The following is a 55,796-nucleotide window of genomic DNA, read 5'->3' as shown; positions in this document are numbered from 1 at the left end:
CGCTACTACGGGCTGGATCTGCCGGCGCGCAAGGTCCAGCCGCTGCGTTGGCTGGGCCGCTTCGAGGTGGCGGGCTTCGAACTGGTCGGGCAGGTCTGGCTGCCGCCCAAGCCGGTCGCGACCCTGGTGCTGGTGCATGGTTTCTACGATCACATGGGCCTCTACCGGCATGTCATCGACTGGGCGCTGGACCAGCACTATGCGGTCATCGCCTGCGACTTGCCCGGGCACGGCCTGTCCAGTGGCGAGCGGGCTAGCATCGATGACTTCGCTACTTACCAGCAAGTGCTGCAGGCCCTGTTCGAACAGGCGCGCACGCTGGAGCTGCCGCAGCCCTGGCACCTGTGCGGGCAGAGCACGGGCGGGGCGATTGTCATTGACCATTTGCTCAATGCCGGCCTGCACAGTCCGGCCCAGGGGCACGTGATCCTGCTGGCGCCGCTGGTGCGGCCGCGCTCCTGGCGCTGGTCGAAATTCAGCTATCGCCTGCTGCGGCCATTCGTCAAAGGGATAGAGCGGCGCTTCAGCGAGAACACCAACGACCCGACCTTCCTGCCGTTCCTGCAGGCCGACCCGCTGCAACCCCGGCGCTTGCCGACCGCCTGGGTCGGGGCGCTGGTGGCCTGGGTCAAGCGCATCGAGGCGGCGCCGGCCAGTGGGCGGCGGCCGCTGATCATCCAGGGACAGTCCGACATGACCGTGGACTGGACGCACAACTTGCAGGTGCTGCAAGAGAAGTTCGCCGACCCCGAGATCCTGCTGATTCCCGAGGCCCGCCATCACCTGGCCAATGAGTTGCCGGCCATCCGCCAGCGCTTTTTCGATTTCATCGACCAGCGCCTGGACTGATCACTTCAGGTCCGACGTGTTCTGGCCGACGGCCAGGCCCGCGCGAATGGCGGCCAGTGCCGCCTTGTAGTAGGCCTGGCCCTCGGCGGACTCGGCAAAGCTGGCGAACTCTTCCAGCTCGGCATCGGACAGGTCGCGATAGACGTACAGCAAGGTGTTGTTCAGCTCGCTGCCGATCTGCTCCATCAAGCGCTGGCGCTGCCCGTCCAGCAGGCTCTGGGCCTGGGCGCCACCGAGCAGGCCGGGAATCATCTGGCTGAGGCTGTCGGCGGCAACGCCGGCAATCGCCAGGCTGACTTCGGCGCCAGCTTCGCGGGCAGGCAGGGCCTGGGCCAGGTGGCCGATGATCAACTGGCGGGTGTCGCTGGCCTCGACCTTGGGCAGGCCCTTGGCATTCTTGGCCAACTGGTCGCGGCGGGTGGCCAGCAACTCGGCGGCGACGACCTTGCGTCCCAGCGGCGACTGGAAGAACGCCAGGGCGGGCTGGGGGTTGCTCAGGTTGGCGCGCAGCTGTGCCTGCGCACGCTTGTCCACGGCCTGGGCCTGGAAACGCTGGTTGCTGTTATTGACCAGTGCCTGGAAAACCGCGGGCGGCAAGCTATTGCGATAGCGCTGCTGGGCGGCATCGAGGGCATCGGAAAAGTGGGCGCGCTGTTCGGGCCAGCCGGCGACCTTGTAGAGTTGGTCGAGACTGTCTGCCCAGACAGGCGAGGTGCAGAACATCATCAACAGTAAAAACAAACGACGCATTCAGGACTCCTGTCGGCAGGGCGCTATTGTCTTGGCCTGGCCGGGCTTTGTCGAGACGCCAATGCACACTCTCGGCCAAGTGGCGCTGTCGAATTTCGTGGCAGATGGATACTATGCGCGGCATGCACCTATCTCCTGATGACCCGTTGCTGTTACGCATTGTCGACGACCTGGCCAGCCATGGCTGGTCGCAGCAAACCCTGTTCCTCCCGGAGCCTCTGACCCTGGCGCTGGCGGCCGAGTGCCGCAAGCGTGCCGCCGAAGGCGAGCTGGCGCCGGCTGCTGTGGGGCGGGGGGCATCCCAGGAAGTGCGCGAAGGGATTCGCGGCGATCATATCCAGTGGCTCGAACCCGGGCAGGCCGAGAGCTGCGACCAGTACCTGGAGCTGATGGACAGCCTGCGCATCGCGCTCAACCGCGGCTTGTACCTGGGCCTTGAAGACTTCGAGTGCCACTTCGCCCTGTATCCGGCGGGGGCGTTCTATCGCAGGCACCTCGACCGTTTTCGCGACGATGACCGGCGCACGGTCTCGGCGGTGCTCTACCTCAACCAGGACTGGCAGGCCGGCGACGGCGGGCAACTGCGCATGAGCCTGAAGGGCGACTTCGAGCATGACGTCGAGCCTGCCGGCGGTTGCCTGGTGGTGTTCCTGTCCGGCGACATTCCCCACGAAGTACTGCCGGCCCGGCGTGAGCGTCTGTCCCTCACCGGTTGGTTCCGCCGTCGTGGCAACGACCCGTTCTAAGCCGCACAAGGTGCTGGTCAGCGCTTGCCTGCTGGGTCAGCCGGTGCGCTATGACGGACGCGCCAGCGGTCATCCCGATCTTCTGCAGCAGTGGCAGGCCGAAGGTCGGATCGTGCCCCTGTGTCCGGAAGTGGCAGGCGGGCTGCCGACGCCACGGCCACCGGCGGAGATTCCCGGCGGCCAGGGTGGCGCCGTGCTCGATGGCGATGCGCAGGTGGTGACGGTCGGTGGCGAGGATGTCAGTGCGCAGTTCCTGGCCGGTGCGCGGCGGGCGCTGGCGCTGGTCCGTGCCCATGGCATCCGCATCGCCGTGCTCAAGTCCGGCAGCCCTTCATGCGGCAACCGCTTGACCTATGACGGCACGTTCAGCGGCACCAAGGTGCAGGGCGAGGGTGTGACCACGGCCTTGCTGCGCCGCGAAGGCGTGCAGGTGTTCAGTGAGCTGGAGCTTGAGGCGGCTGAGCGGGCGTTGAAGCAGCTTTGACTTGCTGGGACTGTTCTGGCCCTGTCGCAGGCTTCGCCAGCTCCCACAGGTTTGGCGTGCACCGGTGTTTGTGGGAGCCTGCGATGAGGACAAATACTTTCGTTATTGCTTCGGCGGCTTGCTGGCATCCATTCCGAACCACTTCTGCGACAGCGCGCTCAGCCGGCCATCGGCCTTGATCCGTTGCAGGGCCTTGTCCACGGCGCTCTGGAACGCCGGGTTACCTTTCTGGAAGGGAATCGCCAGGCTCAGGACCGGGCCGACGGTGGCGCCCTTGGTCACTGCTTGCTGGCTGTCACGAATGGCATAGGGCACCAGCAGGCGGTCGCTGATGGCGGCATCGATCTGGTCGTTGGCCACATCCTTGATCGGCTGTGTGGCATCCGGGTAGCTGCGCAGGTCCACCCCTTCGACCACACGCGCCTGTTCGGCGAACTGGCTGCCCTGGGCCACGCCCAGGCTGTGGCCCTTGAGTGCATCGAGGGTGCTCAGGGGGCGCTTTTCTTCCTTGCGCACGATCAGCTGGGCACTGGAATAGCCGTAGGGTTCGCTGAAATCCAGGCGTTCCTTGAGCTGCGGCGTCACCGCGACGTGGTTCAGGGCAATGTCGTACTTGCCGCTTTCGACACCCGTCAGCAGATCGCCGTCCTGTACGACGACGAAGTCGGCACGCACATCCAGCTCATTGGCCAGCATGTGGCCCAGCTCGATTTCGAAACCGGCCAGCTTGTCATTTTCCTTGAAGTTGAACGGCGCCATGTTGGCTTCGACGGCAATGCGCAGTTCACCACGGTCGTTCATGTCATCGATCAGTTCGGCCTGTGCCCATGGGCTGAGCAGGGCGGCTAGCAGTACCCCAATGGTGAAACGCATCTACGCCCCTTGAATGTATTGGCAGTGAAGAAGATCGCCGTGGCTTTTTGATGATGCCACGGTCGAGCGCAACTTAGGACCGCAACGGGCCCAGGAGGTTTGCTGCATGGAGAAATTATTTCCGTTGGCAATCCTGAACACGTTTTGACTCAATTGTTCTATGGTTACAAACCATTGCCTTTCGTTTCAATGGCAAGGTTATTGAAGTTTTGAAGAAGTAAATCACAGGAGAAGTGAATGAGAAGCCTAGTTTCGCGTGCTGCCGTTGCCGGCCTGCTGATGGGAGTTTCGGTATTTGCCGTCGCCGCAGAAGGCATCAAGAGCCAGGAGCCGCCGAAAGACGCCAAGGTCTTCATCGTTTCCCCGGCCGATGGCGCGACGGTCGACAAGACCTTCACCGTCAAGTTCGGCATCGAGGGCATGGAGCTCAAGCCAGCGGGTGACCTGACCCCGCACACCGGTCACCACCACTTGCTGGTGGATGTCGACGAGGAACCGGCTGCCGACCAGGCGTTGTCGACCAGCGCACTGCCGGCAGACAAGGCGCCGCTGCCGGCCGGTCCGCAAATCCTGCACTTCGGCAAGGCCCAGACCGAAGTCGAACTGACCCTGACCCCGGGCAAGCACACCCTGCAACTGCTGCTGGGTGACAAGTCCCACGTGCCGTTCAAGCCGAGCGTTGAATCGCAGAAGATCACCGTTACCGTCAAGTAACGGCTGAAAGCATCGCGGGGCAAGTCCGCTCCTACAGGAGCGGGCTTGCCCCGCGATTATTTGTCGCCTGGAAAACTTAGAACAGGACGCGGGAGCGAATGGTGCCCTTGACCTGTTGCAGTTTTTCTTGCGCCAGATCCGAGTACTCGGCGTCAACGTCGATGACTACGTAACCGACTTTCTCGTTGGTCTGCAGGAACTGACCGGAGATGTTGATCGCGTTTTCGGCGAAGACTTTGTTGATCTCGCTGAGTACGCCCGGAATGTTTTCGTGGATGTGCAGCAGACGGTGCTTGCCCGGGTGCGCCGGCAGGGCCACTTCAGGGAAGTTGACCGAAGACACCGAAGTACCGTTGTCGCTGTACTTGACCAGCTTCTCGGCCACTTCCAGACCGATGTTGGCCTGGGCTTCGGCGGTAGAGCCGCCGATGTGCGGGGTCAGGATCACGTTGTCCAGGCCACGCAGCGGGCTTTCGAACTGCTCGTCGTTGGAGCGCGGCTCGACCGGGAACACGTCGATGGCGGCGCCGATCAGGTGCTTGTCCTTGATCGCAGCAGCCAGGTGATCCAGCTCGACCACAGTGCCACGGGCGGCGTTGATCAGGATCGAGCCCTTCTTCATCGCGCGGATTTCCTTCTCGCCGATCATCCACTGGGTGGACGGCAGCTCAGGCACATGCAGCGAGACGATGTCGGCCAGGCCCAGCAGTTCGTGCAGGCTGGTGACCTGGGTGGCGTTGCCCAGCGGCAGCTTGGTCAGCGGGTCGAAGAAGAACACCTGCATGCCCAGGCTTTCGGCCAGGACCGACAGTTGGGTACCGATCGAGCCGTAGCCGACGATGCCCAGCTTCTTGCCGCGGATTTCGAAGGAGTTGGCCGCGCTCTTGATCCAGCCACCACGGTGGCAGGAGGCGTTTTTCTCTGGGATGCCACGCAGCAGCAGGATGGCTTCGGCCAGCACCAGCTCGGCGACGGAGCGGGTGTTGGAGTAAGGCGCATTGAACACGGCGATGCCGCGTTCGCGGGCAGCGTCCAGATCGACCTGGTTGGTACCGATGCAGAAACAGCCGACAGCGACCAGTTTCTTGGCGCAGTCGAAAACCTCTTCGGTCAGTTGGGTGCGCGAGCGGATGCCGATGAAGTGGGCATCAGCGATCTTTTCCTTCAGCTCGGCGTCCGGCAGGGAACCGGTGAGGTACTCGATGTTGGTGTACCCGGCGGCCTTGAGGACGTCCACGGCGGATTGGTGGACGCCTTCGAGAAGAAGGAACTTGATCTTGCTCTTATCGAGAGAAGTCTTGCTCATCTGCGTAAACCTGTGTCCCGGAGAAAAATGGCAGGGAAGTGAAGCTCTCGCAGCATCGGCCTTAAGCACGATCAGCGGGGGGCGTATGCTAGCATAGGCGCCCTCGGAAACGCCCGTCCCTGGCACGTGAAGAGTGCTCAGGGTGACTATGAATAGTTCGAGAGTTCTGTCGATGACCAATTCTGCGTTGCTTGATGAGCTGATGACCCTGGTTGAGCCCGGCAAGATGCTGACCGACGCAGCGTCCCTTGAGGCATACGGCAAGGACTGGACCAAGCATTTCGCCCCGGCGCCGCAGGCCATTGTGTTTCCCAAGAGCATCGAACAGGTCCAGGCCATCGTGCGCTGGGCCAACCGGCACAAGGTCGCCCTGGTGCCATCGGGCGGACGAACGGGGCTCTCGGCGGCCGCCGTGGCGGCCAACGGCGAAGTGGTCGTGGCCTTCGACTACATGAACCAGATCCTGGCGTTCAATGAATTCGACCGCAGCGTGGTGTGCCAGCCAGGTGTGGTGACCGAGCAACTGCAGAACTTTGCCGCCGACAAGGGCCTGTACTACCCGGTGGATTTCGCCTCCGCGGGTTCCAGCCAGATTGGCGGCAATATCGGCACCAATGCCGGCGGTATCAAGGTCATTCGCTACGGCATGACCCGCAATTGGGTGGCTGGCCTGAAGGTCGTCACCGGCAAGGGCGACCTGCTGGAGCTGAACAAGGACCTGATCAAGAACGCCACCGGTTACGACCTGCGCCAGCTGTTCATCGGTGCCGAGGGCACCTTGGGCTTCGTGGTCGAGGCGACCATGCGCCTGGACCGGGCGCCGAACAACCTGACCGCGATGGTGCTGGGCACGCCGGATTTCGACTCGATCATGCCGGTGTTGCACGCTTTTCGCGACAAACTCGACCTGACTGCCTTCGAATTCCTGTCCGACAAGGCCCTGGCCAAGGTGCTGGGCCGTGGCGATGTGCCCGCGCCGTTCGCAACCGACTGCCCGTTCTATGCCTTGCTGGAGTTCGAAGCCAGCAGCGAAGAGGTCAGCAACGAAGCGCTGGCCACCTTCGAGCACTGCGTGGAGCAGGGTTGGGTGCTGGACGGGGTGATGAGCCAGAGCGAACAGCAACTGCAGAACCTGTGGAAGCTGCGCGAGTACATCTCCGAGACCATCTCGCACTGGACACCGTATAAAAACGATATCTCGGTGACTGTGTCGAAAGTTCCGGATTTCTTGCGGGATATCGATGCGATCGTCGAAGAAAACTACCCGGATTTCGAAGTGGTCTGGTATGGCCACATCGGCGATGGCAACCTGCACCTGAACATTCTCAAGCCCGATGCCTTGAGCAAGGACGAGTTCTTCGCCAAGTGCGCTACGGTGAACAAATGGGTGTTCGAGACGGTGCAGAAGTACAACGGCTCGATTTCCGCCGAGCATGGCGTGGGCATGACCAAGCGTGACTACCTCACCTACAGCCGGTCGCCTGCGGAAATCGAGTACATGAAAGCGGTGAAGGCGGTGTTCGATCCGAACGGGATCATGAACCCGGGCAAGATCTTCGCCGTCGACTGAGTTTTGAGCACAAGAGCTTCCAATAGCGCCAGGAGTCGGTAATGAGCTATCAGCACCAGTATGTAGACGGCACGCGTATTCACTTTCCCCTGGGCAAGGTGGTGTGCATCGGGCGCAACTATGCCGAACACGCCAAGGAACTGGACAACCCGATCCCGACCGAGCCGCTGCTGTTCATCAAGCCGGGCAGCTGCGTGGTGCCGTTGGACGGCGGCTTCAAGATCCCGACCGAGCGTGGCGCTGTGCACTACGAGGCGGAAATCGCCGTGTTGCTGGGCAAGTCGCTGTCTCCGGCGCCGAGCGAGGAAGAGGTGCTCGATGCCATTTCCGGCTTCGCCCCGGCCCTGGACCTGACCCTGCGTGACCTGCAGGCCCAGCTCAAGGACAAGGGTCTGCCCTGGGAGCGCGCCAAGTGCTTCGATGGCGCTTGCGTGCTGGCGCCGTTCGTCGCCGGCAGCACCTATGAAGACCTGACCGATATCGGCATTCGCCTGACCATCAACGGCGAGGTGCGCCAGGACGGCAACAGTGCCCTGATGCTCAACCCGATCGTGCCGATGATCCAGCACATGGCTTCGCAGTTCACCCTGCAGGCGGGCGATGTGATCCTGACCGGCACGCCGGTCGGCGTCGGCCCGCTCAATCCGGGCGATGAGCTGGTACTGGAGCTGCCGGGTGTCAGCCGTTTCGAGAGCACAGTCTTGTAGCGCTCTACTGGCAGCCAGCGCTGCTGGCTGCCATTTCCCGGGTGGCTTTTGTCATTTTTTTCACAAACAATCTGGATAATGCCCGCGGACCTGGCTCTGCGAACGCGCCGGTAATGTGTTATTAACTGGCAAAAAAAGAGCATAAATCCATGGCCACTCCCGTTCCGTCCAACTCTTCCGTGCCGCCTGTGCGCAAGCGTGGTCTCGCCTTGCGCTGGTCCACCTGGCTCGCGACTGCGGCCGTCATCGGCTACGGCGTAGCGGTTGCGATGCACTGGGACGACCGCGGTGTGCTGTGGGTGAAGGAGCGTTTCGAGAGCAAGATCGAGCAGCAGGCCAGCATCTGGCTGCCCGACTACCAGGTCGATATCGATGCCAAGGTGCTGCCTGGAATGGAAGACGATGAAGCTTCCGATCTGTCCTACAACCCCGTGAGCAAGACCCTGTTCGCGGTCATGGGCAAGAATCCTTTCCTGGTCGAGCTCAACCTCGACGGCGATGTGCTGCGCAAGCTGCCGCTGGTCGGCTGGAGCAACCCTGAGGGCGTGGCCGTGCTGGAAGGCGGGCGCCTGGCGATCGTCGACGAGCGTGATCACACGCTGACCATCGTGACCCTCACTGCTGATACCCAGTCGCTGAACATCACCGACTTCCCCCGGTACGACCTGGGCCCGTCGGAGAACCAGAACAAGGCGTTCGAAGCCGTGGCCTGGGATCCGAAGCAAAAGCGCATCCTGGTTGGCGAAGAGCGTCCACCGGCCTTGTTCAGCCTGAGCAGCGATGGCCAGAGCCCGTTGACCGGCGACAAGCAGCGGCTGCCCAATGACGAACTGGACCTGCGCAACCTGTCGGCCCTGGGGGTAGACCCGCGTACCGGGCACCTGCTGGTGCTGTCGGCCGACTCCAACCTGCTGCTGGAGCTGGACGAGAATGGCGAGCAGGTCAGCTTCATGACCTTGCTGGGCAGCTTCAACGGCCTGAACAAGCGCATCCCGCGTGCCGAGGGTGTGGCCATGGACGAGCAGGGCACCCTGTACATCGTCAGTGAGCCGAACCTGTTCTATCGTTTCAAGAAACCCTGATCAAGAATTCAGAGTGTTCCCACGTCAGGATTAAGCTTGGCTTCAGTTGAATGTGGTTTGATTCAGGCCGTCATCTACCGAGTCCCTCCTGAATGCGCCGCTATGTTCGCCTGCCCCTGATTGCCCTGGCTGTCAGCCTGATTGCCCTGCTCGTGCTTGCCGTGGCCGGGCAACACTACCGCTTGTACGAGCGCGGCTGGTTCAACCTCAAGACCTGGTGGCAGCCATCCGAACAGAGCATGGGCCTTGACCAGTACCGTGTGGTGCTGGAGGCAAAGCCTATCGAAGGCCTTGATGACGACCTTTCCGCGCTGACCTTCGATCCCGACCGCAACAGTCTGTTTACCGTGACCAACGCGCGCTCGGAGCTGATCGAGCTGTCCCTGGACGGTCGTATCCTGCGGCGGGTGCCCCTTACCGGCTTCGGCGATCCCGAGGCGATGGAGTACGTCAGCCCTGGCAGCTATGTGATCACCGACGAGCGCGAGCAGCGGTTGATTCGTGTGCGCCTCACCGACAACACACGCTTTCTCGACGCCAAGGACGCCGAGCAGCTGACCCTGGGCATCGGCCTGAACGGCAACAAGGGTTTCGAAGGGCTGGCCTTCGACTCGGCGGGCAAGCGCCTGTTCGTCGCCAAGGAGCGCGACCCGATGTTGATCTACGAGGTGCATGGCTTTCCCCATGACAACCCGGAGCAACCTTACGCGGTGCATGTAGTGCAGGACCGCAAGCGCGATTCACGCTTGTTCGTGCGTGACCTGTCGAGTTTGCAGTTCGATGAGCGCAGCGGCCATTTGCTGGCGCTGTCGGATGAGTCGAAGCTGGTGGTGGAGCTCGACACCAAGGGCAGGCCCTTGAGCACGCTGTCGCTGCGCAAGGGCTTCCAGGGGCTGGAGAAGAGCGTGCCCCAGGCCGAGGGCATCGCCATGGACGATGCCGGGACCATCTACCTGGTCAGCGAGCCGAACCTGTTCTACGTGTTCAGGAAGCCGACCGAATAGGTCCCTTATCGCCGGCTACGCCAGCTCCCACAAGGTTGCCGTTGTGGGAGCCGGCATAGCCGGCGATAGGGCAAGCATCATGCCTTGAGGGTTTTCACGCCTTCCGCGGTGCCCAGCAGCAGCAAGTCGGCCGGACGCGCCGCGAACAGGCCGTTGGTGACCACGCCGACGATGGCATTGATCTGGCTTTCCAGTTCCACCGGGTTGGTGATCTGCAGGTTGTGCACGTCGAGGATGATGTTGCCGTTGTCGGTAATCACGCCCTCGCGATAGACCGGGTCGCCGCCCAGCTTGACCAGCTGGCGCGCCACATGGCTGCGGGCCATGGGGATCACTTCGACTGGCAGCGGGAAGGCGCCCAGCACCGGCACCAGCTTGCTGGCATCGGCGATGCAGATGAAGGTCTTGGCCACGGCGGCGACGATCTTCTCGCGGGTCAGGGCGGCGCCACCGCCCTTGATCAGGTTCAGGTGCGCGTCGCTTTCGTCGGCACCGTCGACATAGAACTCCAGCTCGCTGACGGTGTTCAGCTCATAGACCGGAATGCCGTGGCCCTTCAGGCGTGCAGCGGTGGCTTCGGAGCTGGCGACCGCGCCGTCGAAGGCGGTCTTGTGCTTGGCCAGGGCGTCGATGAAGCAGTTGGCGGTCGAACCGGTGCCGACGCCGACGATGCTCTTGTCGTCGAGCTTGGGCAGAATGAAATCGACAGCGGCCTGGGCGACAGCCTGTTTGAGTTGGTCCTGGGTCATGCGGGCTCCGAAGCGGGAGGAGTATCGTGAAGGCGCGTAGTATAGCGGCTAAAAGCCGGGTCTTGCTGTGGTCGCCCGACAGGGCGCTGGGGTAGACTGCCAGGCCCGCCCAACCGCCCAGTGATGCTTTCCCGATGCTCGAACAGTACGTCAAGAAGATCCTCACCTCGCGCGTTTACGACGTTGCGGTCGAAACCCCGCTGCAGACCGCCGGCCAGTTGAGCAAGCGCCTGGGCAACAACATCCTGCTCAAGCGCGAGGACCTGCAGCCGGTCTTCTCGTTCAAGATCCGTGGCGCCTACAACAAGCTGGCGCAGCTGACGGCCGAAGAGCTGGCCCGTGGCGTGGTCACCGCCTCGGCCGGCAACCATGCCCAGGGCGTGGCCCTGGCGGCACGGGAACTGGGGATCAAGGCGACCATCGTGATGCCCAAGACCACCCCGGAGATCAAGGTCGAAGGTGTGCGTTCGCGCGGCGGCAAGGTGGTGCTGCACGGCGACTCCTTCCCCGAGGCGCTGGCCTATTCGCTGAAACTGGTCGAGGAAAAGGGCTTCGTCTATATCCATCCCTACGACGATCCGCACACCATTGCCGGGCAGGGCACCGTGGCCATGGAGATCCTGCGCCAGCACCCGGGCCAGCTGGATGCGATCTTCGTTCCGGTCGGTGGCGGCGGGCTGATCGCCGGGATTGCCGCCTACGTCAAATACCTGCGCCCGGAAATCAAGGTAATTGGCGTCGAGCCGGATGACTCCAATTGTCTGCAGGCGGCCATGGCCGCGGGCGAACGGGTGGTGCTGCCGCAGGTCGGGCTGTTTGCCGACGGCGTGGCGGTGGCGCAGATCGGCCAGCATACCTTCGACATCTGCAAGACCTATGTCGATGAGGTGGTGACCGTCAGTACCGATGAAATCTGTGCCGCCATCAAGGATATCTACGACGATACCCGCTCGATCACCGAACCTGCCGGCGCCCTGGGCGTGGCGGGCATCAAGAAGTACGTCGAGCTCAGGGGTGTCGGCGGCCAGACCCTGGTGGCCATCGACTCCGGCGCCAACGTCAACTTCGACCGCCTGCGCCATGTCGCCGAGCGGGCCGAACTGGGCGAAGGTCGCGAAGCGATCATTGCCGTGACCATTCCCGAGCAGCCGGGCAGCTTCAAGGCGTTCTGCGAAGCCATCGGCAAGCGTCAGATCACCGAGTTCAACTATCGCTACCACGCTGACGGCGAGGCACACATCTTCGTCGGCGTGCAGACCCACCCGGACACCGACCCGCGCAGCGCCCTGGTGCAGGGCCTGACCGAGAAGGGCTTCCCGGTGCTGGACCTGACCGACAACGAACTGGCCAAGCTGCACATCCGCCACATGGTCGGCGGCCACGCGGCGCGGGTCAGCGACGAGCTGGTGCTGCGCTTCGAGTTTCCCGAGCGTCCGGGCGCGCTGTTCAACTTCCTCAACAAGCTGGGCGGGCGCTGGAACATCTCGATGTTCCATTACCGCAACCACGGTGCGGCCGATGGTCGCGTGGTCGCCGGCCTGCAGGTTCCGGATGATGAGCGCCACCTGGTGCCGGCGGCCCTGGCCAAGATCGGCTATCCCTACTGGGACGAAACCGACAACCCGGCGTACCGCTTGTTCCTGGGCTGAGCGGCTAAGCTCAGTCCAGTCCCCAAGGAAGCAATGACATGGAATACCTGACCACGCTCAAAACCCTGCACATCCTGGCTACCGTGCTGTTGCTCGGCAGTGCCCTGGGCCTTGCAGTCTGGACCTGGCTGGCGCGGCGCAAGGGCGATGCCAGCGCGCACACCCGACTGATGAAGCGGCCGCTGGTGTTCGTCTGGTTGTTGATGGGGGTGAGCCTGGTGAGCATGCCGTTCACCGGCTGGTGGCTGGTGCACCTGATCGGCTGGCCGCTGGGCCAGACCTGGGTGCTGGCCTCCAGCGTGATCTACACCTTCGGCGCGTTCAGCTGGTTCTGGCTGGCGGCGCGGGTCAATCGCCTGCGCACGGCGCCGACGCAGGGTAACCCGAAGTTCACCCTGGCCCTGGCGGTGTTCAGCGGTGTGTGCTTTATCGCCATTGCCGGGCTGATGGGCGCCAAGCCGGTCTGACGGGCATCATTGAACTGCTCTTGTAGGAGCGGGCTTGCCCCGCGATAGCGGTCTGTCTGACACGCCGCGATCGCGGGGCAAGCCCGCTCCCACAGGGGCAATCAATCGCGCAGGCTGATCACCGGCCAGCCACGCTTCTCGGCTTCGGCACGCAGGTTCGGGTCCGGATCGACGGCGACAGGATTGGCCACCTGCTCCAGCAGCGGCAGGTCATTCATCGAATCGCTATAGAAGTAGCTGTCTTCCAGGTTGAAGTGGTTTTCTTCCAGCCAGTTGTTCAGGCGCGTCACCTTGCCTTCACGGAAGCAATGTATACCGGTACTGCGACCGGTATAGCGGCCGTCGACCATTTCGCATTCGGTGGCCAGGAGGGTTTCGACCCCCAGGCGCTTGGCGATGGGGCCGGTAATGAAACGGTTGGTCGCGGTGATGATCACCAGCTTGTCGCCGGCATCGCGGTGCTTTTGCAGCAGGGCCAGGGCCTTGGGCTGGACAATCGGCTCGACGCAGTCGCGCATGAAGTCGCGATGCCATTCGTCGAGCTGGGCCATTTCGGTGTTGGCCAGGATTTCCAGGGTGAATTCCAGGTAGGCGTTCAGGTCCAGCTTGCCGGCCAGGTAGTCCTGGTAGAACTCGTCGTTGCGGTTCTTGTAGGCCACCGGGTCGAGAATGCCGCGTTCGCACAGGTAGTCACCCCAGGCGTGGTCGCTGTCGCCGCCAAGGAGGGTATTGTCCAGATCGAATAAAGCCAGGCGCATTGCAGTCACTCGCATAACATCTGAAAAGTCCCACAGAATACGGACTTTTCACATCGGTGCACATAAGGTAAACAGGCGCGTTGCTGGCCTTGTGACCTTTATGGAACAATGCCGTGACATGCGTTTGCGAGGTTGCTGCCGTGATCGACCCCGATGGTTTTCGCCCCAATGTCGGGATCATTCTGACGAATGATCTTGGGCAGGTGCTATGGGCTCGACGGATCAACCAGGATGCCTGGCAGTTTCCACAAGGGGGTATCAACCCCGAAGAGACGCCGGAAGATGCCCTGTACCGCGAGCTGAACGAAGAAGTGGGGCTGGAGCGCGATGATGTTGAAATTCTTGCCTGCACCCGCGGCTGGTTGCGTTATCGTTTACCCCAACGCCTGGTCCGTACCCACAGCCAACCGCTGTGCATCGGCCAGAAGCAGAAATGGTTTCTCCTGCGCCTGGTCTCCAACGAGCAGCGGGTGCGGATGGACCTGACCGGCAAGCCGGAGTTCGATGGCTGGCGCTGGGTCAGTTATTGGTACCCGCTGGGCCAGGTGGTGACATTCAAGCGCGAGGTTTACCGCCGCGCTCTCAAAGAGCTTGCCCCGCGCCTGCTGGCGCGCGACTGACGACGGAGTTCGACCCCGAGCCATGCTCAATACGCTGCGCAAGATCGTCCAGGAAGTTAACTCCGCCAAGGATCTCAAGACGGCGTTGGGGATCATTGTGTTGCGCGTCAAAGAGGCCATGGGCAGCCAGGTCTGCTCGGTGTACCTGCTCGACCCCGAGACCAACCGTTTCGTCCTGATGGCCACCGAGGGCCTGAACAAACGCTCGATCGGCAAGGTCAGCATGGCCCCCAACGAGGGTCTGGTCGGCCTGGTCGGTACCCGCGAAGAACCGCTGAACCTGGAAAACGCCGCCGACCACCCGCGCTATCGCTACTTCGCCGAAACCGGTGAAGAGCGTTTCGCCTCGTTCCTCGGCGCGCCGATCATCCACCACCGGCGTGTGGTCGGGGTACTGGTCATCCAGCAGAAGGAGCGGCGCCAGTTCGACGAAGGCGAGGAAGCCTTCCTGGTGACCATGAGCGCCCAGCTGGCCGGCGTTATCGCCCATGCCGAGGCCACAGGTTCGATTCGTGGCCTGGGCCGTCAGGGCAAGGGTATCCAGGAGGCCAAGTTCGTCGGCGTACCCGGTTCGCCCGGCGCAGCGGTAGGCAAGGCGGTGGTCATGCTGCCACCGGCCGACCTCGACGTGGTGCCGGACAAGAGCGTCGATGACATCGACGCCGAGCTCAAACTGTTCAACACCGCCCTGGAAGGGGTGCGCGACGACATGCGCAACCTCTCCGCCAAGCTCGCCACCCAGTTGCGCCCGGAAGAGCGCGCGCTGTTCGACGTCTACCTGATGATGCTCGACGACGCCGCCCTGGGCGGTGAAGTGGTGCAGGTGATCAAGACTGGCCAGTGGGCCCAGGGCGCCTTGCGCCAGGTGGTGGGCGAGCACGTCAACCGCTTCGAGCTGATGGACGACGCCTACCTGCGCGAGCGGGCCTCGGATGTGAAGGACCTGGGCCGGCGCCTGCTGGCCTATCTGCAGGAGGCCCGGCAGCAGACCCTGGTGTATCCGGACAACACCATCCTGGTCAGCGAGGAGCTGACCCCGGCCATGCTCGGCGAAGTGCCGGAAGGCAAGCTGGCGGGCCTGGTGTCGGTACTCGGCTCAGGCAACTCCCACGTAGCGATCCTGGCCCGGGCCATGGGCATCCCCACGGTGATGGGCCTGGTCGACCTGCCGTACTCGAAGGTCGACGGCATCGAAATGATCGTCGATGGCTACAAGGGCGACGTCTACACCAACCCCAGCGATGTAATGCGCAAGCAGTACGCCGAGGTGGTCGAGGAGGAGCGCCAGCTGGCCCAGGGCCTGGATGCGCTGCGCGAACTGCCGTGCATCACCCTCGATGGCCACCGCATGCCGCTGTGGGTCAACACCGGCCTGCTGGCCGATGTCGCCCGCGCCCAGCAGCGTGGCGCCGAAGGTGTGGGGCTGTACCGCACCGAAGTACCGTTCATGATCAACCAGCGCTTCCCCAGCGAGAAGGAACAGCTGGCGATCTACCGCGAGCAGCTGGCGGCCTTCCACCCCCTGCCGGTGACCATGCGCAGCCTGGACATCGGCGGCGACAAGGCGCTGTCGTATTTCCCGATCAAGGAAGACAACCCCTTCCTTGGCTGGCGCGGTATCCGCGTGACCCTCGACCACCCGGAAATCTTCCTGGTGCAGACCCGTGCCATGCTCAAGGCCAGCGAAGGCCTGAACAACCTGCGCATCCTGCTGCCGATGATTTCCGGTATCCACGAGCTGGAAGAAGCCCTGCACCTGATCCACCGGGCCTGGGGCGAAGTGCGCGACGAAGGCACCGACGTGCCGATGCCGCCGGTAGGGGTGATGATCGAAATCCCGGCCGCGGTGTACCAGACCCGCGAGCTGGCCCGCCAGGTGGACTTCCTCTCGGTCGGCTCCAACGACCTGACCCAGTACCTGCTGGCGGTGGACCGCAACAACCCGCGGGTCGCCGACCTCTACGACTACCTGCACCCGGCGGTGCTGCAAGCCTTGCAGACCGTGGTGCGCGACGCCCATGCCGAAGGCAAGCCGGTGAGTATCTGCGGCGAGATGGCCGGTGACCCGGCGGCGGCGGTGCTGCTCATGGCCATGGGCTTCGACAGCTTGTCGATGAACGCCACCAACCTGCCGAAGGTGAAATGGATGCTGCGCCAGGTGAGCCTGGGCAAATCCAAGGAACTGCTGGACCAGGCCATGGGCATCGACAACCCGCAAGTTATCCACAGTTCGCTGCAACTGGCCCTGAAGAACCTGGGGCTGGCACGGATGATCAACCCGGGGTCCAAGAACCTGTAGGAGCGGGCTTGCCCCGCGATGACGTCAAACCTGCAGGTCCACTTCCCCCAGATGCCCCCCGAACGGCCCGAAACTGCGCTCGACCAGCCGCCGCCGACCGTCGGCCTCGACGATCAGCACCGTGCTGGCCCGCGTCCCGTAGTTCTGGCTGGCGATGAACACGCTCGACAGCAACCGCTCGGTACTCAGCCCCACGCCGGTTTCCGGCAGCTCGCCATCCGCCGCTTGCAGGTTATCGCCCAGTAGCGCCAGCAATCTGTCCGGTTGCGGATCGGCCAGGTGCTGCTTGAGCCCGGCACGGGCCTTCACCAGCTTTGGCCAGGGCGTATCCAGCCCGGCATTGGACAGCCCGTAGACACCTTCGCCCAGCAGCTGCGCACCCGCATTGCGGGCGTTCAGGTAGCCCAGCTGGCGGCTGTCGCCCACCAGCAGGTTGAACCCCGAATACTGCTGGCTGCGACTGGCCACCTGGTCGAGATAGGCCTCCACGCCCAGTTCACCGCGCAGGAACGCCGCCACCAGCTCGCCGCGCGAACGCGCGCCCACCGGCTGCTGCGGGTCGCGGATATTGGTCAGTGCGGCAAAGCGGCCTTGCGGGCCGACGCCCAGCCAGGTGCCGCCGGCTTCCAGGTCGCGCCCGGCGTAGACGCCCGGGGCATCGTCCCAGGCCGCGAGCATACGGCTGGGGCGGGCATAGAACTCATCGCGGTTGGCCGCGACGATCAGCGGCTGGGCATGCCCGGGCCGCCAGGCAAAGACGATCAGGCACATAGGTGGGCCTCTGTGTTTTCGCCCACTCTACCAAAGCGTGCCGGCCGATCCATCGACTTAATGTGTCTTCACTAGAGCCGCAGGCCTACCTTCCGTTACCATGCCGGACTGAATTTACGGGGGCGACAATGGAATTCGTGCTCTATCTGCTGCTGGGCGCCTGTGCAGGCGTGCTGGCCGGGCTGTTCGGGGTTGGCGGTGGCATCATCATCGTGCCGGTGCTGGTGTTCAGTTTCACCGTGCAGGGCTTCGATGCCTCGGTATTGACCCACCTGGCGGTGGGAACGTCCCTGGCGACCATTGTCTTCACCTCGGTCAATGCCATCCGCGAGCACCACCGCAAGGGTGCGGTGCAGTGGCCGATCTTCGTCTGGATGACGCTGGGCATCCTGGTCGGTGCCGGCATCGGCGCCAAGACCGCCTCGGCGATCCAGGGGCCGATGCTGCAGAAGATCATCGGCGTGTTCGCCCTGATCATCGCCGTGCAGATGGCCCTGGACCTCAAGCCCAAGGCCAGCCGCAGCATACCCGGCAAAACCGGGCTGACCGCTGCCGGTAGCGTGATCGGCTGGGCGTCGGCGATCTTCGGCATCGGTGGTGGTTCGCTGACCGTGCCGTTCCTGACCTGGCGCAGCCTGCCGATGCAGCAGGCGGTGGCCACGTCCTCGGCCTGCGGCTTCCCGATTGCGGTGGCCAGCGCCCTGAGTTTCATCTGGCTGGGCTGGCACGACCCGCACCTGCCGGCGCATAGCCTGGGCTTCGTGTACCTGCCCGCGCTGCTGGGGATTGCCCTGACCAGCATGTTTTTTGCCCGCTTCGGCGCGCGCCTGGCGCACACCTTGTCGCCACGCCTGCTCAAGCGCCTGTTCGCCGCGCTGTTGTTCTGCGTCGGCCTAAGCTTTCTGCTTTAACGAGAGGAGTCACCATGCTGCCTTACCCGCAGATCGATCCCGTGGCCATTGCCCTGGGACCGTTGAAAATCCATTGGTATGGCCTGATGTACCTGGTCGGTATCGGCGGTGCCTGGCTGCTGGCCTCGCGGCGCCTGGAGCGCTTCGATCCGACCTGGACCCGGGAGAAGCTGTCCGACCTGGTGTTCTGGTTGTCGATGGGGGTGATCGTCGGCGGACGCCTGGGTTATGTACTGTTCTATGACCTGCACGCCTACCTGGCCAACCCGGCGCTGATCTTCGAAGTGTGGAAGGGCGGCATGTCGTTCCACGGCGGCTTCATCGGCGTGATGCTGGCAGCGCTGTGGTTCGGCAAGCGCAACAACAAGTCGTTCTTCGAGCTGATGGACTTCGTCGCGCCGCTGGTGCCGATCGGCCTGGGCGCCGGGCGCATCGGCAACTTCATCAACGCCGAACTGTGGGGCAAGGCCACCGACGTGCCCTGGGCCATGGTCTTTCCGCCGTTCAGCGATCCGGCCCAGTTGCCGCGTCATCCGTCGCAGCTGTACCAGTTCGCCCTGGAAGGTGTGGCATTATTCCTGATTCTCTGGCTGTACTCGCGCAAGCCCCGTCCGACCATGGCCATCTCCGGGATGTTCGCCCTGTTCTACGGTATCTTCCGCTTCATCGTCGAATTCGTACGGGTGCCGGACGCCCAGCTGGGTTACATCGCCTTCGGCTGGCTGACCATGGGCCAGCTGCTGTGCGTGCCGATGATCCTCGGCGGCATCGGCCTGATCTGGTGGGCCTACCACCGCACACCGACGGCCAAGGCCGCCGCTTGATTTCCACGGCAGGGGCGATCCCCCTGCCGTCTTTGTTACAGGTAAGCCATGAAACAGTATCTCGATCTGGTCCGCGACGTTATCGAAAACGGCACCCTGCAGGGCAACCGTACCGGTATCCGCACCATCAGCCTGCCCGGCGCCATGCTGCGCTTCGACCTGCAGAAAGGCTTTCCGGCCATCACCACGCGCAAGCTGGCGTTCAAGTCGGCGATCGGCGAGATGGTCGGCTTTTTGCGCGGGGTGAAGAACGCCGGTGAATTCCGCGAGCTGGGCTGCAAGGTCTGGGACCAGAACGCCAACGAAAACGCCCAGTGGCTGGCCAACCCGTTCCGCCAGGGGCATGACGACCTCGGCGAGATCTACGGCGTGCAGTGGCGCCAGTGGCCGGGTTACAAGCGCATCCCGCTGAGCAACCCGGCGGCCATCGAAATGGCCGAAAAACAAGGCTTTCGCAAGATCGCCCAGGACGAGGAAGACGGCCAGGCCTTCGTCATCCTGTACAAGGCCATCGACCAGGTGCGCCAGTGCCTGGACACCATCGCCAACGACCCGGGCAGCCGGCGCATCCTGTTCCACGGCTGGAACTGCGCCCAGCTCGACGAAATGGCCCTACCGCCGTGCCACCTGCTGTACCAGTTCCACCCGAATGTCGAGACCAGGGAAATCTCCCTGACCCTCTACATCCGCTCCAACGATCTGGGCCTGGGCACACCGTTCAACCTCACCGAAGGCGCGGCGCTGCTGTCGCTGTTCGGCCGCCTGACCGGCTACACGCCGCGCTGGTTCACCTATTTCATCGGTGACGCGCATGTCTACGAGAACCACCTGGACATGCTTAACGAGCAGCTCAAGCGTGAGCCGCTGGAAGCGCCGAAGCTGGTGATCAGTGACCGGGTGCCGGACTTCGCCAAGACCGGCAAGTACGAGCCGGAGTGGCTGGAGAAGATCGAGCCGAGCGACTTCAGCCTCGAAGGCTACGAGCACCACGCGCCGATGACCGCGCCCATGGCGGTCTGAATTACGCGGTGGGAGCGGGCTTGCCCCGCGATAGCGGTTAGCCGGTCACACCGCATCGCGGGGCAAGCCCGCTCCTACAGCTCAGTGCCCGTGGCTCCTGCCCACATGCGAAGGCTCCGCCTCCGGCGCCGTCACCGCACCGTTCACTTCCAGATGCTGCAGGATCGAGCACTGCACCTCCTTGAGGTGGCAGTGCTGGCGCAGTTCCAGCAGTTGCGCCTGCAAGGCCTGTAAACCATCGATTCGCGCCTGTACGTGCTCGATATGCTCGTCGATCAGGGCGTTGACACTCTCGCACTGGTCCTCCGGGCTGTCGCGCAGGCGCAGCAGGCTGCGGATTTCATCCAGGGTCATGTCCAGGGTGCGGCAGTTGCGGATGAAGGTCAGGCGCTCGACGTGGGCCTGGGTGTACAGCCGGTAGTTGCCCTCGCTGCGCGCAGGTTCCGGCAGCAGGCCTTCGCGCTCGTAGTAGCGGATGGTTTCCACGGCGCAGTCGGTGGCCTTGGCCAGTTCTCCGATCTTCATCTGCAAATACCTCGACAGGTGGCTTGACCCTATAGTGGCTACAGGGTGTTCACTTGGCAACAGGACATTTAGGGATGAACCCATGAACCAGCCTGTCAGCCATACCCCGGGTAACGAACCCCACGATCATGACCACGGCCATGCCCACGCCCACAGTTGCTGCGCCCACGACACAGCACCGGCCCTGGTGCAGTTGACTGAAGCGCGCAGCGGCAATGCGCGCCTGAGCCGTTTTCGCATCGAGGCCATGGACTGCCCGACCGAGCAGACCCTGATCCAGAACAAGCTGGGCAAACTGGCGGGCGTCGAGCAGCTGGAATTCAACCTGATCAACCGCATCCTCGGCGTGCACCATACCCACGCCGACACCCGGGTCATCGAGCAGGCCGTGGCCTCGCTGGGCATGCAGGCCGAGCCCTTGAGCGAGGCCAGCGAAGAATCCCTCCCAACGCCCACTCCTGCGAAAAAACACTGGTGGCCGCTGGCCCTGGCGGGCGTTGCCGCCGTGGCTGCCGAGGTCATTCACTTCGCCGCGCTGGCGCCGGAGTGGGTGGTGGCGATGGTAGCCCTGGTGTCGATCCTCGGGTGCGGGCTGGGTACCTACAAGAAGGGCTGGATCGCCCTGAAGAACCGCAACCTCAATATCAATGCGCTGATGAGCATCGCCGTGACCGGTGCGGTGCTGATCGGCCAGTGGCCGGAAGCGGCCATGGTCATGTTCCTCTTCACCGTGGCTGAGCTGATCGAGGCGCGTTCGCTGGACCGTGCGCGCAACGCCATCGGTGGCCTGATGCAGTTGAGCCCGGACCTGGCCACGGTGCAGCAGGCCGACGGCCAGTGGCGCGAGATCGACGTCAGGCAGGTCGCCCTCGGCGCCCTGGTGCGGGTACGCCCGGGCGAACGTATCGGCCTGGACGGCGAGGTGGTCAGTGGCCAGTCGAGCATCGACCAGGCGCCGATCACCGGCGAGAGCCTGCCGGTGGAGAAGGGCCCGGGCGACAAGGTATTCGCCGGCACCATCAACCAGGCCGGCGCCCTGGAATACCGGGTGACGGCCGCGGCCGGGCAGTCGACCCTGGCGCGGATCATCAAGGCGGTGGAAGAGGCCCAGGGCGCGCGGGCGCCGACCCAGCGCTTCGTCGATCAGTTCTCGCGCATCTACACCCCGGCGGTGTTCGCCTTTGCCCTGGCGGTGGCAGTGATTCCACCGCTGTTCATGGGCGGTGCCTGGTTCGACTGGATCTATCGCGCCCTGGTGTTGCTGGTGGTGGCCTGCCCGTGCGCCCTGGTGATTTCCACCCCGGTGACCATTGTCAGCGGCCTGGCCGCGGCGGCGCGCAAAGGCATCCTGGTCAAGGGCGGGGTGTACCTCGAAGGCGGGCGCAAACTCGACTTCCTGGCCCTGGACAAGACCGGTACCCTCACCCACGGCAAGCCGGTGCAGACCGACCATGTGGTCCTCGAACCGCTGTTCGAAGGCCGCGCCCAGGCCCTGGCCGCGAGCCTGGCCGAGCGCTCCGATCACCCGGTGTCGCGCGCCATTGCCGTGTTCGCCGGTGAGCAGCAACTGGCCCTGAGCGAAGTCACGGCGTTCGAAGCCCTGGCCGGTCGCGGCGTACGCGGTGAAATCGACGGTCAGCTGTACCACCTGGGCAACCATCGCCTGGTCGAAGAACTGGGCCTGTGCTCGCCCGAGCTTGAGGCCCGGCTCGATGAACTGGAGCGTCAGGGCAAGACCGTGGTGCTGCTGCTCGACAGTTCCGGCCCGCTGGCGCTGTTCGCCGTGGCCGACACGGTCAAGGACAGCAGCCGCGAGGCGATTGCCGAGCTGCATGCGCTGGGTATCAAGACTGTCATGCTCACCGGCGACAATCCGCACACGGCCCAGGCCATCGCCGCCCAGGTGGGTATCGACCAGGCCCGGGGCAACCTGCTGCCGGCCGACAAACTCAACACCATCGAAGACCTGTACGCCCAGGGTCACCGGGTCGGCATGGTGGGCGACGGCATCAACGACGCGCCGGCATTGGCCCGTGCCGAGATCGGTTTCGCCATGGCCGCCGCCGGTACCGACACCGCCATCGAGACGGCCGACGTGGCGCTGATGGATGATGACTTGCGCAAAATCCCGGCCTTCGTCAGGCTCTCGCGCCAGAGTGCGGCGATCCTGACCCAGAACATCGTGCTGGCGCTGGGGATCAAGGCGATCTTCCTGGCGATCACCTTCGCCGGGATGGCAACCATGTGGATGGCGGTGTTCGCCGACATGGGCGTGAGCTTGCTGGTGGTCTTCAACGGCCTGCGCCTGCTGCGAAAATAGAGGATGTATGTTGAGTTCCGAGTTGAAAGCCTTCTACATGGTTGCCCGCCTGGGCAGCATCACCCTGGCGGCGAAGAAACTCGGGCTCAGCCAGCCGACGGTCACCACCCAGATCCGCAACCTGGAAAGCCAGTACGCGGTGGAGCTGTTCTACCGGGGTGGCCGGCGCCTGACCTTGAGCGACGACGGCGCGCGGCTGCTGCCGATGGTCAAGACCCTGCTGCAGCAGGAAGCCGACATCGAGTTCTTCCTGCGCAACAGCGGCCAGGCCCAGGGCAGTTTGCGCATCGCCGCCACGGCGCCGTATTACATCCTCGACCTGGTGAAGATCTTTCGCGAGCGCCTGCCGCAGGTGGAGGTGTCGGTGGAGATCGGCAACTCCCAGCAGGTGCTGGAGTTGCTGGAGGACTACCGGGTGGACCTGGCCGCGTCCTCGCAGCTGCTTGAAGACGCCCGCCTGGTGCGCCGGGTGCTGGGTACCGATCCGCTGGTGGTGGCAGTGCATCGCAATCATCCGTTGGCCAATCGTGAGTGCTTGCCGCTGTCGGCACTGGCCGGGCATTGCCTGCTCGTGCGCGAGCAGGGTTCGACCACACGCAAGCTGACCGAGCAGATGCTCGAGCAGGCCGGGGTCAAGGTCGGCTCTATCCTGGAGATCGGCAGCCGCGAGTCGATTCGCGAAGCGGTGTTGCGCAACATCGGCATCAGCATCATTGCCCGCCATGAAGTGCCGCATAACCCTGAGCTGCGGGTATTGAGCCTGGAGAATGCGCCGCTGATGCATGAGTACCTGTATTGCCTGAAGGAGCGGCGCCAGGCGCGCTTGCCAGCAGCCTTCCTGGGCCTGGCGCAGGAAGTGGCGGCGGTCGAAATCTAACCAGCCGTACCGCAGGCTTCGCCAGCTCCCACAAGGGTTCCACCTGCACCGTCCCCTGTGGGAGCAGGCGAAGCCTGCGATGCAAGGCGCAGCCTTGCCAACCCCGACCACACCCAAATCTGCCTATACCACTATCGGCAGCTTTTGCTTTCCAGCCACAGAACCTTCGCAATGCCTCCCTAGCATGACCTGCATCCGCTCGATGAGGTCTTGCCATGAACACTCCGGTCGCAAACCCAGGCGCACAGATGAAGGTGCGCGGTATCCACAAGCGTTTCGGCGCCTTCACCGCCCTGCAGGATGTCTCCCTCGACATCGCCGCCGGTGAACTGGTGTGCCTGCTCGGCCCGTCCGGTTGCGGCAAGACCACGCTGCTGCGCTGCATCGCCGGCCTCGAGCGCCAGGACCGTGGCACCCTCTACATTGGCGAGCGCGACATTTCCGAACTGCCGCCCCAGGCCCGCGACTACGGCATCCTGTTCCAGTCCTATGCGCTGTTTCCCAACCTGACCGTGGAGGCCAACATCGCCTACGGCCTGGCAGGCAGCGGTCGCGACGAAGTGCGCCAGCGCGTGGCGCAGATGCTCGAACTGGTTGGCCTCTCCGGCAGCGAGAAGAAATACCCCGGCCAGCTCTCCGGTGGTCAACAGCAGCGCGTGGCCCTGGCCCGCGCCCTGGCACCGGCACCCTCGCTGCTGCTGCTCGACGAGCCGATGTCGGCCCTCGATGCCCGGGTTCGCGAGCACCTGTGCACCGAGTTGCGCCAGTTGCAGCGCCAGCTGGGCATCACCACCCTGATGGTGACCCACAACCAGGACGAAGCCATGCTCATGGCCGACCGCATCGCGGTGATGAACAATGGCCAGGTTGAGCAGTACGCCACGCCCCAGGAGATCTACGACAAGCCGGCCACGCCCTTCGTCGCCGAGTTCGTCGGCCAGGGCAACTGGCTGCCATTCCAGCGTCACAGCGACAGCCATGCCCAGGTCGGAGCCTTGAACATGCGCCTGGCCGAAGGTGCCGGCGGGGCCCGCAGCGGTCGTCTGTTCTGCCGTCCCGAGTCAATCAGCGTCAACCCGCCGGTACATGAGGAGAACCTGTTCCCGGCACGGGTGCGGGAGATCACCTTCCTGGGCAACCGCTGCCGGATGAGCTTCGAGTTCAACGAACTGCCGGGCCATGCCCTGCTCGCCGAAGTGGCCCCCGAATCCATGCCGCGCCTGGGCTCCCAGGACATCTGGGTGGCCCTGCCGCCGCGCAGCCTGCAGGTGTTTGCCTGAGATGGCCGCGCCAATCGCCATGCCGATCGCGCACGCGAAGGCAGCACCTCGCGCCGGTGTGTCCCTGGGAGATCGACTGTTCGTGGTCGGCGGCAAGTGGCTGTTGCTGCTTCTGCTCACCGTCGCTGTGCTGATGCCGCTGCTGGCGATCTTCTGGCGCGGCTTCAGCAGTGACGCCGGGCAGGGCGGTGGCCTGGTCGCCGCCCGTGAGTTGTTCGCCAGCGCCAACTTCCACTGGCTGCTGGGCAACAGCCTCAAGGTGTCGCTCAGTGTCGCGGCCATTGTCGTGCCGCTGGCCTACCTGTTCGCCTACGCCCTGCAGCGTACGCTGATCCCGGCCAAGGGCCTGTGGCGGGGCATCTCGCTGCTGCCGTTGCTGGCGCCGTCGATGCTGCCGGCCATTGCCCTGGTGTACCTGTTCGGCAACCAGGGGCTGCTGCGCGGGCTGCTCAGCGACAATATCTATGGCTTCTGGGGCATCGTCCTCGGCGAGGCCATCTACACCTTTCCCCATGCCCTGATGATCCTGCTCTCGGCCCTGTCGCTGGCCGATGCACGCCTGTTCGATGCTGCCTCGAGCATGGGCGCCGGCCCCTGGCGCGCCTTCCACAGCATTACCTGGCCGGCCACCCGCCAAGCCGTGTTCGCGGCCTTCTGCCTGGTGTTCACCCTGACCATCACCGACTTCGGTGTGCCGGTGGTGGTCGGTGGCGACTATCAGGTGCTGGCGCTGGAAGCCTACAAGGCCGTGGTCGGCCAGCAGCAGTTCGGTCGTGGTGCGTTGATCGGCATGGTGCTGCTGGTGCCGGCGCTGCTCAGCTTTGCCGTCGATGCCTGGCTGCGTCGCCGCCAGGGCGACGCCATGAGCGGCCGCGCCCAGGTGTTCCAGCCGCAGCCTTCGCGCCGTCGCGATGCCTGCTTCATGGCCCTGGTGTTGCTGGTGTGCGCGGTGTTGCTGCTGGTGGTGGGCATGGCGGTGTACTCGTCGCTGGTCACGTTCTGGCCCTACAACCTGTCGCTGTCGCTCAAGCACTATCAGTTCGACGAAACCGCAGGAGGCGGCTGGCTGGCCTATCGCAACAGCCTGACCATGGCCCTGGGCACCGCCCTGATCGGCAGTGCGGTGATCTTCACCGGCGCCTACCTGATGGAGAAGACCAAGGGCCAGCGTGCGCTCAACCTGCTGCTGCGCCTGCTCAGCTTCGTGCCGATGGCGGTGCCGGGCCTGGTCCTGGGCCTGGGCTACGTGTTCTTCTTCAACCTGACCAGCAACCCCCTGCATGTGTTCTACGGCAGCATGGCGCTGCTGGTGGTGTGCACCATCGCCCACTACCTGACCACCGCGCAGATGACCGCGACCACCGCCCTGCGCCAGCTCGATGGCGAGTTCGAGGCCGCCGCGCTGTCGCTCAAGGCGCCGCTGTACCGGCACTTTCTGCGGGTCACCGTACCGATCTGCCTGCCGGCGCTGCTGGACATCATCCGCTACCTGTTCGTCTCGGCGATGACCACGGTGTCGGCGGCGATCTTCCTCTACAGCCCCGACACCATCCTCGCCGCCGTCGCCGTGTTGAACATGGACGACGCCGGCAACGTCGGTGGCGCCGCGGCGATGTCGACCCTGATCCTTTTGACCAGCGCGAGTGTCTCGCTGCTCCTGGCCTGGGCCTCGCGCGGCCTGCTGCAACGTTCCCAGGCCTGGCGCCAGCGCGCGCCGGGTCACTGATTGCCCTACCCACCCCCTGTACCGTTCAAAGGAGCCGCATCATGTTCAAGCCACTTGCTCTTGCCGCTGCCGTCCTCACTGCGTTCAGCCTGCAGGCCACTGCCGCCGACACCCAGCTGACGGTCTACACCGCACTTGAAGCCGAACAGCTCAAGAGCTACAAGCAGGCCTTCGAAAAAGCCAACCCGGATATCGAGATCAAATGGGTGCGCGACTCCACCGGCATCATCACCGCCAAGCTGCTGGCCGAGAAAGACCGCCCGCAGGCCGATGCGGTGTGGGGCCTGGCCGCCTCCAGCCTGGCGATCCTCGACCAGCAGGGCATGCTGCAACGCTATGCGCCCAAGGATCTGGACAAGATCGGCAACAACTACCGCGATGCCGCCAACCCACCGGCCTGGGTCGGCATGGACGTGTGGGCCGCGACCATCTGCTTCAACACCATCGAAGCCGAGAAGCAGGGCCTGACCAAGCCAGTGAGCTGGCAGGACCTGACCAAGCCTGAGTACAAGGGCAAGATCGTCATGCCCAACCCGGCGTCCTCCGGCACCGGCTTCCTGGATGTCAGCGCCTGGCTGCAGACCTTCGGCGACAAGCAGGGCTGGCAATACATGGACGACCTGCACCAGAACATCGGCCAGTACGTTCACTCCGGTTCCAAGCCGTGCAAGCTGGCGGCCGCGGGCGAGTTCCCGATCGGTATTTCCTTCGAATACCCGGCGGTGCAGCTCAAGCGCCAGGGTGCGCCGCTGGATATCGTCCTGCCCAAGGAAGGCCTGGGCTGGGAGATCGAAGCCACCGCCGTGCTCAAGGGCAGCAAGCATGAAGACGCCGCCAAGCGCCTGGCCGACTTCTCGGCAAGCCCGGCGGCCATGGAGCTGTACAAGGAAAACTTCGCCGTGCTGGCCCAGCCGGGCATCGCCAAGCCGCAGACCGAACTGCCGGCCGACTACGAACAGCGCCTGATCAAGAACGACTTCGCCTGGGCCTCGCAGAACCGCGACAAGATCCTGGCCGAATGGCGCCAGCGCTATGACGGCAAGTCGGAGAAGGTGGCGCAGCAGTAAGACCGCGCTGCATTCATCGCGGGGCAAGCCCGCGCCTACACCCGGGTGGAGCGGGCGTGCCCCGCGATAAAGGCACCCCCCAAACGGAAGGGAGCCACATGAACGATTTAATGATGGTCGGCGCCGGCATCCTCGGCCTCTCCCATGCCTATGCCGCCGCCCGGCGCGGGCTCAAGGTGCGTGTCATCGAGCGCAGCGCCACACCTTTGGGCGCCTCGGTGCGCAACTTCGGCCAGGCCCTGGTCACCGGCCAGCCGCCGGGCGAGATGCTCGACCTGGCCCGGGCCAGCCGCGGCATCTGGGCGCACTGGTCGCGCCAGGCCGGCTTCGAGCTCAAGAGCAACGGTTCGCTGCTGTTCGCCCGTACGGCCCTTGAGCAGGACCTGCTCGAAACCTTCTGCGCCGAACGCGCCGTGACCCATGGCTACAAGGTCGAGCTGCTGTCCGGCGCCGCACTCAATGACCTGTACGGCGGCCAGTTCCGCCATCACCGCGCCGCCTTGCGCGGGCTGGAAGACCAGCAACTGTATTCCCGCGAGGCCATCCCGACCCTGATCCGCTTCCTGCAACAGGAACTGGAGGTCGAGTTCCATTTTTCCACCCTGGCGCGAGGCATCGAGCCGGGCCGGTTGTCGACCACTGCCGGCGACTTCAGCGCAGGAGAAATCGTGGTCTGCTCCGGGCACGACTACCAGACCCTGCTCGCCGAACCCATCGCCGAGCTGCGACCCCGGGTCTGCCGTTTGCAGATGCTGCGAGCCCGACCACGCTTCGCCCTGAACTTGCAGCATGCCCTGCTCACGGGCCTGAGCTGCGTGCACTACGGCGCCTTCGCCGACCTGCCCCAGGCCCAGGCCCTCAAGGCGCAGTTGCAGGCCGACAGTCCACACTTGCTTGCGCACGGCATCCACCTGCTGATCAGCCCGACGCCCCATGGCGAACTGATCATCGGCGACTCCCATGCCTATGGCAGCAATGCCTCACCCTTCAATGCCGAGCAGGTCGACAACTGGATGATCGAACTGGCCGAGCACACCCTCGGCGGTCGGATCGAGGTGGTCGAGCGCTGGCAAGGCGTCTATGGTTCTGGCGGGCCTGCGCCGTTTTCGCTGCTGCAGGTAGCGCCGGGCATCAGTGCGGCACTGATGCACAGCGGCGTCGGCATGAGCGTCGGCCCGGCCCTGGCCGAGCGGCATATCGCCCGGCTGTTCAACGAACACACCTGAGGGGATAACAATGAGAACGGCCGAACAGGTTGTCAGCGAGATCTTTGCCCTGTACCAGCGCCATGGTGATGAAGACTACATCGGCGAGCCGGTGTCGCAACTGGAGCACATGTCCCAGGCGGCGCAACTGGCGCTGGACGAAGGCTACGACGATGAAGTGGTGCTGGCGGCGTTTTTCCATGACATCGGCCATATCTGCGGCGGCGCCGAAGGTGACATGGGCGGCTACGGCGTGGTCAGTCACGAACAGGTTGGCGCCAACTACCTGCGTCGTTGCGGGTTCAGCGAGCGCCTGGCGACCTTGGTGCAGTACCACGTCGAGGCCAAGCGCTACCTGACGTTGCGCAAGCCCGGCTACTACCAGCGCCTGAGCGAAGCCAGCCGTCGCACCCTGGAATACCAGGGCGGGGTGATGAGCGAGGCCGAGGCCGATGCCTTCGAGCGCGACCCGCTGTGCAGTGTGAGCCTGCGCATGCGTGAGTGGGATGAGCTGGCCAAGGAGATGAATGTGCCGGTGATCGACCTTGAGCTGCTCAAGGGTAAGGCGCTGGCGTTGTTGCATTGAGTGTGGCGGCCTTATCGCGGGGCAAGCCCGCTCCCACCTTGCCCCGCGATAAGGCCCTAAAGCTCCAGCACCAGACTATCGATCTGCTCCTGGCGCTCTACCTGGTTGACCTTCGCCCCGGGATTGAGCGACGACCACTGCGGATGCGCCCGTGCCTTGTTCAAGGCCTCCGGTAATTTGCCTTCCCGCCAGCTCTGCTCCTGCGGCGCACTCAACTTGATCCGCTCCATCGCCGCATGCCCGCGGCTGTCCAGCGCCTGGATCAACTGATGCTGACGCAGCGCCAGCAGGCGCAGCACACTGTCGTCCACCGTCAACTCGCGCTGCCCCTTGAGCTTGCCGAGCAGGCGCGAGCCGTAACTGCGCGCGGTCTGCAGCGCCCCACCGGCAATCGCGCCGGCCAGGGCCGCGGCCCCGAGGGTCAGGCCGCCGACCAGCAGGTCGACACCGGCACCCGCCGCCGCTCCGGCCGCAACGCCACTGCCCAGGCGCACACCCAGCTGCTTGAGGGTCTCCGGGTTGAACAGGTCATCGCCCCAGCGCCCGTCGAGCAGCGGCAATTCACTGGCGCTGGCGTCGTCCTTGCGAAAGGCATACAGCTTGAGCAGAGCCTCGACACAGCGTTGTTCACGCTGGCGAATGTCCCGGCGCAAGGCGTCGATGGCGGCGGCTTCGGCGGCAGGCTCGGCGACCACGCTGCGCCGGCAGGCCGCGCAGTCGAGCAGCAGTTCGGCGATCAGGCGCTTGCCGCTGAGCTGGCGGGCCAGGCGTTGGGCCTGCTGATCGTCGATAAGGCGCTGCAGCGCCGGGCGGGATTTTTCCAGCATCAGCGCCAGGCTTTCATACAGGCGGCGTTCGCCATCCTCCGGCGGCGCGACGCTGTCGAAGCGCACCAGCGCATGCAGGCCCAGCCGGGCCAGGGCCTCGCGCCAGGCGGGCTCGCGATGGTCGCTGCTGGCAACGAAGTTGAGTACCGGCAACAGCGGCTTGCCGCAGCCGGCGAGCACTTCCAGCTCATCCCGGTATTTGGCCAGCACCGGCTCGCGGGCGTCGATCACATACAGGCCGGCATCGCTGGCCAGCAGCTGGCGCAGCACCTTGGCTTCCTGTTCGAAACGCTGGCGGGCTTCGCTGCCCTGGAGAAAACGCTCCAGCCGGGCCGGGCCGTCGAGGCGTTCGCCCGGTCGCTCCAGGCGTTCGAGGTAGTCGAGCAGGGCGATGGCATCTTCCAGGCCGGGGGTGTCATACAGCTCCAGCAAGGGTTCGCCGTCCACCGACAGGCGCGCACCTTCCACGTGCCGGGTGGTGCTGGGCCGGTGGGAGACTTCGCCAAAGCCGACATCGCGGGTCAGGGTGCGCAGCAGCGAGGTCTTGCCGACATTGGTGTGGCCGACCACGGCCAGTTTCAGCGGCTTAGTCATGGCCATGCTCCAGCCAGTTCAGCGGGGCGCTGTCGGCGTACTCCAGGCCCAGTTGCTCCAGGGCCTGGTGCCAGTCGCCCAGGCGATCGGCATCCAGCGCCTGGCCAGGCAGTGCCTGCAGCAACCAGATGCGGGTGGCAGCGGCATTGCGCGCAAGCTCGGCGAGCAACGCCAGGCTGCCGCGATCTGGCGAGCGGCGTGGGTCGCAGGCGATGGCCAGGCGCGCCGGTGGAAAGCGGCTGAGCTGTTCCAGCAACTTGTTGCGTGATTCGCGGCTGTCGAGGACGCCGGCGTTGCCGACACTGTGGGGTAACGCAGGCGGCCAGGGACGCTCATCGTCCAGTTCCAGGCCCACCAGCAAGGCGCCTTCGCTGCTGGCTTCGCCTGCGCCACGAACAATCTGCGGCAAGGCTTCGGGCGCGGCATCGTTGACGCCCAGGCGCTCGCTGCTGGGCATCAAGGCTTCGCGCAGTTGGCTGTAGCCGGGCAGGTTGAGGTCCAGGCGAAGCTGGTTGCGGCCGCGGCGCCAGCGCCACAGGCACAAGGCGGCCAGCACCAGGCGCGGGAGGATGCCGAACACCAGCAGCACCCCGAGGAGCCAGCCGGCCCAGGCCTGGCGGGCCAGCTCCAGGGCCGGTTGGCTGTCGCCGCTGGCGCGGATCATGTCGATATCCGGCACGCTGAAACCGAGCAGGGCGGGCAGGGCGCCCAAGGCCTGGGTCAGGGCGATGAAGGTGTCGGCGCCGAGAATGGTGGTTTCCCAGACGAAGCCGTAGCGGCGGGTGGCGAGCAGGACCAGCAGCATCACCAGGGCCGTGCCCAGGGCGACCAGCCACAGGCCGTGGACCAGCAGCCCGAGCAGCCAGCGGCTGAGCTTCTGGCGTTGCAGCAACACCAGCAGGGCGGGTGCGAGGTGCGCGGCCTGGGCATCGCGGGCGAACTTTTCACTGAGCCACAGCCACAGCCGACCGAGGGTCGCCCCTTGTTCGCCAGCGAAGAAAAAGCCCAGGGCCCAGCCCAGCAGCAACAGCAGGTTCAAACCCAGCAGGCTGCCCAGGGCCCAGAACACATTCACCGGACGCTGGCTGTCGCCCAGGGCCGCCAGTGCCAGGCCGGCGCCGCTGGTCACGGCAAGCACCAGCAACAGCGCCAGGGCCAGGCGCGCACCCTGTTTCCAGTGCTGCAGGGCACTGCGCATGCCGTCGCGTTCGGCCAGCCACAGGGCGCGGTGCTCAATGCGCGCCGGCAGATCGCCGCCCAGTTGCCGGGCCCGGCGGTTGGCCTCCTGGTCTTCCAGGGGGCCTGCATGTTCTTCGCGCAGGCGCACCGCCTCGGTGAGCCAGCGTTTGTCCAGGTCGGTCAGTGCAGTCACGCGTTCTTCCATTGATCAAGCCAGCTCAAAGCATAACCCAGGCACCGAAGATCGGGCTTTGCTATCCTCGCCGGCATGAAAACATCACTCCCCTTAAGCCTGATCGCGGCGCTTGCCGACAACCGCGTGATCGGCATCGACAACCGCATGCCCTGGCACTTGCCGGGGGATTTCAAGTACTTCAAGGCCACCACCCTGGGCAAGCCGATCATCATGGGTCGCAAGACCTGGGATTCGCTCGGCCGGCCGTTGCCCGGCCGCCTGAACCTGGTGGTCAGCCGCCAGCCGGGGCTGCAACTGGAAGGCGCCGAAGTGTTCGCCTCGCTGGATGAAGCCATGGTTCGCGCCGAGCAGTGGGCATTGGCGCAAGGCGTCGATGAGCTGATGCTGATTGGCGGTGCGCAGCTGTATACCCAGGCGATCGAGCGTGGCCTGGCGGACCGGCTGTACCTGACCCGGGTGGAGCTGAGCCCGGAAGGGGATGCGTGGTTCCCCGAGTTCGATGCGGCGCAGTGGACACTGGCCTCGACCCAGGCCAACCCGGCCGAAGGTGACAAGCCGGCGTATCACTTCGAGGTCTGGGACAAGGCCTGAAATGCATCGCGGGGCAAGCCCGCTCCCACACACACCTGTAGGAGCGGGCTTGCCCCGCGATGAAGTCCTCGAAGGTCTCAGGAATGCGACAGCTGCGCATGCTCCTGGGCCTCTAGCAGCGACTTGTCGGTCTGCTTGAGCATCTGGCTGGTAATCGCCCCGGCCGTCATCGAACCATTCACGTTCAGCGCCGTACGGCCCATGTCGATCAGCGGCTCCACCGAAATCAGCAAGGCCACCAGCTCCACCGGCAGGCCCATGGCTGGCAGCACGATCAGCGCGGCAAAGGTCGCACCGCCGCCCACGCCGGCCACACCGGCCGAGCTCAGGGTAACGATGGCCACCAGGGTGGCGATCCACAGCGGGTCCAGCGGGTCGATCCCGACCGCCGGCGCCACCATCACCGCCAGCATGGCCGGGTACAGGCCGGCGCAACCGTTCTGGCCGATGGTCGCGCCGAACGAGGCGGCGAAGCTGGCGATCGATTGCGGAATGCCCAGGCGACGGGTTTGCGCCTCGATGCTCAGCGGAATGCTGGCGGCGCTGGAGCGGCTGGTGAAGGCGAAGGTCAGTACCGGCCAGACCTTGCGGAAGAAGCGCAGCGGGTTGACGCCACCGAGCGCCAGCAGCACGCCGTGGACCACGAACATCAGGCCCAGGCCGATATAGGACACCACCACGAAGCTACCGAGCTTGAGGATGTCGTCCAGGTTCGAGCTGGCGACCACCTTGGTCATCAGCGCCAGCACACCGTACGGGGTCAGCTTCATGACCAGGCGCACCAGGCGCATCACCCAGGCTTGCAGGGTGTCGATGGCGGCCAGGGCGCGGTTGCCCTTTTCCGCATCGTCCTTGAGCAGCTGCAGGGCGGCCATGCCGAGGAACACGGCAAAGATCACCACGCTGATGATCGAGGTCGGCTTGGCCCGGGCCAGGTCGCCCACCGGGTTGCTGGGGATGAACGACAACAGCAGTTGCGGGATATTCAGGTCGGCGACCTTGCCCACGTAATCGTTCTGGATGGCCTGCATCCGCGCGGTTTCGGCCGTGCCGGCCACCAGGCCCTCGGCCGTGAGGCCGAACAGGTTGGTCAGGACGATGCCGATCAGCGCGGCGATGGCCGTGGTGAACAGCAGGGTGCCGATGGTCAGGAAGCTGATCTTGCCCAGCGACGAGGCGTTGTGCAGGCGGGCCACGGCGCTGAGGATCGAGGCGAAGATCAGCGGCATGACGATCATCTGCAGCAATTGCACGTAGCCGTTGCCGACCAGGTCGAGCCAGCTGATGGTGGCCTTGAGCACCGGGTGGCCAGCGCCGTAGATGGCATGCAGGACCGCGCCGAACACGACCCCGAGGACCAGGCCGACCAAAACCTTCTTGGCCAGGCTCCAGTTGCCATGGCGGGTTTGTGCCAGGCCTAGCAACAACGCCAGGAACGCCAGCAGATTGAGTGACAACGGCAGATTCATTGAAGCTCCAGGGAAAAGGCGGGGGCATCGCCTCTGTGTGCGATTGCGAACAGAAATGCTAACAGCATGAAAACCAACGAATTTATATCAATAGGTTATTTGCATAGTCGTTTTTGGAATATAAGCAGGTCGCAATCAGCAATGTCGACGCCGCGCAGGCACCCGTGGGCGTCGCTGTCAGGCCGGGGGCAGCATCGCGCTTTGGCTAGCGTGGGCGGGCCACTTTTCAGGAGAAATGCACATGACGTCTGCTCCGAAAATCCTCGCCGCCGGCCTTGCCCTGTTGTTGGCCGGGCACAGCTGGGCTGCCGAGCTCAAGCATTGGCCCGCGCCGGCCGCCAAGCAACTGGACGCGATGATCGCCGCCAATGCCAACCAGGGTAACTACGCCGTTTTCGACATGGACAACACCAGCTACCGCTTCGACCTCGAAGAGTCGCTGTTGCCGTTCATGGAGAACAAGGGCCTGCTCACCCGGGAAAAACTCGACCCTTCGCTCAAGCTGATGCCGTTCAAGGACACTGCCGAACACAAGGAAAGCCTGTTCAGTTACTACTACCGGCTGTGCGAAATCGATGACATGGTCTGCTACCCCTGGGTCGCCCAGGTGTTTTCCGGCTTCACCCTGAAGGAGCTCAAAGGCTATGTCGACGAGCTGATGGCCTCCGGCAAGCGGGTCCCCAGCACCTACTACGAGGGGGATGTGGTCAAGTCCATCGAGGTGCAGCCGCCGAAGGTGTTCACCGGCCAGACCGAGCTGTTCAACAAGCTGATGGCCAACGGCATCGAGGTGTACGTCATGACCGCCGCCTCGGAAGAGCTGGTGCGCATGGTCGCCTCGGACCCCAGGTACGGCTACAACGTCAAACCGCAGAACGTCATCGGCGTCAGCCTGCTGCTCAAGGACCGCGACAGCGGCGCCCTGACCACCGCGCGCAAGCAGATCAGCGCCGGCCAGTATGACCCGCAGGCCAACCTGGGCCTGGAGCTGACCCCCTACCTGTGGACACCGGCTACCTGGATGGCGGGCAAGCAGGCGGCCATCCTCACCTATATCGATCAATGGAAGAAGCCGGTGCTGGTCGGTGGCGACACCCCCAGCAGCGATGGCTACATGCAGTTTCACAGCGTCGATGTGGACAAGGGCGGCATCCACCTGTGGATAAACCGCAAGGCCAAGTACATGGACCAGATCAACGGCATGATCGCCAAGAACGCTGCGGCCCAGGCCGAGCTGGGGCTGCCGGTGACGGCGGACAAGAACTGGGTGATCGTGACGCCGGAGCAGATTCAGTAGTGAGCGGTCGCGGGGCAAGCCCGCTCCCACAGAACAGGTTCAGCGTTTGTTCAGGCCCTTGGCCAACCGGTCGCCACCCAGCTGGATCAGGGCCACCAGCACCACCAGCATGACGATCACGGTCAGCATGATCTGGCTGTCGAAGCGCTGGTAGCCGTAGCGGTAGGCGATGTCGCCCAGGCCACCGGCACCGATGGCGCCGGCCATGGCCGAGGAGTTGATCATGGTCACCAGGGTGATGGTGAAGCCGCCGACGATGCCCGGCAGGGCCTCGGGCAGCAACACGTGCCAGACGATGTGCCAACGTTTGCAGCCCATGGCCTGGGCCGCTTCGATCAGGCCGTGGTCAACCTCGCGCAGGCTGACCTCGGCGATCCGCGCAAAGAACGGGGTGGCGGCGATGGTCAGGGGCACCACCGCGGCCCAGACGCCGTAGGTGGTGCCGACGATCAGGCGGGTGAAGGGAATCAGCGCCACCATCAGGATCAGGAAGGGGATCGAGCGGAACAGGTTGACGAAGGCGCCCAGCACCCGGTTCAGGGTCGGTGCCTCGAAGATCCCGCCCTTGCCGCTGGTGACCAGGATCACCGCCAGCGGTATGCCAGCCAGCAGGGCGATCAGCGAGGACACGCCGACCATCAGCAGGGTGTCGAGCACACCCTGGAGCAAGCGATCAGTCCACATAACCCAGTACCTCCACCTGTGTGGCCCACTGCCGTGCCCGTTCGATGACTTGCTCATGGCTGTGCGGCGAGTTCGCCACCGACACCAGCAATTGCCCCAGGGGCCTGCCCTGGATGGCTTCGATGCCGCCTTGCAGCAGGCTGATGCGCCCGCCCAGGCTGTTGAACAAGGTGGACAGCTCCGGCGCCTGGCGCTCAGTGCCGCTGACCTTGAGGTTGAGAATCAGCGCCGCTTCGGCACTGGCCGGCTGCGCCTTCAAGCGTGCCTGCAGGGTGGCCGGTACGGCAGCTTGCAGGGGCGCGAGCAAGGTCTTGCTGACCTCATGCTGCGGGTCGCCGAATACCTGCCAGACCGCGCCTTGCTCGACGATGCGACCGCGTTCGAGCACCACCACCCGCTGACAGATGTCGCGGATCACCGCCATCTCGTGGGTGATCAGGACGATGGTCAGGCCCAGGCGCTGGTTGATGTCGCGCAGCAGTTCGAGGATCGAGGCGGTGGTCTCCGGGTCGAGTGCCGAGGTGGCCTCGTCGCACAGGAGGATGTCCGGGTCGTGCACCAGGGCCCGGGCGATGCCCACGCGTTGCTTCTGCCCGCCGGACAGTTGCGCCGGGTAGACGTGGTGCTTGTGCGCAAGGCCCACCAGTTCCAGCAGCTCGGCGACCTTGCGCTGGCGCTGCGCCTTGGGCACGCCGGCCACCTTCAACGGCAGCTCGACGTTCTGCCACACGGTCTTGGCCGACATCAGGTTGAAGTGCTGGAAGATCATGCCGATGCGCCGGCGCAGGTTGACCAGCCGCTCCTCATCGAACCCGCCGATGTCCACCTGGTCGATCAGCACCCGTCCGCTGGAGGGTTGCTCGAGGCGGTTGATGGTGCGGATCAGCGAGGATTTGCCGGCGCCGCTGCGACCGATGATGCCGAAGATCTCGCCGCGCTGGATATTCAGGTCGATGCCTTCCAGCGCGGCGCTGGCCTGGCCCGGGTAGGTCTTGCCCAGGCCGATGAAGCGTACATGGGCGTTGTTCAGTTCAGGGTGCAGGGCCCGTTGCCGGTCCTTGTGCAGTGGCGCCAGGGGTTGCCCCGCAGGCGCCCGTCGGGCGGTGGCGGTGCTCATCTCAGCTCTCCCAGCCAGGTTGGTAGAGCTTGCCGTGGGCCTTGTCCAGGGCGGCGCGTACGGCGGGCGAGTGCTGGTAGATGTCGATGAACTTCACCAGGCGCGGATCATCCTTGGTCTGTGGCCGGATGACGAACTGGATCACGTACTCCTTGTGATCGAGGCCGTCGAACAGCAGGGCGGAGCCGGCGTCGAAGGTGTTGGCCAGGCGGATGTAGGCCGGGTAGCCCTGGACCAGGTCGGCATCGTCGTAGGCGCGCACCAGTTGCACGGCCTCGACCTGGAGGATCTTCAGCTGTTTCGGGTTGGCGACGATGTCGTCCTCGGTGGCCTTGTAGCCGACGCCGGGCTTGAGGCTGATCAGGCCGGCCTTGGCCAGCAGTTGCAGGCCGCGGCCGCTGTTGATCGGGTCATTGGCGATGGCCACGCTGGCACCCTGGGGCAGCTCGTCGAAGCTTTTGTACTTTTTCGAGTACAGGCCGACGTTGTTGATGATCCCCGGGGCAACGGGCACCAGGTCGAAACCGGCGGCGGCCTTGGCGTTTTCCAGGAAGGGGATGTGCTGGAAGTAGTTCACGTCGATGTCGCCGCTGGCCAGGCTCACATTCGGTGCGATCCAGTCGCTGAACTCGATCAGCTCGACCTTCAGGCCCTGCTTTTTCGCTTCGCCGACGGCGGCTTCCAGGGGGATGGCGAAGGCGGCGGTGGTGCCGATTTTCAAGGGTGCATCGGCTGCCTGGGCAGCACCGAACAGGCCCAGGGTCAGGGCGATGGCCGCTACGGGGCGGGCAAGAAAGGTCTTAAGCATGCTGTGGCGCTCCGGTCGGGGTGGTGTGGCGATAGCTGGCGCCGGGATGGTCGGCGGGCAGATGGGGCTGGTCGCTGTTGAAGAGTTTTTCGCGCAGGCTGCCGGGTTCGTAGGCGGTCTTGTAGGAACCACGGCGCTGCAATTCGGGGATCACCAGGTCGATGAAGTCGACATAGCTTTCCGGGGTGACGGTGCGGGTCAGGTTGAAGCCGTCCAGGCCGGTTTCCTCGATCCAGCTTTCCAGTTCGTCGGCGACCTGGGTGGGTGAGCCGACCAGAGTGATGTAGCGGCCGCCCAGGGCGTGCTGGTCGAGCAGCTTGCGCCGGGTCCAGTCGTTGTTCTGCAAGGTCTTGGTCGCCGACTGGATGGCGTTGCTTTTCACGTACTGGATCGGCTCGTCCAGCTCATAGGCGGAGAAGTCGATGCCGGTAGAGCTGGAGAAGTGCGCAACGCCGGCCTCGGCGCTGGCATGGCGCAGGTACTCGGCGTGCTTGGCCCGGGCCTGCTCTTCGCTGCGGGCGACGATCACGGTCAGGCCCATGAACACCTTGATCGCTTGTGGATCGCGCCCGGCGGCCACGGCGGCGGCACGCACCTTGTCGACCTGGGCGCGGGTCGCGGCCTTGTTCTGGCCACTGATGAACACGCATTCGGCATGGTTGCCGGCGAACGCCAGGCCGCGCTCGGAGCTGCCGGCCTGGAACAGTACCGGCGTGCGCTGCGGCGAAGGCTCGCACAGGTGGTAGCCCTCGACCCGGTAGAACTCGCCCTGGTGCTGCACCTTGTGAACCTTGTCGGGTTGGGCGTAGACCCGCTGGTGGCGGTCGTTGAGCACCGCGCCGTCTTCCCAGCTGCCTTCCAGCAGCTTGTACAGCACCTGCATGTATTCGTCGGCCTGGTCGTAGCGCCGGTCATGCTCGACCTGCTGCGTGAGGCCCATGGCCCGGGCGGCGCTGTCCAGGTAGCCGGTGACGATGTTCCAGCCGACCCGGCCACGGCTCAGGTGGTCGAGGGTCGAGAGCTTGCGGGCGAACAGGTACGGCGCCTCGTAGGTCAGGTTGGCGGTCAGGCCGAAACCCAGGTGGCGGGTTACCGCGGCCATGGCCGAGACCAGCAGCAGGGGGTCGTTGACCGGCAGCTGGATCGACTCCTTGAGCGGCACGTCCACCGAGTTCTGGTAGACGTCGTAGACCCCGACGATATCGGCGATGAACAAGCCGTCGAACAGTCCGCGTTCGAGCAACTGCGCCAGTTCGGTCCAGTACTCGATCGACGTGTACTGGCTGGAGGTGTCCCGTGGATGGGTCCACAGGCCGTGGTTGATGTGCCCGATGCAGTTCATGTTGAAGGCATTGAGCAGGATCTTCTTCTTGGCCATCAGATGGTCCCCCGCAGCGGTGGGTTCTCATCGTTGAGGTAGTAGTTGCCGATGGCGTGGTACTTCCAGCGCACCGGGTCGTGCAGGGTGTGCACCCGGGCGTTGCGCCAGTGGCGGTCCAGGCCATGTTCGGCGAGGGTGGCCTGGCTGCCGGCCAGTTCGAACAGGGTGGTGCCGGCGGCCAGGGAAATTTCGGTGCTGATCGCCCGCGCTTCGGCCACGGCGATGGAAGCGGCGGCCACGGTGCTGGCGTCGGGTGCTGCCTGGGCGCGGTCGAGGAATTCGCCGGCGCGTTCGAGCAGTGCTTCGGCGGCGTGTAGGCGGATCGCCAGGTGGCCGAAGGACTTCAGGCTCAGCGGGTCGTCGCTGGCCTTGTCGCTGCCCGAATCGATCCAGGGCCGGCTGCGGCTGCGCACGAACTGCAGGGCGTCTTCGAAGGCGGCGCGGGCGATGCCGGTGTCGATGGCGGCGTGAAGGATCTGCGCCAGCGGGCCGACCGTGGTCGGGCGCTCGAACGCGCTCTGGAACGGCAGCACATCGTCAGCGCCGACCTGCACGTTGTCGAACACGACCGAGCCGCTGCCGGTGGTGCGCTGGCCGAAGCCGCTCCAGTCGTCGATCACCTTGAGCCCGGCGCTGTCGGCCGGCACGAAGGCCAGATGCTGCACGCCGTGTTCGTCCACCACCGAGGTGGGAATGCGCTGGGCGTAGAGGGCGCCGGTGGCGTAGAACTTGCGCCCGTTGATGCGGTAGCCGTCGCCATCACGGCTCAGCGCTGTGGTGCGGTCATGGGCGGTCTTGGTACCCAGCTCGGCCAGGGCGTTGCCGAAACGCTTGCCGGCCAGCACCTCGGCGTACAGGCGTTGCTGCTGTGCAGCGCTGCCGTTCACCCGCAGCACTTCCAACGCATAGAAGTGGTTCTGTGGAATCTGGCCCAGGGAGGCATCGGCCTGGGCGATGCGGGCGATGACCTTGGCCAGGGTGACGTTGGAAACACCCGCGCCGCCATATTCCTTGGGCACGCTGATGGCCCACAGGCCGGTGCGCGAGAACAGTGCCAGTTCCGGGTGCGGCAGGCGTCGTTCGCGGTCGCGCAGGGCGCTGTCACGGTGCAGTTCGCCGGCCAGTTCTTCGGCAACCTGCAAAGCCTGGGCGTCAGTGTGGATGACCGCGACGTGTTCGTGCGGTTGCGACAGAAAGCTCATAAAAAAGGCTCCAGTGGTCTGGTCAAATCCAGGAGTGCCGGGCAGGCAGGGTGCCGTTGAGGTGATAGGCGCCGACGGCGTGGTACTTCCAGCGCACCGGGTCGTGCAGGGTGTGCACCCGGGCGTTGCGCCAGTGCCGGTCGAGGTTGAACTCGGCGAGGGTGGCGCGGCTGCCGGAAAGCTCGAACAGCTTCTCGCTGGCCTGCAGGGCGATCTCGGTGGTCAGTACCTTGGCTTCGGCCACGGCAATCGAGGCGCGGGCCGCGGCGGCGGCATCCACGGGGGCCGCGTCGACCTCATCGAGGGTGCGCGCGGCCTTGCTCAGCAGCGCCTGGGCGGCATGCAGTTCGAGTTGCAGACGGCCGATATCGGCAATCACATAGGGATCGTCGCTGGCGCGCTCGACCTTGGCGTCGATCCAGGGCCGCGCCCGTTCACGCACGAAGGCGATGGTATCGGCGAGCGCCGCGTCGGCGATCCCGGCATCGATGGCGGCCTGGATCAGTTGCGAGACGGCGCCCTGGATGTTCGGCACCTCGCTCTGGCGCCAGGTCTCGATCACCAGGTCGGCGTCGACCTGGACCTTGTCCAGCAGCACCGTGCCGCTGGCCGTGGTGCGCTGGCCGAAGCCGGACCAGTCATCGACGATGCGCAGCCCCGGGGTGCCGCGACGCACGAAGGCCATGACCTGGCGGCCCTCGTCGTTCAGCGCCTTGACCGCCACCCAATGAGCGAACAGGGCGCCGGTGGAGTAGAACTTCTGCCCGCTGAGCACATAGTGATCGCCCTCGCGGGTGATGCGTGCCTTGAGCTCCAGGGTGTTCTTGCTGCCACGCTCCGGCCCGGCATTGCCGATCCGCCAGCCGTCGAGCACCGACTTGAACAGCAGGTCTTTCTGCCGCTCGCTGGCCGTGCCCTTGAGCAACTGGAGGATGCCGAACTGGTTCTGCGGGATCTGCCCCAGTGCCGGGTCGGCGGCGCTGATAAGGCGAAACACCTCGGCGATGGTGACGTAGGACACCTGGGCGCCGCCATGCTCGCGGGGGATGGAAATACTGCCCAGGCCGCTGCGGGTGAACTGCTCGATTTCTGCCCAGGGCAGCTTGCGTTGCTGGTCGCGCCGGGCGGCCTGGCTGCGGGCGACTTCGGCCAGTTCATGGGCGGCCTGCAGGGCTTGCGCGTCGTCGCGCAGTACCTTGGCCGGCAACAGCAGCGGGGCGCTGTCCAGGTCGCTGTGGACGTTCGTATCTGCCAGATTGGACATCAGTGCCGCTCCCTGGCTGCATGCAATGCCCTGGCGATACGCACTGGGGTGATTGTGTTCCTGACCATACCTTACCTCACGTATTGAAAACGTCGGCTGCGCCGACTGGAATGCGCTGGTCCGGTGGTCCGGTTCATATACCCTAATGGTGTATAAAAAATAAATAAACTAACGTTTAGGAATATAGATAGAAGTGCTGAAACGACCTCGCCCGCAGGGAAACCTGCGGGCGAGCAAGGGGGGTGAAGCGCTGGGAGGGACTCAGTAGCCGGTGTTCTGGGTGCCGAGGAACTTGCCGAGGAACTGGCGGGTGCGCTCTTCCCGGGGATGGGCGAACAGCGCCTTGGCCTCGCCCTGTTCGACGATCACGCCCTTGTCGAAGAAGATCACCCGGTTGGCCACATCGCGGGCGAAGCTCATCTCGTGGGTGACGATGACCATGGTGCGTTTCTCTTCGGCCAGGCCGCGAATGGTCGCCAGCACTTCCCCGACCAGTTCGGGGTCGAGCGCCGAGGTCGGCTCGTCGAAGAGGATCACTTCAGGCTCCATGGCCAGCGCCCGGGCGATCGCCACCCGTTGCTGCTGGCCGCCGGACAGCTTGCGCGGGTAGGAATCTTCCTTGCCGGCCAGGCCGACCTTGGCCAGCAGCTTGCGGCCCAGGGCAACGGCCTGTTCGCGCGGGGTCTTCTTGACCACCACCGGGCCTTCGATGACGTTCTCCAGCGCCGTGCGGTGGGGGAACAGGTTGAAGTTCTGGAACACGAAGCCGACCTGCTGGCGCAGCTTGCGGATCAAGCCTTGCTGCTGGTTGAGCGGGCGGCTGGCGTCGATCTGTACATCACCGACCTGGATACGGCCACTACTGGGGGTTTCCAGCAGGTTCAGGCAACGCAGGAAGGTGGTCTTGCCGGAACCGCTGGGGCCGATGATGGCGATTACCTCGCCGGCCTCGATCTTCAGGCTGATGTCGTTCAACACGGTCTGGCCGTTGAACTGCTTGCTCAGGCGTTCTACCGCGATCATGCCTCAGGACTCCTGGTCGTGTCGGTTGACCCGCGCTTCCAGGCGGTTCTGCAGGTGTGCAAGAACGCTGGCCAGCACCCAGTAGATCAGTGCGGCGGCAAGGTACATGGTGAAGACTTCGAAGGTGCGTGCGGTGATCAACTGCGCCTGGCGGAACAGCTCCGGCACCTGGATGGTCGCGGCCAGGGCGGTGTCCTTGACCAGCGAAATGAAACTGTTGCCCAACGGCGGCAGCGCGGTGCGCGCCGCCTGGGGCAGGATGGCCCGGCGCATGGCCTGGCCACGGGTCATGCCGATACTGGCAGCGGCCTCCCACTGGCCACGGTCGATGGAGCCGATCGCGGCGCGCAGGATTTCACAGGCGTAGGCGGCCATGTTCAGCGAGAAGCCGATCAGCGCCGCCGGCAGCGGGTCGAGTTCCAGGCCAATCTGGGGCAGCCCGTAATAGATCACGAACAACTGCACCAGCAGCGGCGTGCCGCGGAAGAACGACACGTAGACCCGCGCCGTCCAGCTCAGCAGCCTGAGCGACGACAGCCGCATCAGGGCCAGGGCAAAACCCAGCAGCAGTCCGAAGAACATCCCGCCGAGGCTGAGGATTACCGTGTAGTACGCGCCCTTGAGCAGAAAGGGCGCGCTGTCGAGCGCAAGCTGCAGGCTGTTTTCGATCATTTAGTCACGTCGGCGCCAAAGTACTTCTCGGAGAGCTTGGCCAGGGTGCCGTCGGCGCGCAGCTTGTCCAGCGCCTTGTTGATGGCCTCGAGCAGTTCAGGCTCGCCCTTGCGCAAGGCGATGCCGGACTCCTGGCGGGAGAACGCGTCGCCGGCAGCGGCGGTGTCCGGTGCCTTCTTGGCATATTCCAGGGCGGCCAGGCGGTCGATCAGGGTGGCGTCGATACGACCGTTCTTCAGGTCCTGGAACTTGGTCGGGTCATCGTCGTAGGTGCGCACTTCAGCCTTCGGTACGTTCTCCTTGACCCACTGTTCATAGTTGGTACCCAGGCCAACGCCGACTTTCTTGCCGGCCAGGTCGGCAGCGGACTTGATGTTCAGCGTTTCCAGGTTCTTCTTCAGCACCAGCGCCTGGATGCCGGAAACGGTGTAGGGCTCGGAGAAGTCGTACTTCTTCTTGCGCTCCTCGGAGATGGTCACCTGGTTCACCACGGCGTCCAGACGCTTGGACTCCAGGGCCGCCAGGATGCCGTCCCACTTGGTCGGCTGGATCTTCGCCTTGACGCCCAGCTCCTTGGCCAGGGCTTCCGACAGCTCAACCTCGAAGCCGGCCAGCTTGCCGTTCTCATCGACGAAGCTGAACGGCGGGTAGGTGCCCTCCAGGCCGATGTTGATCACGCCCTTGTCCTTGATGGTCTTCAATTGCTCGCCGGCGACTGCCTGACCAAGCAGGCTGGCGCCCAGCAGCAGGGCGATGCCTGCGTTGAAAAGCTGTTTACCGATTACTGTCATGAGGAAGCCCCAATGTTGTTTGTGTAGTGGGTGGCGACTATAGGGTGACGCTAATAGGCTTAAAAATAATATAAATTCATTTTCTTATATTATTTAGTGATAAATCTTTAACCTTGCCAGACTTCAGGGTAGGCGAACAATGCCGGTGCCCCGCCGGTGTGCAGGAAAATCAGCGGGCCATCGTCGAAACGCTGGCGCGCAACGCCATCGAGCAGGCCGGCCATGGCCTTGCCGGTGTAGACCGGGTCCAGCAACAGCCCTTCATGGCTGGCCAGCAAGCGGATGGCGGCCAGGGTACCGGCGTTCGGTTCGCCATAGCGAGGGGCGAAGTACTCGTCCCACAGTTCGATCTTGAAGCTGTCCGGCAGGTTTACGCCCAGCAACTCGGCGGTGCGTTCGGCAAGGCCCTGAACCTTGGGGCGCTGGGCTTCGTCGCTGCGCGAGACGGTGACGCCGATCACCGGCAGCTGCGGCAGGTTGTGCGCCAGGGCCAAGGCCAGGCCACTGTGGGTGCCGGCGCTGCCGGAGGCCAGGACCACGCCGGCGAACTGCTGGCCGCTGTGCTCGATCTGGCTGGCCAGCTCAAGGCCGGCACGTACATAACCCAGTGCGCCCAGGGCGTTGGAACCACCGATGGGTACCACATAGGGTTTGCGGCCACTGGCGTGCAGGCGCACGGCCAGGGCCTGGAGCTGGTCGTCGGCATTGTCGAGGTTGTCGACCAGCTCGACCTTGGCGTCGAACAGGTCCAGCAACAGGCGGTTGCCGTTGTGCTGGTAGGCCAGGGAGTCGGTGCCGGTGGGGTTTTCCAGCAGGGCCACGCAGCCAAGGCCAAGGCGCGCGGCGAGGGCGGCGGTCTGGCGCACGTGGTTGGACTGGATCGCGCCGGCGGTCACCAGGGTATCGGCACCCTTGGCCAGGGCATCGGCGCCCAGGTATTCGAGTTTGCGCAGTTTGTTGCCGCCCATGGCCAGCGGGGTGAAGTCGTCGCGTTTGACGTAGATGTCGCGACCGGCCCAGGCCGAGAGACGTTCCAGCTTTTCCAGCGCGGTGGGGGCGCCAAGCAGGTCCAGACGATTGAAGCGGGCTAGCTGTCGGTCGATCATGGGAACACATCTGCCTGGGAAAAATCCGACTATAGGCAGGCCAGCGTCCGGCGGCAACTGGTGGGAGCGAGCTTGTCTCGCGATGCGATTTTCTTGACACACTGCAATCGCGGGGCAAGCCCGCTCCTACTTATGCCGCGTTTATTGCTTTGTGGAATAAAGGGTTATTTTTTCCCTCGCACGCATTTGCCGTAAAGTGGACGCCTATCAGGCGGCCACTTCTCCCATCCGTGCCGCCGTGGCAGGAGGCATCACCGTGAGCGAAAACGCGCAAACAGGGCATTGGCAATTGCACGGCATCGTTGCCGGCTTGCGTAGCGCCCGTGAGAAATGGCGCAGCAGCAATGGTCGTAGCAGTGGCGAGCAGGGCGGGCGCGAGCTGCCGTCGCGCGAAGCCATGCGGCATATCCTCGAACAGCTGTGCGGGGCGCTGTTTCCCATGCGCCTTGGCCCGGTGGACCTGCGCGAGGAAAGCGAGGACTTCTACGTCGGCCACACGCTCGACTCGGCGCTCACTGCCTTGCTCGCCCAGGCGCGCCTGGAACTGCGCTATGTCGCCCGCCAGGGCAAGGGCAGCACCGCCGATGTCGACGCCACCGCGCTGCAGTTGATCCAGGGCTTCGCGGCCGCCTTGCCGGAACTGCGCAGCATCCTCGACACCGATGTGCTGGCAGCCTTCCACGGCGATCCGGCGGCGCGCAGCGTCGATGAAGTACTGCTGTGCTACCCGGGCATTCTTGCGGTGATTCACCACCGTCTGGCGCACCACCTGTATCGCGCCGGTCTGCCGTTGCTGGCGCGGATCAGTTCGGAGCTGGCGCACTCGGCCACCGGTATCGACATTCACCCCGGCGCGCAGATCGGCCCGAGCTTCTTCATCGACCATGGCACGGGCGTTGTGATCGGTGAAACGGCAATCATCGGCGAGCGGGTGCGTATCTACCAGGCCGTCACCCTGGGCGCCAAACGCTTCCCGGCCGACGAGGATGGGCAGCTGCAGAAGGGCCACCCGCGCCACCCGATCGTCGAGGACGACGTGGTGATTTATGCCGGTGCAACTATTCTGGGACGCATCACCATCGGCAAGGGTTCGACCATCGGCGGCAACGTCTGGTTGACCCGCAGCGTGGCCCCGGGCAGTAACCTGACCCAGGCCAACCTGCAGCATGATGACGGGACGCAGAAGTAGGGTTTTTCAGGGTTTTCAAGGGCCTCGTCGCGGGGCAAGCCCGCTCCCACAGCCCCGCGATGGGTCGCATCGCGACCCCATCCATGTTTAACTTGAACGCTTGTTCAAGTTAAAACGGTGGTCCGCTGCCGGTGTTCAACAGGAGGAAACCCTTTGCTGAACCCGTTCAATCCAAGCCCTTGCCCGCGTTTCGAGGTGCACGATCAATGAGTGCACCGAGTTCCTCAGCCAGCGGCAAGATCCGCATGAATCCGCCGGTTTTCTATTTCGCGGCGAGCTTTATCCTCATATTTGCCCTGGTGGTCATCAGCAATCCACAAACGTCCGGCCAGTGGTTGCTGGCGGCGCAGAACTGGGCGGCCAATACGGTCGGCTGGTACTACATGCTGGCGATGACGCTGTACCTGGTCTTCGTGGTGGTCACCGCCTTGTCCGGCTACGGCAAGATCAAGCTCGGTGCCGACCACGACGAACCCGAGTTCAGCTACCTGTCCTGGGCCGGCATGCTGTTCGCCGCCGGCATCAGCATCACCCTGTTCTTTTTCTGCGTCTCCGAACCCCTGACCCACATGCTCCAGCCACCCCAAGGGGAAGCCGGCACCGTCGAGGCCGGACGCCAGGCCATGGAGTTGCTGTTCCTGCATTGGGGCCTGCACGGCTGGGGGGTGTTCGCCTTCGTCGGCATGGCCCTGGCCTATTTCGCCTACCGCCATAACCTGCCGCTGGCCCTGCGCTCGGCGCTTTACCCGCTGATCGGCAAACGCATCAACGGACCGATCGGCTATGCGGTGGATGGCTTCGGCATCATCGCCACGGTGTTCGGCCTGGGCGCCGACATGGGCTTTGGAGTGCTGCACCTGAATTCGGGCCTGGACTACCTGTTCGGCGTGCCCCACACCCAGTGGGTGCAGGTGCTGCTGATCAGCCTGATGATGGGCGCGGCGGTGGCCGTGGCCGTGGCCGGGGTCGAGAAGGGGGTGCGGGTGATGTCCGACATCAACCTGTTCCTGGCCTGCGCCTTGCTGCTGTTCGTGCTGTTCGCCGGCCCGACCCAGCACCTGTTCAATACCCTGATCCAGAACCTGGGTGATTACCTGGGGGCGCTGCCAAGGAAGAGTTTCGACGTTTATGCCTACAACCAGGCCAGCGAATGGCTGGGCGGCTGGACGGTGTTCTACTGGGCCTGGTGGATTGCCTGGGCGCCCTTTGTCGGCCTGTTCATTGCGCGGATCTCGCGGGGCCGCACCATTCGCGAGTTCGTCTTCGGCGTGCTGTTGATCCCGCTGGGTTTTACCCTGGCGTGGATGTCGATCTTCGGCAACAGCGCGATGACCCAGGTGCTGGATCACGGCATGACCGCCCTGGGCCAGTCGGCGCTGGAAAACCCGTCGATGACCCTTTACCTGCTGCTGGAAACCTACCCGTGGAGCAAGACGGTGATCGCCGTCACGGTGTTCATCAGCTTCGTGTTCTTCGTCACCTCGGCCGACTCCGGCACCGTGGTGCTCTCGACCCTGTCCGCCCGTGGCGGCAACGCCGACGAAGACGGGCCGAACTGGTTGCGGGTGTTCTGGGGGGCGATGACCGCGCTGGTCACCATCGGCCTGTTGTTCGCCGGCAGCATCGACTCGTTGAAGTCGGCGGTGGTGCTGACCTCGCTGCCGTTCTCGGTGATTTTGCTGGCGATGATGTGGGGCCTGCACAAGGCCTTCTACCTGGAGTCGCAGCGGCAGATCGCGCAGATGCACTCGCTGGCACCCTTCGCCAACTCGCGCCGTGGCCGCGGTGGCTGGCGCCAGCGCCTGAGCCAGGCGGTGCACTTTCCGTCGCGTGACGAGGTGTACCGGTTCATGGCCGACGTGGTGCGTCCGGCGATTGCCGAGGTGACCGAGGTGTTCGTCGAGAAGGGCCTGAACGTCATCACCCAGGAAGACCCGAGCCATGACAACGTCAGCCTGAAGATCGGCCATGGTGAAGAACAGCCGTTCATTTACCAGGTGCAGATGCGCGGTTACTTCACACCGTCATTCGCTTTGGGCGGGCTGGGCACCCAGGAGTTGAAGAACCGCCGTTACTACCGTGCCGAGGTGCACCTGAGCGAAGGCAGCCAGAACTATGACCTGGTGGGCTACAGCAAGGAGCAGATCATCAACGACATCCTCGACCAGTACGAACGGCATATGCAGTTCCTGCACCTGGTTCGTTAAAAGCATCGCGGGGCAAGCCCGCTCCCACAGGGATCATGTTGCCTCTGTGGGAGCGGGCTTGCCCCGCGATAACAATCAGAACGGCGCATCGCCAAGGATCGTCGCCCGGTGCATCACCCGCCGCTGCGGTCGGTAGTCATCCACCGCGTAGTGCTGGGTCACGCGGTTATCCCAGAACGCCACGTCATTCTCCTGCCAGCGCCAGCGGATAGTGAACTCCGGCCGGGTGGCGTGGGCGAACAGCAGTTTGAGGATCGCCTCGCTTTCCGCCTCGCTCAGTTCATTGATACGGGTGGTAAAGCCTTCGTTGACGAACAGCGACTTGCGGCCGCTGACCGGGTGGGTGCGAATCACCGGGTGCGACAGCGGTGGATTGCTGCGCCGCGTCGCCTCCCAGCGCACCAGGTCTTCCGGCGTCGTACCGAAGCGCTCCAGCGGGAACGACTTGGTGAAGTCGTGGGTCGCCGTCAGGCCGTCGAGCAACTGTTGCAACGGCGCCGACAAGGCCTCGAAGGCGGCAATGCCGCTGGCCCACAAGGTGTCGCCGCCATAGGCCGGCAGTTGCTTGGCACTGAGCACCGCGCCCAGCGCCGGGGTCGGCAGGAAGGTCACGTCGGTGTGCCAGATGGCGTTGTCGCGCACATCGGTGACTGCCGTGTCGAGCACCAGAACCTGCGGGGTTTCCGGTACGTTGGGGTAGATCGGATGGATATGCAGATCGCCAAAGCGCGCGGCGAAGTCGGCCTGTTGCTGCGGGTCGATCGGCTGGTCACGGAAGAACAGCACCTGATGCTTGAGCAGGGCCTGCTCGATGCCATCGCGTTGTTCGTGGCTGATCTCGCGGGCCAGGTCGATGCCGCTGATCTGGGCGCCGAGCGCGCTGCTCAGTGGGGTAATAGTCAGGCTCATGCTCGTTCTCTATCTCGTCGTCAATGACTCTGGCCATGCCAGGGCACCAGTTTGCGCTGCAGGGCGCGCAAGCCCATTTCCAGGGCAAAGGCGATCAGGGCGATCACCAGGATGCCCAGCACCACCACGTCGGTGACCAGGAACTGCGCCGCCGACTGGACCATGAAGCCCAGGCCGCTGGTGGCAGCGATCAGCTCGGCGGCGACCAGGGTCGACCAGCCGACCCCCAGGCCGATGCGCACGCCGGTGAGGATGTCGGGCAGGGCGCTGGGCAGGATCACGTGGCGAATCAGTTGGGCCCGGGTTGCGCCCAGCGATTGCGCCGCGCGCAGTTTGGCCGGATCGACGGTGCGTACGCCGGTGGCGGTGGCAATGGCGATGGGGGCGAAGATCGCCAGGTAAATCAGCAGCACTTTCGACAGCTCGCCGATGCCGCACCAGATCACGATCAAAGGCAGGTAGGCCAGCGGTGGAATCGGCCGGTAGAACTCGATCAGCGGATCGAGGATGCCGCGGGCGATGCGGTTGTGGCCGATGGCGATGCCGATCGGAATGGCGCTGACGATCGCCGCGCCCAGGGCCAGACCGATACGCCCCAGGCTTGCGCCCAGGTGTTGCCACAGGGTCGACTCCATGTAGCCCTGGGTCAGCAACAGCCAGGCCTTGGCCAGCACCGCTGCGGGCGACGGCAGGAACAGCGGCTCGATCCACTCGGCTGCGGTCACCGCCCACCACAGCACCAGCAGGGCGACGAGGGTCAGGCCGCTGATCCAGCGGGTGCTCAGTTGACGCCGGACCGCTACCGGCGTGATCTGCGCCGCTGCGGCCTTGGCCGTGACAGGAACCTCCAGGCTGCTCATGCGAACTCCTGCCGCGTGGCGGCGCTGCGTTGGGAAAACACCCGGGCCAGCACGTGCTCGCGGGTTTCGATAAAGCGTGGGTCGGATTTGATCGCGCGGGCCGATTCGCCGGCCGCGTAGCGCTGGCCGAAGTCCAGCTGCAGGCGTTCGACCACCTGCCCGGGATTGGGCGCCAGCAGAATCAGGTCGGTGGCCAGGAACACCGCTTCTTCAATGTCATGGGTAATCAGGAACACCGGCTTGGCCGTACGCCGCCAGACCTGCAACAGCAGCTCCTGCATCTGTTCGCGGGTAAAGGCATCGAGGGCGCCGAATGGCTCGTCCATCAGCAGCACCCGTGGATCGGCGGCCAGGGCGCGGGCCAGGCCCACGCGCTGTTTCTGGCCACCGGAGAGCTGCCAGATGCGCCGGCTGCCGAAATCGGCCAGGTCGACCAGGGCGAGCATGTCCCGCGCCTTGCGCTCGCGTTCCTCGCGCGCCACGCCCGCCAGTTCGAGACCGAAGGCGACATTGGCCAGCACGTCCTGCCAGGGCAGCAGGGCGTCGTCCTGGAACACCACGCCGCGCTCGGCGCCGGGGCCTTGCACCGGCACACCATCGAGGGTGATGCGCCCGGCGCTGGGGGCGACGAAGCCGGCGATCAGGTTGAGCAAGGAGGTCTTGCCACTGCCCGAAGGGCCGAGGGCCACCAGCAGTTGCTGCGGGCCCAGGCTCAGGTTGATGTCGGCCAGCACCGGTTCGGCGGCGCCGGGGTACTGTGCGCTGATGCGCTCCAGCTCAAGCAATGCCATGACGAACTCCGATCAGTGTGTGGGAGCGGGCTTGCCCCGCGATGAAGGCGCTGCACTGTGCCGTCATTGCACGAATCGCGCGCTCACGTACGGCGCGTAGTCCGGCAGCACCGCGTCGACCTTGCCTTGTTCCTTGAGGAAGGTGGCGGTGTCGGTGATCGCCTGGGTGGTCGGTGCGCCCAGCGCGGCGACCTGGTCGGCGGCCAGCGGGAACACGTTGCCTTGCAGCAGGGCCGGAATATCGGCGGCCTTGGCGCCGGACAGCTTGACCAGCTTGTCGACGTTGCTCTGCTTGGCCAGCCAGGCTTGCGGGTCCTTGCGGTAGTCGGCGTAGGCGTCCAGGGTCACCTTGGCGAAGGCCTTGACGATGTCCGGATGCTTGGCGGCGAAGTCCTTGCGCACGATCCAGGCATCGAAGGTCGGTGCGCCTTGCTCGGCGAGCTCACCGGAGGTGATCAGCACCTTGCCGTTCTCCTTGGCCACGCCCAGGGCCGGGTCCCAGACGTAGGTGGCGTCGATGTCGCCGCGCTTCCAGGCGGCGATGATCGCCGGTGGCGCGAGGTTGAGGATCTGCACCTTGGCCGGGTCGATGTTCCATTGTTTGAGGGCGGCCAGCAGGCTGTAGTGCCCGGTGGACACGAACGGTACGGCGATCTTCTTGCCGATCAGGTCCTGGGGCGAGTTGATCCCGGCACCGTCACGGGCCACCAGGGCTTCGGCGGCACCGATCTGGGTGGCGATCAGGAAGGTTTCCACCGGCAGCTTGCGGGTCGCCGCAGCAGCCAGGGGGCTGGAGCCGAGGTAGCCGATTTGCACGTCGCCGGAGGCCACGGCGGTGATGACATCGGCGCCGCTGTCGAATTTGCGCCAGTCGATGTCGGCCTTGCTGGTCTTTTCATAGGTGCCGTCGACCTGGGCGACTTTCGCCGGGTCCACGGTGGTCTGGTAGGCCACGGTCAGGTCGGCCGCCTGGGTGAACCAGCTGGCGCCGGCCAGGGTCAGGGCGGCGAACAGGCGCAGCGGAGCATACAGGGTCATGGTGAACTCCTTCTCAGGCGGTGGGGCGGTAAGTGGAGTCAAGCCTAGATGATCTAAGAAATTTAAAATAAATAACTTTTTAGCATTAGCTTAGGAGCCAATCGACGTAAGGCCTGGCGTGGCAATCGTGACCGTGGTCAAGGCCAGAGCAGTGAGGAAAGGAAATGATGGGTGTCTGGCCAGGAAGGTTGCCTTGTCGAGGGGGCGGCGCGACAAAGCTAAGCGTTCTAAAAAATCGCTTGGAGATATTTCTTTGGAACTAGCTTCTGCGTCGGAAGCCGTGTGAGGCAAATCGTAGGCGTATATGTCAGAAAATTCTGAAAATTTGAAAAATAAGTCTTTTTGGAATTATAGGAATGTCATTATCCTTGAGCCCAAGGGTTGGCGCATTAGACCAAAGTCGTGAAATGATTAGTTACGATTGACTTGACGGTCACGCTTTGGTGCTAATCGCCAATCGACGTCGAGCAGGGCAACAGATCCTGCCGTAAGCGACACACAAGAATTAGAAACGAGAGGAGCAAAACATGTACAAGTCGACCTTGGCAATCGCCGTGGCCGTGGGGGTGCTTGCCCAGCAAGCGGGCGCTGCCGGTTTCCTTGAAGACAGCAAGCTGTCGGTCAGTTCGCGGACCATGTATTACGATGCCGATAACCGCGAAGGCGGCAACGACAACCGCGAGTCCGGTCAAGGCTTCAAACTGGACTACCTGTCCGGTTTCACCCAGGGCACCGTTGGTTTCGGCGTTGATATCCAGGCGCTGTGGGGTATCCACCTGGATGGCGGCCGTGGCCACCACCCGAACAATAGCACCTTCTTCCCAAGCGATACCGATGGCTCGGCTGTCGATCAGTGGGCACGCCTCGGCGGTAACGCCAAGGCACGTTTCTCGAAGACCGAAGCCCACTTCGGTAGCGCCCTGGCACCCAACCTGCCAATCCTCGTCTCGAACGATGGCCGTCTGCTGCCGCAAACGTTTGAAGGCGGCACGATCCAGTCGAAGGAAATCGACAACCTGACCCTGAACGCCGGTCAGCTGACACACGCCATGGGCCGTGCGTCGAGCAACCGTACCGGTCTGGCCGTTGCCGGTGGTACCCAGGACAGCAACAAGTTCCAGTTCGCCGGTGGCGACTGGAAGGTCACCAAAGACCTGACCCTGCAGTACTACTACGCGAACCTGGAAGACTACTACAAGCAGCACTTCCTGGGCCTGACCCACGTGTTCCCGATTGCTGAAGACCAATCCTTCAAAACCGACCTGCGCTACTTCGACAGCAGCAGCGACGGCGCGAACGGTGACGCAACGCACTTCTTCAACAACAACGGTGGTTTCGCCAAGAACCCTGGCGAAGTCGACAACAAGACCTGGAGCGCCATCTTCACCTACGCCCTGGGTGGTCACTCGTTCCTGCTCGGTCATCAACAGGTCGGCGATGACGGTGGTTTCGTCTACCTGGGCCAGGGTGATGTCCGCAGGGATGGCACCACGCGCAACGAAGGCAACGGCGGCTCGAGCTTCTACCTGTTCACCGACAGCATGGTCAACTCCTTTGTCCGTGCCGGTGAGAACACCACCTTCGGTCAGTACTCGTATGACTTCGCGCGCGTGGGTGTGCCAGGTCTGAAGACCTCGATCAGCTACCTGCGTGGTGATGACATTCGCTTCAAGTCCGGCGACGGTACCTACAGCGAATGGGAACGCGACGCTCGTATCGACTACGTCATTCAGGAAGGCACCCTCAAAGGCCTGGGCGCGAGCCTGCGCCACGGTACGTTCCGCGGCCAAGGCGAAAGCGTTGCTGACCAGGACCAGACCCGTCTGATCTTCAACTACACTTACAACTTCCTGTAAGTCCGGTTGAAAAGAGAAGCCTCGCCTAGTGCGAGGCTTTTTTTTGTCTGTCTGCTGATAGGATAAAAAGTTATAAATAAATCGATATTTATTCTTTTTGTTTTCTAGCCGATGCAGGCACAGTGAACCCATAACGAACTCAGCCAAGGAGCCGCACCATGAGCCTCAGACTCGGCGATATCGCCCCCGACTTCGAACAGGAATCCAGCGCCGGCAAGATCCGTTTCCATGAGTGGCTGGGCAACAGCTGGGGCGTGCTGTTCTCGCATCCGGCCGACTTCACCCCGGTGTGCACCACCGAACTGGGTTTTACCGCCAAGCTCAAGGAGCAGTTCGCCGAGCGCGGGGTCAAGGCCATCGCCCTGTCGGTGGACCCGGTGGACTCGCACCATCGCTGGATCGAGGACATCAACGAGACCCAGAACACCGTGGTCAACTTCCCGATCCTGGCCGATGCCGACCGCAAGGTGTCTGACCTCTACGACCTGATCCACCCCAATGCCAGCGACACCCTGACCGTACGCTCCTTGTTCGTCATCGACCCGAACAAGAAGATCCGCCTGACCATCACCTACCCGGCCAGCACCGGGCGCAACTTCCACGAGATCCTGCGGGTGATCGACTCCCTGCAGCTCACCGACAACCACAAGGTGGCCACCCCGGCCAACTGGCAGGACGGTGACGAGGTGGTGATCGTGCCATCGCTGCAGGACGCGGATGAAATCAAGCAGCGCTTTCCCAAGGGCTATCGGACGGTCAAGCCGTACCTGCGCCTGACCCCGCAGCCCAATCGTTGAGTTTTAGCCATAGCAGGGATCTTGGGCCGTTTCGACGGCCCTTTTTTTTTTGCGATGAGCGATGGGGCGAAGGGGCCTGTGGGAGCAACTGTCTTTGTGGGAGCCGGCGAAGCCTGCGATCGACTGCGCAGAAGTCGCAATCCAGTCACCTCATTGGGTCAGGTGTACTGAGGCGGTCTGGTTTTACGGCCGCTTCGCGCCCGATCGCA

52 protein-coding genes (1 of these 52 running past the window's edge) are annotated in these 55,796 nt (G+C 64.3%); 28 read left to right on the top strand and 24 right to left on the bottom strand.

Annotation, left to right across the window (positions count from 1 at the left end):
* Positions 1–849, top strand: the 3' portion of a protein-coding gene (locus M2D63_RS12635; protein ID WP_285863257.1) for an alpha/beta hydrolase. 93 nt of this gene lie to the left of the window's left edge; the window shows 849 of its 942 coding nt (coding positions 94–942); its start codon lies beyond the left edge, outside the window; it ends in the stop codon at positions 847–849.
* Here the strand turns inward: M2D63_RS12635 and M2D63_RS12630 are convergent, their stop codons facing one another.
* Positions 850–1,599: a DUF2059 domain-containing protein gene (locus tag M2D63_RS12630; RefSeq protein WP_285863256.1), complete on the bottom strand. Its 750-nt coding sequence runs from the start codon at positions 1,597–1,599 to the stop codon at positions 850–852.
* Positions 1,600–1,712: 113 nt separating this feature from the next.
* On the opposite strand from M2D63_RS12630, the gene M2D63_RS12625 reads away from it, so the two are divergent.
* Together M2D63_RS12625 and M2D63_RS12620 are read left to right on the top strand one after the other, a co-directional pair.
* Positions 1,713–2,345, top strand: coding sequence for a 2OG-Fe(II) oxygenase (locus tag M2D63_RS12625; protein ID WP_285863303.1), 633 nt, complete (start codon positions 1,713–1,715; stop codon positions 2,343–2,345).
* Entirely contained in the window at positions 2,326–2,829 is a 504-nt protein-coding gene (locus tag M2D63_RS12620; protein ID WP_285863255.1) for a DUF523 domain-containing protein, read from the top strand. Before M2D63_RS12625 ends, M2D63_RS12620 begins: the two co-directional genes overlap by 20 nt.
* Positions 2,830–2,931: 102 nt before the next feature.
* On the opposite strand, the gene M2D63_RS12615 is transcribed toward M2D63_RS12620, so the two are convergent.
* Positions 2,932–3,702, bottom strand: coding sequence for a transporter substrate-binding domain-containing protein (locus M2D63_RS12615; RefSeq protein ID WP_285863254.1), 771 nt, complete (start codon positions 3,700–3,702; stop codon positions 2,932–2,934).
* 237 nt (positions 3,703–3,939) lie between these two features.
* Here M2D63_RS12615 and M2D63_RS12610 point away from each other — a divergent pair, with 237 nt between their 5' ends.
* Positions 3,940–4,416 (top strand): DUF4399 domain-containing protein, encoded by a 477-nt coding sequence (locus M2D63_RS12610; RefSeq protein WP_285863253.1) that lies wholly within the window; start codon positions 3,940–3,942, stop codon positions 4,414–4,416.
* A gap of 76 nt (positions 4,417–4,492) precedes the next feature.
* Here the strand turns inward: M2D63_RS12610 and serA are convergent, their stop codons facing one another.
* Positions 4,493–5,722 (bottom strand): phosphoglycerate dehydrogenase, encoded by a 1,230-nt coding sequence (gene serA / locus M2D63_RS12605; protein WP_285863252.1) that lies wholly within the window; start codon positions 5,720–5,722, stop codon positions 4,493–4,495.
* A 172-nt stretch (positions 5,723–5,894) separates the two neighbouring features.
* On the opposite strand from serA, the gene M2D63_RS12600 reads away from it, so the two are divergent.
* From M2D63_RS12600 to M2D63_RS12585, 4 genes are all read left to right on the top strand, one after another.
* Positions 5,895–7,292, top strand: a complete 1,398-nt coding sequence (locus M2D63_RS12600) for an FAD-binding oxidoreductase (protein ID WP_285863251.1) — start codon at positions 5,895–5,897, stop codon at positions 7,290–7,292.
* Between the two features lie 41 nt (positions 7,293–7,333).
* Positions 7,334–7,999 (top strand): fumarylacetoacetate hydrolase family protein, encoded by a 666-nt coding sequence (locus tag M2D63_RS12595; protein ID WP_285863250.1) that lies wholly within the window; start codon positions 7,334–7,336, stop codon positions 7,997–7,999.
* A 149-nt stretch (positions 8,000–8,148) separates the two neighbouring features.
* Entirely contained in the window at positions 8,149–9,081 is a 933-nt protein-coding gene (locus M2D63_RS12590) for an SdiA-regulated domain-containing protein (protein ID WP_285863249.1), read from the top strand.
* Between the two features lie 92 nt (positions 9,082–9,173).
* Entirely contained in the window at positions 9,174–10,085 is a 912-nt protein-coding gene (locus tag M2D63_RS12585) for an SdiA-regulated domain-containing protein (protein WP_285863248.1), read from the top strand.
* 77 nt (positions 10,086–10,162) lie between these two features.
* Here M2D63_RS12585 and rpiA read toward each other — a convergent pair whose 3' ends face one another.
* A complete protein-coding gene (gene rpiA / locus M2D63_RS12580) occupies positions 10,163–10,834 on the bottom strand; it encodes a ribose-5-phosphate isomerase RpiA (protein ID WP_285863247.1) in 672 nt (223 codons plus the stop codon).
* Positions 10,835–10,968: 134 nt separating this feature from the next.
* Here rpiA and ilvA point away from each other — a divergent pair, with 134 nt between their 5' ends.
* Both ilvA and M2D63_RS12570 read left to right on the top strand, forming a co-directional pair.
* Complete coding sequence (ilvA, locus tag M2D63_RS12575; protein WP_285863246.1) at positions 10,969–12,483, top strand: threonine ammonia-lyase, biosynthetic; 1,515 nt, start codon at positions 10,969–10,971, stop codon at positions 12,481–12,483.
* A 38-nt stretch (positions 12,484–12,521) separates the two neighbouring features.
* Positions 12,522–12,950, top strand: a complete 429-nt coding sequence (locus tag M2D63_RS12570) for a DUF2269 domain-containing protein (protein ID WP_285863245.1) — start codon at positions 12,522–12,524, stop codon at positions 12,948–12,950.
* A gap of 101 nt (positions 12,951–13,051) precedes the next feature.
* Here M2D63_RS12570 and M2D63_RS12565 read toward each other — a convergent pair whose 3' ends face one another.
* Positions 13,052–13,708 (bottom strand): HAD family phosphatase, encoded by a 657-nt coding sequence (locus M2D63_RS12565; RefSeq protein ID WP_285863244.1) that lies wholly within the window; start codon positions 13,706–13,708, stop codon positions 13,052–13,054.
* Between the two features lie 140 nt (positions 13,709–13,848).
* Here M2D63_RS12565 and M2D63_RS12560 point away from each other — a divergent pair, with 140 nt between their 5' ends.
* Together M2D63_RS12560 and ptsP are read left to right on the top strand one after the other, a co-directional pair.
* Complete coding sequence (locus M2D63_RS12560) at positions 13,849–14,328, top strand: RNA pyrophosphohydrolase (protein WP_010222140.1); 480 nt, start codon at positions 13,849–13,851, stop codon at positions 14,326–14,328.
* Positions 14,329–14,350: 22 nt separating this feature from the next.
* Positions 14,351–16,627: a phosphoenolpyruvate--protein phosphotransferase gene (ptsP, locus tag M2D63_RS12555; protein ID WP_285863243.1), complete on the top strand. Its 2,277-nt coding sequence runs from the start codon at positions 14,351–14,353 to the stop codon at positions 16,625–16,627.
* Positions 16,628–16,651: 24 nt separating this feature from the next.
* Here ptsP and M2D63_RS12550 read toward each other — a convergent pair whose 3' ends face one another.
* Positions 16,652–17,398, bottom strand: a complete 747-nt coding sequence (locus M2D63_RS12550; protein WP_285863242.1) for an NRDE family protein — start codon at positions 17,396–17,398, stop codon at positions 16,652–16,654.
* A 128-nt stretch (positions 17,399–17,526) separates the two neighbouring features.
* On the opposite strand from M2D63_RS12550, the gene M2D63_RS12545 reads away from it, so the two are divergent.
* From M2D63_RS12545 to M2D63_RS12535, 3 genes are read left to right on the top strand one after another with little or no spacing between them, the layout of a single operon-like run.
* On the top strand, positions 17,527–18,309 hold the full coding sequence (locus M2D63_RS12545) for a sulfite exporter TauE/SafE family protein (protein ID WP_285863241.1): 783 nt from the start codon (positions 17,527–17,529) through the stop codon (positions 18,307–18,309).
* A 14-nt stretch (positions 18,310–18,323) separates the two neighbouring features.
* Positions 18,324–19,133, top strand: coding sequence for a prolipoprotein diacylglyceryl transferase (gene lgt / locus M2D63_RS12540; RefSeq protein ID WP_285863240.1), 810 nt, complete (start codon positions 18,324–18,326; stop codon positions 19,131–19,133).
* A gap of 48 nt (positions 19,134–19,181) precedes the next feature.
* Entirely contained in the window at positions 19,182–20,153 is a 972-nt protein-coding gene (locus M2D63_RS12535) for a thymidylate synthase (protein WP_285863239.1), read from the top strand.
* A gap of 81 nt (positions 20,154–20,234) precedes the next feature.
* Here M2D63_RS12535 and cadR read toward each other — a convergent pair whose 3' ends face one another.
* On the bottom strand, positions 20,235–20,678 hold the full coding sequence (gene cadR, locus M2D63_RS12530) for a Cd(II)/Pb(II)-responsive transcriptional regulator (RefSeq protein ID WP_285863238.1): 444 nt from the start codon (positions 20,676–20,678) through the stop codon (positions 20,235–20,237).
* 82 nt (positions 20,679–20,760) lie between these two features.
* Between cadR and M2D63_RS12525 the strand changes: the two genes are divergently transcribed.
* The 7 genes from M2D63_RS12525 to M2D63_RS12495 all read left to right on the top strand — a co-directional run bounded on the left by M2D63_RS12525 (position 20,761) and on the right by M2D63_RS12495 (position 29,739).
* Positions 20,761–22,998 carry a heavy metal translocating P-type ATPase gene (locus tag M2D63_RS12525; RefSeq protein ID WP_285863237.1) on the top strand — a complete coding sequence of 746 codons (2,238 nt, stop codon included), beginning with the start codon at positions 20,761–20,763 and terminating at the stop codon, positions 22,996–22,998.
* A 7-nt stretch (positions 22,999–23,005) separates the two neighbouring features.
* Positions 23,006–23,875, top strand: a complete 870-nt coding sequence (locus M2D63_RS12520) for a LysR family transcriptional regulator (protein ID WP_285863236.1) — start codon at positions 23,006–23,008, stop codon at positions 23,873–23,875.
* Positions 23,876–24,090: 215 nt separating this feature from the next.
* Positions 24,091–25,155 (top strand): putative 2-aminoethylphosphonate ABC transporter ATP-binding protein, encoded by a 1,065-nt coding sequence (locus M2D63_RS12515; protein WP_285863235.1) that lies wholly within the window; start codon positions 24,091–24,093, stop codon positions 25,153–25,155.
* Between the two features lies 1 nt (position 25,156).
* Positions 25,157–26,881: a putative 2-aminoethylphosphonate ABC transporter permease subunit gene (locus tag M2D63_RS12510; RefSeq protein ID WP_285863234.1), complete on the top strand. Its 1,725-nt coding sequence runs from the start codon at positions 25,157–25,159 to the stop codon at positions 26,879–26,881.
* 41 nt (positions 26,882–26,922) lie between these two features.
* Positions 26,923–27,948, top strand: a complete 1,026-nt coding sequence (locus tag M2D63_RS12505; RefSeq protein ID WP_285863233.1) for a putative 2-aminoethylphosphonate ABC transporter substrate-binding protein — start codon at positions 26,923–26,925, stop codon at positions 27,946–27,948.
* A 98-nt stretch (positions 27,949–28,046) separates the two neighbouring features.
* Positions 28,047–29,174: a TIGR03364 family FAD-dependent oxidoreductase gene (locus M2D63_RS12500; protein ID WP_285863232.1), complete on the top strand. Its 1,128-nt coding sequence runs from the start codon at positions 28,047–28,049 to the stop codon at positions 29,172–29,174.
* A gap of 10 nt (positions 29,175–29,184) precedes the next feature.
* Positions 29,185–29,739 carry a phosphonate degradation HD-domain oxygenase gene (locus M2D63_RS12495; protein WP_285863231.1) on the top strand — a complete coding sequence of 185 codons (555 nt, stop codon included), beginning with the start codon at positions 29,185–29,187 and terminating at the stop codon, positions 29,737–29,739.
* A gap of 56 nt (positions 29,740–29,795) precedes the next feature.
* Here the strand turns inward: M2D63_RS12495 and M2D63_RS12490 are convergent, their stop codons facing one another.
* Together M2D63_RS12490 and M2D63_RS12485 are read right to left on the bottom strand one after the other, a co-directional pair.
* Positions 29,796–31,160, bottom strand: a complete 1,365-nt coding sequence (locus M2D63_RS12490; RefSeq protein WP_285863230.1) for a GTPase/DUF3482 domain-containing protein — start codon at positions 31,158–31,160, stop codon at positions 29,796–29,798.
* Positions 31,153–32,544, bottom strand: coding sequence for a DUF2868 domain-containing protein (locus M2D63_RS12485; protein ID WP_285863229.1), 1,392 nt, complete (start codon positions 32,542–32,544; stop codon positions 31,153–31,155). The genes M2D63_RS12490 and M2D63_RS12485 overlap by 8 nt, the downstream gene beginning before the upstream one ends.
* A 63-nt stretch (positions 32,545–32,607) precedes the next feature.
* On the opposite strand from M2D63_RS12485, the gene M2D63_RS12480 reads away from it, so the two are divergent.
* Positions 32,608–33,126: a dihydrofolate reductase gene (locus tag M2D63_RS12480; protein WP_285863228.1), complete on the top strand. Its 519-nt coding sequence runs from the start codon at positions 32,608–32,610 to the stop codon at positions 33,124–33,126.
* Between the two features lie 77 nt (positions 33,127–33,203).
* On the opposite strand, the gene M2D63_RS12475 is transcribed toward M2D63_RS12480, so the two are convergent.
* Positions 33,204–34,595 carry an L-cystine transporter gene (locus tag M2D63_RS12475; protein ID WP_285863227.1) on the bottom strand — a complete coding sequence of 464 codons (1,392 nt, stop codon included), beginning with the start codon at positions 34,593–34,595 and terminating at the stop codon, positions 33,204–33,206.
* Between the two features lie 241 nt (positions 34,596–34,836).
* On the opposite strand from M2D63_RS12475, the gene M2D63_RS12470 reads away from it, so the two are divergent.
* The gene (locus M2D63_RS12470) at positions 34,837–35,892 is read left to right on the top strand and encodes a haloacid dehalogenase-like hydrolase (RefSeq protein ID WP_285863226.1); all 1,056 of its coding nucleotides are present in this window, start codon (positions 34,837–34,839) and stop codon (positions 35,890–35,892) included.
* Between the two features lie 39 nt (positions 35,893–35,931).
* On the opposite strand, the gene M2D63_RS12465 is transcribed toward M2D63_RS12470, so the two are convergent.
* The 10 genes from M2D63_RS12465 to M2D63_RS12420 all read right to left on the bottom strand — a co-directional run bounded on the left by M2D63_RS12465 (position 35,932) and on the right by M2D63_RS12420 (position 45,940).
* Positions 35,932–36,576 carry a methionine ABC transporter permease gene (locus M2D63_RS12465; RefSeq protein WP_285863225.1) on the bottom strand — a complete coding sequence of 215 codons (645 nt, stop codon included), beginning with the start codon at positions 36,574–36,576 and terminating at the stop codon, positions 35,932–35,934.
* Positions 36,566–37,693 carry a methionine ABC transporter ATP-binding protein gene (locus tag M2D63_RS12460; RefSeq protein WP_285863224.1) on the bottom strand — a complete coding sequence of 376 codons (1,128 nt, stop codon included), beginning with the start codon at positions 37,691–37,693 and terminating at the stop codon, positions 36,566–36,568. Before M2D63_RS12460 ends, M2D63_RS12465 begins: the two co-directional genes overlap by 11 nt.
* Before the next feature lies 1 nt (position 37,694).
* A complete protein-coding gene (locus M2D63_RS12455; protein ID WP_285863223.1) occupies positions 37,695–38,501 on the bottom strand; it encodes a MetQ/NlpA family ABC transporter substrate-binding protein in 807 nt (268 codons plus the stop codon).
* Positions 38,494–39,879: an LLM class flavin-dependent oxidoreductase gene (locus tag M2D63_RS12450; protein ID WP_285863222.1), complete on the bottom strand. Its 1,386-nt coding sequence runs from the start codon at positions 39,877–39,879 to the stop codon at positions 38,494–38,496. Before M2D63_RS12450 ends, M2D63_RS12455 begins: the two co-directional genes overlap by 8 nt.
* Positions 39,879–41,084, bottom strand: coding sequence for an SfnB family sulfur acquisition oxidoreductase (locus M2D63_RS12445; protein ID WP_285863221.1), 1,206 nt, complete (start codon positions 41,082–41,084; stop codon positions 39,879–39,881). Before M2D63_RS12445 ends, M2D63_RS12450 begins: the two co-directional genes overlap by 1 nt.
* Before the next feature lie 22 nt (positions 41,085–41,106).
* A complete protein-coding gene (locus tag M2D63_RS12440) occupies positions 41,107–42,348 on the bottom strand; it encodes an SfnB family sulfur acquisition oxidoreductase (protein WP_285863220.1) in 1,242 nt (413 codons plus the stop codon).
* Between the two features lie 261 nt (positions 42,349–42,609).
* On the bottom strand, positions 42,610–43,371 hold the full coding sequence (gene tcyN, locus M2D63_RS12435; protein WP_285863219.1) for an L-cystine ABC transporter ATP-binding protein TcyN: 762 nt from the start codon (positions 43,369–43,371) through the stop codon (positions 42,610–42,612).
* A 3-nt stretch (positions 43,372–43,374) separates the two neighbouring features.
* On the bottom strand, positions 43,375–44,040 hold the full coding sequence (gene tcyL, locus M2D63_RS12430) for a cystine ABC transporter permease (protein WP_285863302.1): 666 nt from the start codon (positions 44,038–44,040) through the stop codon (positions 43,375–43,377).
* Positions 44,040–44,834 (bottom strand): cystine ABC transporter substrate-binding protein, encoded by a 795-nt coding sequence (gene tcyJ / locus M2D63_RS12425; RefSeq protein WP_285863218.1) that lies wholly within the window; start codon positions 44,832–44,834, stop codon positions 44,040–44,042. Before tcyJ ends, tcyL begins: the two co-directional genes overlap by 1 nt.
* A 107-nt stretch (positions 44,835–44,941) precedes the next feature.
* Complete coding sequence (locus tag M2D63_RS12420) at positions 44,942–45,940, bottom strand: D-cysteine desulfhydrase (RefSeq protein WP_285863217.1); 999 nt, start codon at positions 45,938–45,940, stop codon at positions 44,942–44,944.
* A gap of 256 nt (positions 45,941–46,196) precedes the next feature.
* Here M2D63_RS12420 and epsC point away from each other — a divergent pair, with 256 nt between their 5' ends.
* A complete protein-coding gene (gene epsC / locus M2D63_RS12415; RefSeq protein ID WP_285863216.1) occupies positions 46,197–47,129 on the top strand; it encodes a serine O-acetyltransferase EpsC in 933 nt (310 codons plus the stop codon).
* Between the two features lie 206 nt (positions 47,130–47,335).
* Complete coding sequence (betT, locus tag M2D63_RS12410; protein ID WP_285863215.1) at positions 47,336–49,336, top strand: choline transporter BetT; 2,001 nt, start codon at positions 47,336–47,338, stop codon at positions 49,334–49,336.
* 75 nt (positions 49,337–49,411) lie between these two features.
* Here the strand turns inward: betT and tauD are convergent, their stop codons facing one another.
* The 4 genes from tauD to tauA all read right to left on the bottom strand — a co-directional run bounded on the left by tauD (position 49,412) and on the right by tauA (position 52,934).
* Entirely contained in the window at positions 49,412–50,245 is an 834-nt protein-coding gene (gene tauD / locus M2D63_RS12405; protein WP_285863214.1) for a taurine dioxygenase, read from the bottom strand.
* Positions 50,246–50,265: 20 nt separating this feature from the next.
* The gene (tauC, locus tag M2D63_RS12400) at positions 50,266–51,105 is read right to left on the bottom strand and encodes a taurine ABC transporter permease TauC (RefSeq protein WP_285863213.1); all 840 of its coding nucleotides are present in this window, start codon (positions 51,103–51,105) and stop codon (positions 50,266–50,268) included.
* Positions 51,102–51,896, bottom strand: coding sequence for a taurine ABC transporter ATP-binding subunit (tauB, locus tag M2D63_RS12395; RefSeq protein WP_285863212.1), 795 nt, complete (start codon positions 51,894–51,896; stop codon positions 51,102–51,104). The genes tauC and tauB overlap by 4 nt, the downstream gene beginning before the upstream one ends.
* A gap of 63 nt (positions 51,897–51,959) precedes the next feature.
* Complete coding sequence (gene tauA / locus M2D63_RS12390; RefSeq protein WP_285863211.1) at positions 51,960–52,934, bottom strand: taurine ABC transporter substrate-binding protein; 975 nt, start codon at positions 52,932–52,934, stop codon at positions 51,960–51,962.
* A 527-nt stretch (positions 52,935–53,461) separates the two neighbouring features.
* On the opposite strand from tauA, the gene M2D63_RS12385 reads away from it, so the two are divergent.
* Complete coding sequence (locus M2D63_RS12385) at positions 53,462–54,790, top strand: OprD family porin (protein ID WP_285863210.1); 1,329 nt, start codon at positions 53,462–53,464, stop codon at positions 54,788–54,790.
* A 158-nt stretch (positions 54,791–54,948) separates the two neighbouring features.
* Positions 54,949–55,587, top strand: coding sequence for a peroxiredoxin (locus tag M2D63_RS12380; RefSeq protein WP_285863209.1), 639 nt, complete (start codon positions 54,949–54,951; stop codon positions 55,585–55,587).
* Positions 55,588–55,796: the final 209 nt, after the last annotated feature.

The sequence above is a fragment of the Pseudomonas sp. BJa5 genome, from assembly GCF_030272875.2.
In the GTDB taxonomy this organism is placed as follows: Bacteria; Pseudomonadota; Gammaproteobacteria; order Pseudomonadales; family Pseudomonadaceae; genus Aquipseudomonas.
The sequence above is the reverse complement of the archived record's forward strand: the minus strand, read 5'-3'. Positions and strand labels throughout refer to the sequence as shown.

Bases quoted from the DNA above. Each gene is read 5' to 3' on its own strand.
- tauA (WP_285863211.1), bottom strand. From the start codon at position 52,934: ATGACCCTGTATGCTCCGCTGCGCCTGTTCGCCGCCCTGACCCTGGCC.
- M2D63_RS12550 (WP_285863242.1), bottom strand. From the start codon at position 17,398: ATGTGCCTGATCGTCTTTGCCTGGCGGCCCGGGCATGCCCAGCCGCTG.
- M2D63_RS12505 (WP_285863233.1), top strand. From the start codon at position 26,923: ATGTTCAAGCCACTTGCTCTTGCCGCTGCCGTCCTCACTGCGTTCAGC.
- M2D63_RS12565 (WP_285863244.1), bottom strand. From the start codon at position 13,708: ATGCGCCTGGCTTTATTCGATCTGGACAATACCCTCCTTGGCGGCGAC.
- M2D63_RS12515 (WP_285863235.1), top strand. From the start codon at position 24,091: ATGAACACTCCGGTCGCAAACCCAGGCGCACAGATGAAGGTGCGCGGT.
- M2D63_RS12545 (WP_285863241.1), top strand. From the start codon at position 17,527: ATGGAATTCGTGCTCTATCTGCTGCTGGGCGCCTGTGCAGGCGTGCTG.
- M2D63_RS12570 (WP_285863245.1), top strand. From the start codon at position 12,522: ATGGAATACCTGACCACGCTCAAAACCCTGCACATCCTGGCTACCGTG.
- M2D63_RS12450 (WP_285863222.1), bottom strand. From the start codon at position 39,879: ATGGCCAAGAAGAAGATCCTGCTCAATGCCTTCAACATGAACTGCATC.
- M2D63_RS12500 (WP_285863232.1), top strand. From the start codon at position 28,047: ATGAACGATTTAATGATGGTCGGCGCCGGCATCCTCGGCCTCTCCCAT.
- M2D63_RS12465 (WP_285863225.1), bottom strand. From the start codon at position 36,576: ATGTGGACTGATCGCTTGCTCCAGGGTGTGCTCGACACCCTGCTGATG.
- serA (WP_285863252.1), bottom strand. From the start codon at position 5,722: ATGAGCAAGACTTCTCTCGATAAGAGCAAGATCAAGTTCCTTCTTCTC.
- tcyJ (WP_285863218.1), bottom strand. From the start codon at position 44,834: ATGACAGTAATCGGTAAACAGCTTTTCAACGCAGGCATCGCCCTGCTG.
- M2D63_RS12485 (WP_285863229.1), bottom strand. From the start codon at position 32,544: ATGGAAGAACGCGTGACTGCACTGACCGACCTGGACAAACGCTGGCTC.
- M2D63_RS12520 (WP_285863236.1), top strand. From the start codon at position 23,006: ATGTTGAGTTCCGAGTTGAAAGCCTTCTACATGGTTGCCCGCCTGGGC.
- tauB (WP_285863212.1), bottom strand. From the start codon at position 51,896: ATGGCATTGCTTGAGCTGGAGCGCATCAGCGCACAGTACCCCGGCGCC.
- M2D63_RS12445 (WP_285863221.1), bottom strand. From the start codon at position 41,084: ATGAGCTTTCTGTCGCAACCGCACGAACACGTCGCGGTCATCCACACT.
- M2D63_RS12535 (WP_285863239.1), top strand. From the start codon at position 19,182: ATGAAACAGTATCTCGATCTGGTCCGCGACGTTATCGAAAACGGCACC.
- M2D63_RS12420 (WP_285863217.1), bottom strand. From the start codon at position 45,940: ATGATCGACCGACAGCTAGCCCGCTTCAATCGTCTGGACCTGCTTGGC.
- M2D63_RS12385 (WP_285863210.1), top strand. From the start codon at position 53,462: ATGTACAAGTCGACCTTGGCAATCGCCGTGGCCGTGGGGGTGCTTGCC.
- M2D63_RS12495 (WP_285863231.1), top strand. From the start codon at position 29,185: ATGAGAACGGCCGAACAGGTTGTCAGCGAGATCTTTGCCCTGTACCAG.
- M2D63_RS12610 (WP_285863253.1), top strand. From the start codon at position 3,940: ATGAGAAGCCTAGTTTCGCGTGCTGCCGTTGCCGGCCTGCTGATGGGA.
- M2D63_RS12490 (WP_285863230.1), bottom strand. From the start codon at position 31,160: ATGACTAAGCCGCTGAAACTGGCCGTGGTCGGCCACACCAATGTCGGC.
- M2D63_RS12630 (WP_285863256.1), bottom strand. From the start codon at position 1,599: ATGCGTCGTTTGTTTTTACTGTTGATGATGTTCTGCACCTCGCCTGTC.
- tauD (WP_285863214.1), bottom strand. From the start codon at position 50,245: ATGAGCCTGACTATTACCCCACTGAGCAGCGCGCTCGGCGCCCAGATC.
- M2D63_RS12595 (WP_285863250.1), top strand. From the start codon at position 7,334: ATGAGCTATCAGCACCAGTATGTAGACGGCACGCGTATTCACTTTCCC.
- tauC (WP_285863213.1), bottom strand. From the start codon at position 51,105: ATGAGCAGCCTGGAGGTTCCTGTCACGGCCAAGGCCGCAGCGGCGCAG.
- M2D63_RS12600 (WP_285863251.1), top strand. From the start codon at position 5,895: ATGACCAATTCTGCGTTGCTTGATGAGCTGATGACCCTGGTTGAGCCC.
- M2D63_RS12615 (WP_285863254.1), bottom strand. From the start codon at position 3,702: ATGCGTTTCACCATTGGGGTACTGCTAGCCGCCCTGCTCAGCCCATGG.
- M2D63_RS12460 (WP_285863224.1), bottom strand. From the start codon at position 37,693: ATGAGCACCGCCACCGCCCGACGGGCGCCTGCGGGGCAACCCCTGGCG.
- M2D63_RS12475 (WP_285863227.1), bottom strand. From the start codon at position 34,595: ATGAATCTGCCGTTGTCACTCAATCTGCTGGCGTTCCTGGCGTTGTTG.
- tcyN (WP_285863219.1), bottom strand. From the start codon at position 43,371: ATGATCGCGGTAGAACGCCTGAGCAAGCAGTTCAACGGCCAGACCGTG.
- ptsP (WP_285863243.1), top strand. From the start codon at position 14,351: ATGCTCAATACGCTGCGCAAGATCGTCCAGGAAGTTAACTCCGCCAAG.
- betT (WP_285863215.1), top strand. From the start codon at position 47,336: ATGAGTGCACCGAGTTCCTCAGCCAGCGGCAAGATCCGCATGAATCCG.
- M2D63_RS12380 (WP_285863209.1), top strand. From the start codon at position 54,949: ATGAGCCTCAGACTCGGCGATATCGCCCCCGACTTCGAACAGGAATCC.
- M2D63_RS12590 (WP_285863249.1), top strand. From the start codon at position 8,149: ATGGCCACTCCCGTTCCGTCCAACTCTTCCGTGCCGCCTGTGCGCAAG.
- M2D63_RS12470 (WP_285863226.1), top strand. From the start codon at position 34,837: ATGACGTCTGCTCCGAAAATCCTCGCCGCCGGCCTTGCCCTGTTGTTG.
- lgt (WP_285863240.1), top strand. From the start codon at position 18,324: ATGCTGCCTTACCCGCAGATCGATCCCGTGGCCATTGCCCTGGGACCG.
- M2D63_RS12440 (WP_285863220.1), bottom strand. From the start codon at position 42,348: ATGTCCAATCTGGCAGATACGAACGTCCACAGCGACCTGGACAGCGCC.
- ilvA (WP_285863246.1), top strand. From the start codon at position 10,969: ATGCTCGAACAGTACGTCAAGAAGATCCTCACCTCGCGCGTTTACGAC.
- M2D63_RS12585 (WP_285863248.1), top strand. From the start codon at position 9,174: ATGCGCCGCTATGTTCGCCTGCCCCTGATTGCCCTGGCTGTCAGCCTG.
- cadR (WP_285863238.1), bottom strand. From the start codon at position 20,678: ATGAAGATCGGAGAACTGGCCAAGGCCACCGACTGCGCCGTGGAAACC.
- M2D63_RS12510 (WP_285863234.1), top strand. From the start codon at position 25,157: ATGGCCGCGCCAATCGCCATGCCGATCGCGCACGCGAAGGCAGCACCT.
- M2D63_RS12455 (WP_285863223.1), bottom strand. From the start codon at position 38,501: ATGCTTAAGACCTTTCTTGCCCGCCCCGTAGCGGCCATCGCCCTGACC.
- M2D63_RS12625 (WP_285863303.1), top strand. From the start codon at position 1,713: ATGCGCGGCATGCACCTATCTCCTGATGACCCGTTGCTGTTACGCATT.
- M2D63_RS12480 (WP_285863228.1), top strand. From the start codon at position 32,608: ATGAAAACATCACTCCCCTTAAGCCTGATCGCGGCGCTTGCCGACAAC.
- rpiA (WP_285863247.1), bottom strand. From the start codon at position 10,834: ATGACCCAGGACCAACTCAAACAGGCTGTCGCCCAGGCCGCTGTCGAT.
- M2D63_RS12525 (WP_285863237.1), top strand. From the start codon at position 20,761: ATGAACCAGCCTGTCAGCCATACCCCGGGTAACGAACCCCACGATCAT.